Below are 56,841 nucleotides of genomic sequence, written 5' to 3' on the forward strand. Positions count from 1 at the left end.
CGGCCAGTTCGAGCCAGCGCTCTTCGGTGGCTTCCTTCTCGGCCTGCACCTGCTTCAGCTCGGCTCCCAGCGTGACCAGCTTGTCCGGTTCGGTGGCCGCTTCGGCCAGCGCCGCGTGCAGCTTGTCCTCGCGGTCGGTGAGCTTCTCCAGGGCCCTTTCCAGCTTGGCCAGTTCCTTGCGGGCCGCGCGGTAGGCGGCCGAATCCGTCGCCGGGGCGGCGGAATTCGCGGCGGCCGAAGCCGCCGAGCGGGCGGGGGTGTCGGTCCGGCCAGCCGTGAGGGCGGCGCGCTTGCGCAGGTATTCCTCGATCCCGCCGGGCAGGTTGGTGAGCTTGCCGTCGCCGAACAGCGCCCAGGTGGAGTCGCAGATGCGCTCGATCAGGTAGCGGTCGTGGGAGATGACCACCAGGGTGCCCGCCCAGCCGTCGAGCAAGTCCTCCAGCTGCTGCAGGGTGTCGATGTCGAGGTCGTTGGTGGGCTCGTCGAGCAGCAGGACATTGGGCTCGGCCATGAGGATGCGGGTCAGCTGCAGGCGGCGGCGCTCGCCACCGGACAGGTCGCCGACCGGGGTGCGCTGCTTGGCCGGGGTGAAGCCGAGCCGCTCGGCCAGCTGACCGGCGCTGATCTCCTTGTCGCCCAGCATCATTCGCTGCGCCACGTCCTGGACCGCCTCCAGCACCCGCATCTTCAGCGGCAGGTCGTCGAGTTCCTGGCGCAGCCAGCCGATCTTGACGGTCTGGCCCTGGATCCGCTTGCCGGATTTCGGGTCCACATCGCCGGCCAGGGCGCGCAGCAGCGTGGTCTTGCCCGACCCGTTCACCCCGACCAGGCCGACGCGCTCGCCCGGGGCGAGCCGCCAGGTCAGGTCCGTCACCAGTTCCCGGCCGTCCGGGGTGGCGAGGGTGGCGTCCTCGAGTTCGATCACCACGCGGCCCAGGCGCTTTCGCGCGAAGGATGCCAGCTCGACCTTGTCGCGCGGCGGCGGCACATTGGCGATCAGGGCCTCGGCGGACTCGATGCGGTAGCGCGGCTTGGAGGTGCGGGCCGGGGCGCCGCGGCGCAGCCATGCGAGTTCCTTGCGGGCCAGGTTCTGGCGGCGGGCCTCGCTGGCATCGGCCTGGCGGACGCGTTCGGCGCGGGCGAAGATCCAGTCGTTGTAACCACCGTCGTAGGTCTCCACCTTGCCGCCCTGCACCTCCCAGGTGCGGGTGGCCACGGTGTCGAGGAACCAGCGGTCGTGGGTGACGACCACCAGCGCGCTGCGGCGGTTCAGCAGGTGCTCGGCCAGCCACTGCACGCCCTCGACGTCGAGGTGGTTGGTGGGCTCGTCCAGAACCAGCAGGTCGAGGTCGCGGACCAGGGCGGCGGCCAGGGCGGTGCGGCGACGCTCACCACCGGAGAGGTTGGCGACCGGGCTGTCCATGCCGAGGTCGGCGATGCCGATGCCCTCGACCACGGACCGGATGCGCGGGTTCGAGGCCCATTCGTGTTCGGCCACACCGTCGGTGCGCTGATCCTCGGCCAGGCCCGCGAGCACGACCTCGCCCACGGTCGCCCCCTCCGGCAGCACGCCGCGCTGGGTGACGACGGCCATGCGCAGATCGCCGCGACGGCTCACCCGGCCCGAGTCGGGGTCTTCCAGTCCGGTCAGCACTTCCAGCAGCGTGGTCTTGCCACCACCGTTCAGACCGACGACACCGATCCGCTCCCCCTCCTGCACGCCGAGAGAGACGCTGTCGAGCAGCGGCTTGATGCCGAAGCTCTTGGAGACCGCTTCCAGATTGACCAGGTTGGCCATGAACAATTCCGCCTCTCCGAGCCTCTTGCCGAACCGTAAGAGCGTACGCAATACGCCTCCCCGCGCCTTCGGCGCCCGGCTGGGAGCCGTCGACCGTTGGGCACGCTTGCCGGCGATCGAGAGCCGAACCGATTTCGGACGTGCCCCGGGAGTTGTCCGGAAGTCGCGAAATCAGCTGTCACGTCGGGATTTCAACCCCCGAACGTCCCAGCCTCAGTTGTCGCCGACGATGCGGCGAGCACCCGGCACCGGGCCGTAGGCCGTGCGCACGCTGCGGCTCACGCCCGCGCCCGCGAGTTCGGCGGCGACGGTGACGGCGGCCTCCTCGCTTTCGCAGAGGAACGCGCAGGTCGGGCCGGAGCCGGACACGATGCCCGCGAGGGCGCCCGCGGTGACGCCCGCGCGCAGGGTGCGGCGCAGGTCGGGTTTGAGGGAGAGGGCCGCGGCCTGGAGGTCGTTGCCGAGCAGGGGGGCGAGCTGGGTGGCGTCGCCGGAGGCCAGGGCCTGCAGCAGTTCCTCGGGGTTGCCGAGTCGCGGCGGATCGCCGGCCGCGCGCAGGCGGTCGAGTTCGCGGAAGACGGCCGGGGTGGACAGGCCGTCCTTGGCCAGTGCCAGCACCCAGTGAAAGGTGTTGCGGGACAACACCGGAAGCAGCTTCTCGCCGCGGCCGCGGCCGAGCGCGGTGCCGCCGTGCAGGGAGAAGGGGATGTCGCTGCCGAGTTCGGCTGCGATATCGGACAATTCGGCACGGCCGAGGCCGAGTTCCCACAGGTCGTTCAGTCCGACCAGCGCCGCCGCGCAGTCCGCGCTGCCACCGGCCATGCCGCCCGCCACCGGAATGCCCTTGGTAATGGCGAAATCCACCAGGGGCGCGCGGCCGCCGAGGTCGGCCAGTTTGACGGCGGCCTGCCAGACCAGGTTGCCGCGATCGGTGGGCACCTCGTCGGCGCCCTCGCCGGTGACCTTGACCCGCAGCGTGGCGGAGGGCGTGATCTGGACGTCGTCGCTCAGCGACAGTGCCTGGAACACGGTGGTGAGGTCGTGGTAGCCGTCCTCGCGCAGGTCGCCGACCCCGAGGTGCAGGTTCACCTTCGCGGGCGCGCGCACGACGACAGGGCTGGGCACAACTGAGAGCACGCGCACAGCCTAGTCGACAGATTTCCCGCTCGAGTACTTGCGTCGGGTACCCGTGGGGGGTATGTTTCTGGATGTCGGGGATACCCCTACACCGTATGAAATCGAGCGAAGGAGACCACCATGGCCACCAGCACCTACACCGTCACCGGCATGACCTGCGGCCACTGCGTCGGTTCGGTGCAGAAGGAGATCGGCAAGATCGACGGTGTCACCAGCGTGGATGTGGATCTGGCCACCGGCCTGGTCAAGGTCGAGTCCACCGCCCCGATCGCCGACGCCGATGTGGTCGCCGCCGTCGACGAAGCCGGTTACGAGGTGGCGGTGTGAACGATCGACTGAAGTTCGCCGCCTTCGGTGGCGGACTGGTCGTCTTGTTCGGAGCCGCGCTCGGCATCGGCGCCCTGGTGGGCGACCGATCGGGCGCGGCCCCGGCCGAAGCCGGCCCCGACCACAGTCAGCACGACGCCGCCGCGGCGACGGGCCTGCAGGACAGCCTCTCCGGCTACACCCTCAGCGACATCAGCGCCCCGCCCGTCCCCGATCAGCAAGGCGCACTGCGATTCCGGATCACCGGACCGCAGGGCACCGTCACCCGGTACGACAACCTGCACGAGAAGGACCTGCACCTGATCGTGGTCCGTTCGGACGCGAGCCAGTTCCGGCACGTGCATCCGGCCCGGGCCGCCGACGGCACCTGGTCCATCGACTGGAAGTGGGCCGAACCCGGCAGCTACCGCGTGTTCGCCGACTTCTCCCCCACCGGCGGGCCCGGCGAGCTGGTGCTCAGCCGCACCATCGCGGTCGCGGGGAACGTGACCGACAAGCCGCTGCCGCCGGTCTCGCGGACCGCCGAGGTGGATGGGTATCGCGTCACCGTGAACGGCGACCTGAACACCGCGGGCAGCGAGCTCACCTTCACCGTCACCCGCGACGGCAAGCCGGTGACCGATCTGCAGCCCTACCTGGGCGCGTACGCTCACCTGGTAGCGCTGCGGGCCACGGACCTGGCCTACCTGCACGTCCATCCCGAGGGCGAGGTCGGCAAGACCGCACCCGGCCCCGCCGTCGTCTTCCACGCGGCCGTTACCTCCCAACCGGCTGCGCCGAGTGACGGCAGGTACCGCCTGTATCTGGACTTCCAGCACGGTGGCGCGGTCCACACCGCGGAATTCACCGACGAAGCATCCACCGCCGCATCCGATTCGGATGCGCCCGCCCACCACGGAGGAGGTCACTCATGAGCGCCCCGGCGCCCGAGCGTTCGATCGAACTCGATATCGGTGGGATGACCTGCGCCTCTTGCGCGGCCCGGATCGAGAAGAAGCTCAACCGGATGGACGGCGTCACCGCCTCCGTCAACTACGCGACCGAGAAGGCGAGGGTCAGCTTTCCCGACTCGGTGAGCACCGATGACCTGATCGCCAAGGTCGTCGACACCGGCTACACCGCCGCCGTGCACCACACGGAACCGGTGAAAGCCGAGACGGCCGAGGCCGATTCGGCTCCGACTGCGGCGGATCTGTTGCGGCACAAGCTGCTGGTGACGCTGGCGCTGGCGGTGCCCGTGGTCGCCATGGGGATGTTCCCGGTGTTCCAGTTCACCAACTGGCAGTGGCTGTCGCTCACCCTGGCCGCTCCCATCGTGGTGTGGAGCGCTTCCCAGTTCCACCGCGCCGCCTGGGTGAACGCCAAGCACGGCGCGGCCACCATGGACACGCTGATCTCGCTGGGCACACTGGCCGCCTTCGGCTGGTCGGTGTACGCGCTGTTCTGGGGCAACGCCGGCATGCCCGGCATGAAGCACCCGTTCAGTTTCGCCATCGAGCGCGGTGATTCGTCCTCGGCCCTGTACTTCGAGGTCGCGGCCACCCTGGTCACGGCCATTCTGGCGGGGCGCTACTTCGAGGTGCGGTCCAAGGAGAAGGCCGGATCCGCCCTGCGGGCGCTGCTGGAACTGGGCGCCAAGGATGTCTCGGTGCTGCGTGACGGCGTCGAGACCCGCATCCCCATCGGCGAGCTGCGGGTCGGCGAGGAGTTCCTGGTCCGGCCCGGCGAGAAGATCGCCACCGACGGCCTGGTGGTGAGCGGCAGTTCGGCTCTCGACATGAGCATGCTGACCGGCGAGTCCGTGCCGGTCGAGGCGGGTCCCGGCGATCAGGTCGTCGGCGCGACCGTGAACGCGGGCGGTCTGCTGACCGTGCGCGCCACCCGGGTCGGCGCGGATACCCAGCTGGCGCAGATGGCCTCGCTGGTCGAGGAGGCGCAGAATGGCAAGGCTCCGGTGCAGCGGCTGGCCGACCAGGTCGCGGGCGTGTTCGTCCCGATCGTCATCGCGATCGCAGTTGCGGCGCTGGGCTTCTGGCTCGGCACCGGCGCGGCCGTGGCGACCGCCTTCGGCGCGGCCGTCGCGGTGTTGATCATCGCCTGCCCGTGTGCCCTCGGATTGGCCACGCCCACCGCACTTCTGGTGGGTACCGGTCGCGGCGCGCAGCTGGGCATCCTGATCAAGGGCCCGCAGGTGCTGGAGTCGACGCGGCGCATCGACACCGTGGTGCTGGACAAGACCGGCACCGTCACCACCGGCAAGATGACGCTCGCCGAGGCGATTCCGGGCGCCGGGGTGGACACCGACGAGCTGTTGTCGGTGGCCGCGGCCGTGGAGCACGGCTCCGAGCACCCGGTCGCCAAGGCCGTGGTCGCCGGTGCGGCCGAGCGCGGACTCGACACCGAGCGGGTGGAGCAGTTCGTCAGCCACGGCGGCAAGGGCGTGCACGGCCTGGTCGGTGAGCGCGCGGTGGTCATCGGACGCACCGAGCTGCTGGAGGACTGGTCCATCACACTGCCGGAGTCCTTGGCGGAAGCCAAGATTCGGGCCGAGCGGGCCGGCCAGACGGCCATCGTGGTGGCCTGGGACGGGCAGGCTCGCGGCGTGCTGGTCATCGCCGACGCCGTGAAACCCACCAGCGCCCAGGCGATCTCGGAGATGAAGGCGCTGGGCCTGACCCCGGTGCTGCTGACCGGCGACAACGCGGCCACCGCCCGCACCGTCGCGGATCAGGTGGGCATCGAGCGGGTCATCGCGGAGGTGCTGCCCAGCGACAAGCTGGACGTGGTCAAGAAGCTGCAGGACGAGGGCAAGGTGGTCGCCATGGTCGGCGACGGCGTCAATGACGCGGCCGCCCTGGCCCAGGCCGACCTGGGGCTGGCCATGGGCACCGGCACCGACGTCGCCATCCAGGCCGCCGACCTCACGCTGGTGCGTGACGATCTGCGGTCGGTACCGACCTCGATCAAGCTGTCGCGGGCCACGCTGCGGACCATCAAGGGCAATCTGTTCTGGGCCTTCGGCTACAACGTGGCCGCCATCCCGCTGGCCGCCGCGGGACTGCTGAACCCGATGCTCGCCGGTGCCGCCATGGCGTTGTCCAGCGTATTCGTGGTCAGCAACAGCTTGCGACTGCGCCGCTTTCGCGGATGAGCGATAGCCGAGGGGCCGCCCGGATCACCGGATCCGGGCGGCCCTGTCGCATCGTGTTGAATGGCGGGTGACCACCGTCGTCCCCCTCCCGAGGAGACCCGTTGACCACCATCGCCGAATACCTGGCCACCGCCAAGATCGAGGCCGCACCGGTCGACCCCGCGGCCCCCGGAGCGCCCAAGGTCGCGGTCGGCGTTCCCGAAGGCTGGCAGCAGGTTCCGCCGAACATGTTTCCCGGCTCCTACGGCGTCTGGACCCAGGCCCCCGTGAACGGCTGGGCCGACAATGCCGTGCTGCTGGTGGCCACCTTCACCCCGCCCGTCGATGCCGGTGAACTGCTCACCCACGCCTTCGACGACGCTCGCCGCCTCCCAGGCTGGCAGGACCTCGAGACCGACACCGACGACTTCGAGGGCTGGCCGTCGGCCGGCATCACCGGCATCTACACCGTCGAGCAGCTCACGCTCTGGGCGTACAACCGCTACATCATCGTCGAATCCCCCAACGGCCAGTACCTGGTCCAGTTGACCATCACCACCCGCAACGACAGTGACGGCAGCGCCCCCACCACCCTCCTCGAGGGCCTGTCCATCTCGGCCTGACCCGCGCTGTTCAGCCCGGTTCGAGCTTGCCGCGTTCGCGCCGGCCGCGCAGCCGGCGCATCGCCCGGAATGCCGACCGGCCCAACGCGATCAATACGATGAGCATCACGATGAAGGCCACCACCGGGACCACCAGTGCCAGAATCGTGAGAGCCAGCGAGACCCCGTCCTCGACGGTCGACACCACCGGATTCCCCACGCCCGCAGTCGTTCCCGTGACCACCGGCCGCGCCACCGTGCGCCCGGCATGCACACTGCCCGCGGTGACGGCCCCGAGCACGGCGGCGACCGCGGGCGGCAGATGCGACGACAGACTCGCCTCGGCCGTGAACAGAATCGCCCCGGACACCGGAGCCACCAGCGTCCCGACCCCGTGCAGCACCGAATCCAGGGCCGGGATCTTGTCCCCCACGAGATCGAGCACGAACAACACCCCGATCCCGATCAGGGCGGGAGTCGACGCCAGCCACCCGTAGGAGTCGCCCAGATCAACCCATCCCACCCGATCCGCGATCCCCACCACCAGCAACGGCAGCCAAGCATTCAACCCCGCGGCCCCCGACAGCCCGAAGGCCCCGAGCACCGCCCCCACCGCCGTCGTGATCTCCATGCCCCCAGTGTGGCCGCTGAGCCGCTCGACGGCGAGCAATGGCCGCGCGCCACCGAGACGAAATCCGCCCAGTACGACAGCCATTACGGCTGGCACGCCGCCTTCTTCAGGCTCGGGCCAAGTCTCCGCCCAGGTGAGCACGAACCCCACTCCGTCCCAGCTGACCATCGACGTCCCCGCACCGAGCTGAGCACGTCCTGGCACGTCCGGACAGGTGATCCAGGTGCTCTGAGCATGAGCCGGCGGTAAACCGCGAAGAGCTGCGCGCGTCGATCCAGCGCAAGACCTCCGCGAAGCCCTTGCGGCACTGCGTGAATCAACGACCCTTACTGACGGACCGGAAAGGGCCGGGGCTCACTCTTCCAATCGGCCGACGGCCTTCTCGATCTCGTCGGCGAAGGTGCTACCCCCGACTTCCCAGGCGGCGGCACGGAATCGGTCCAGGAACTGGTCCAGGTCGGCGCGCGATCCCTCACCCGCATAGCCGAATCCTGCTGCGCCGGTGAATGTTTCGACAACCTTGTGCGCGACGTCCGCGATGCCGTCGCGAATTATCCTGTTCAGCGCCGCGGTCACGGCGATGTCGGTGCCGAGGTCGTACAGCATCAACGCGCCCTTGAATGCGGCATGGTCCGGCACACGCCAGCCGTCACCCTCGCGCCGCAGAAAACCCGCCGCGACCAGCTCATCGGTGATCTCCGCGGGTCGCTCTCCGAGCGTGTCCGACAACCGGCGGTCATCGAGGAATGGGTGCCGCTGCTCCGGCGACGGGTCGTACGGAGCGAAGAGCGCACTCCACTGCGCACCCCGAGCGCGGACATCCGGACCGGCGTCGAACAGGCGCCGGATGCCGTCGAGCTTGAGCCCCTGCGCGCGCAGCGCCGCGATGCGATCCAGGCGCCGCAGATGGGTCTCGTCGAAAACGACCTCCTTGCCCGCCCTTTCCGGCTTCGGCAGCAATCCGACCTGCTGGTAGTAGCGGATGGTGCGCGCGGGTACGCCGCTGCGCTCGGCGAGTTCCTCGCGGCTGTAGGTGCCCACGACGACAGTTTATCGATGCCACCGAAAACTGTCATTGACAGTAAATAGTGTCAAAGTTAGCGTGATGCGGACCACTCGCAGAAGGGCGTCTCATGTATCTCACCCAGGGCCTGCATCGCGCGGTGCAGCAGTATCCGGACCGTCCGATGACCATTCACGGGGACCGGGTTCGTACCGCCGCCGAGGTTCACGATCGGGTGGCGCGGCTGGCGGGCGCGCTGCGTGGGCTCGGGGTGGGCGACGGTGATCGGGTCGCGATACTCGCGTTGAATTCCGACCGCTACCACGAGTATCTGCTGGCGGTGCCGTGGGCGAATGCCGTGCTCAATCCGGTCAACACGCGCTGGAGTGCGGCCGAAATCGCCTATTCGCTCACCGATTCCGGCACCCGGGTGCTGTTCATCGACGACGCGTTCGCGCCGATGGCCGACGCGCTGCGCGAGGCCGGGGCCGATGTTCTCGTCCACTGCGGCGACGGTCCGACGCCGGAGGGCATGCACTCCTACGAAAACCTCATCGCCACAACAACACCCATTGCCGACGCGCGGCGGGGTGGCAATGAATTGGCCGGCATCTTCTACACCGGCGGCACCACCGGGTTTCCGAAGGGCGTCATGCTCAGCCATGCCAACCTGGCGACCTCCGCGCTCGGCGGTGTCGCCACCGGCTACCTGATGACACCGGGCACGGTCTTCCTGCACGCGGCGCCCATGTTCCACCTGGCCGACCTCGCCGGCTGGCAGGGCGTGCTGATGGTGGGCGGAACGCACGTGACCGTTCCGGTCTTCGAGCCGGCGGCCGTGCTCGCCGCCATCGAGACGCACCGGGTGACGGCCACCCTGCTCGTGCCGGTGATGATCCAGCTGCTGGCCGACCATCCCCGCGCCGCGACAGCCGACCTGTCCAGCGTCGAGCACGTCATGTACGGCGCGTCACCGATCTCGGCGGCTGTACTGGAACGGGCGATGAAGGTGTTCGCCCGCGCCGGGTTCACCCAGGCCTACGGCCAGACCGAGGCCGCTCCCATCATCACCATGCTCGGCCCCGAGGACCACCGGTCCGGCCGGTTGCGGTCGGCCGGACGCGCGGCCCCGCACAGCGAGGTCCGGGTGCTCGATCCCGATGGCGCCGACCTCCCCGCCGGCACCGTCGGCGAGGTGGCGGCCCGGGGCGGGCACGTCATGCTCGGGTACTGGAACAAGCCCGCCGAGACCGCGTCCGCCATGCGTGACGGCTGGCTGCTCACCGGCGACGGCGGCTACCTCGACGAGGACGGCTACCTCTACATCGTGGACCGGCTCAAGGACATGATCGTCACCGGCGGTGAGAACGTGTATTCGGCCGAGGTCGAGAACGCCGTCGCCGCACACCCGGCCGTCGCGGCCGTCGCCGTCATCGGCGTGCCGGACAGTGAATGGGGTGAGCGGGTGCACGCGGTCATCCAGTGCGCGCCCGGACGACAGGTGTCCCTCGACGAAATCCGCGAGCACACAAAGACTCTCATTGCCGGATACAAGGCCCCACGCAGCATCGAGGTCACCGACTCACTCCCGGTCTCGGGTGCGGGCAAGATCCTCAAACGCGATCTCCGGCAACGCCATTGGGGTGAGGCGGAGCGGCAGGTGCACTGACTTCGGACCGGATCCGGCCGGCGCGGATGACGCGCGCCGGCGGCTGCCGGGCTACGCGGCGTGTGCGATGCGCTGGGCCGATTCGCCGATCACCGCGCCATCGTCGCCGGTCAGGGTGCGGATGAACGAAAGCTGTTCGGCACGTCCGCGTTCGGAGGCGCGGGCCAGTCGTCCCGGCGCGAGCCGGAGTCACACCGAGCGCACCAGGTGGGCCGAAGTGCGCAACGCGGGGTACCAGGGCAGGGTGGCGGGCAGGCCGAGTTGTTTCATGGCCGCCGGGCTCAGATACATGGTGGCGATGGACAGGTGCTGGGAGCGCGCGATGCGCCCGCGCAGCCCGGCGAAACGGCGGTAATGCCAGCCGAGCGGCTCGTCGAGTATCGGCAGCGCCAGCTGGACCGAGGTCTCGTCGGGGTTCGTGATGGCCGTCATGGTGCGGTACAGAATCCGGACGCTGTCGCGAAAGTCCTTGGGCAGGAACCGTTCTTCCACCCCCATGACCCAGCCGACGTAGCGGGCGAAGTGCGCGATGTCAGCGAAAGCCCCGGCCCCGCGGCAGCATGCCGCCGGTGGAGGAGACGTCCAATGCCCACTGCGTGGTCTCGGCGAACCGCTACCGCTCGTTCAACCCGGCCTGGGCGCACAACCCGGCGACCGTCAGCTTGTCCAGCCCTTGCGCGCCGAGGATCTCGAAGAGCGCCGCCACCAGCGCGACCCGGCGCTGCGCGCGGCGTTCTTCGGCCTTGACCCCGCCGTAGGTCCGTTGTGCGGTCACGCCTCGATCCTGACACGCCGCCCGCCCTCCCGCGGAGCGGATCGACTCAGCTCTGCTGGGCGAGGCGGACGAAGGCCGCGGTGTCGAGGGTTTCGCCGCGTGCGGTCGGGGCGATTCCAGCTGCGATGAGGCGCTTTTCGGCCTCGGCGGCGGAACCGGCCCACCCCGCGAGGGCGGCGCGGAGGGTTTTGCGGCGCTGCGCGAAGGCGGCGTCGACGACGGCGTAGACACGCTGACGGAACGACTCGTCCTGGGGCCAGGGGGATTCGGCGAAGCGATCGATACGGACCAGGCCCGATTCGACCTGCGGGACGGGCCAGAAGATCTGGCGGCCAACGGTTCCGGCGCGGCGCACGGTTCCGAAGAAGCCGGCCTTCACGCTGGGGACGCCGTAGATGCGGCCGCCGGGAGTGGCGGCGAGGCGGTCGGCCACTTCCAGCTGCACCATGACGAGAGTGGTTCGGATGCTGGGGAATTCGGCCAGCAACGACAGCAGGACCGGCACGGCCACGTTGTAGGGCAGGTTGGCCACCAGCGCGGTCGGCGCGGCGGGCAGGTCGGCGCGGGTGACCTTCATGGCGTCCATGGGGACGACGGTCAGCCGGTCGGCGAGCTCGGGGGCGCGGGCGGCGGCGGTCTCCGGCAGGTGGGTCGCCAGGGTCGGATCGATCTCGACGGCGATGACCCGGTCGACCACGTCCAGCAGCGCCAGGGTCAGCGAGCCGAGGCCGGGACCGACCTCGAGCACGGTGTCGTCGCGGCCGACGCCCGCGGTGGCGACGATGCGGCGCATGGTGTTGGCGTCATGGACGAAGTTCTGCCCGAGCTGCTTGGTCGGGCGGACGCCGAAGCGCTCGGCCAGCTCGCGCACTTCGGCGGGGCCCAGCAGGGCGGCTTTTCCACGACCGGCGACTTCGGGTTCGGACATTCTGAAAAAACTATCAAGCTGCGCGAATCGACCGGCACCCGGTCCGCGACGCCGAAATCCGGCACCGGCGTTCGCCGAACATTCGCCACGCCCACCCGGCCGGGCGTGGCGGCGACACGCGCCCGACCAAATCAGCCATCTCGCAGGGTCTTTGACCAGGTATCCGGGTAGCGTCGCCCATCGGGAACACCAACCACAAAGGAGAGGTATGCCCGCTCGGCGGATTCGACGGCTCGTCCTGGGAGCGACCCTGCTCACCGCTGCGGTCGCCCTACCGGCGGGACCGTCGACTGCGGACGCCGCACCCGGCCTGGACCGGTTCTATCACCAGAACCTGCATTGGCAGCCGTGCGACGACGCGACCCTCGACGCCGCCGGCGCGCAGTGCGCGGGGGTCCTGGTGCCGCTCGACTACGACAACCCGGGCGGTCGCACCCTGACGGTCGCCATCTCCCGCGTCGGCGCCACCGATCCGAACCGCCGCCGCGGCGTCCTGCTGTCCAATCCGGGCGGACCCGGCGGCCAGGGCCTGCGCTATACGCTCGGCATCGCGCAGATGCTGACCCCGGACGTGCGCGCGCAGTACGACCTGATCGGCATGGACCCGCGCGGCGTCGGCCGCTCGGAGGCGGTCAGCTGCACGATTCCCGTGCCCACCATGCTGTTCTCGGCGGGCTTCGACATCTTCGGCATGGCTCGCGACACCGCCGTGGCCGCGGCGCTGGCCGGTGCGTGCGTGGGCACCGACCCGGAGAAGGCCCGCCACATCACGACTCGCAACACCGCGCGCGATATGGACGTCATCCGAAGCACTCTCGGCGAAGCGAAGCTCAATTACTACGGCGCGTCCTACGGCACGTATCTGGGCTCGGTCTACTCGCAGATGTTCGGCGACCACATCGACCGCATGATCCTGGACAGCCCCATCGACCCGGACCGCTACTACGTGGGCCTTTACCAGGACATGGGCCCGATCAACGAGTACGCCCTCGACGACTGGGCCACCTGGGCGGCCCGCCACGACGACGAGTACCACTTCGGCACGACCCGAGCGCAGGTGCGCGCCTTCATCGAGGACCTGATCCGGCGGTCCGTCGGACACGAGATCTACGGCAGCGGCTACCTGGTCGACGAGCACACCATTCCCATGATGATCTTCGCGCTGCTGACGAATCCGCAGATGAACTCCAACCTCGCGGATGTGGTGCACATGCTGGACGTCGGCGTGTCGGGCGGTCCGATCGACATGGACGCGATCAAGGCCAAGATCATCGCCGCGGTGCCGCTGGATTCCGCGAGCATGGCCGCGATCCAGTGCGGCGACAAGGCCGCGCCGCGTGATCCCGCCTGGTACTACCGGAATGTCGAGGCGGCTCGCCCGTCCCAGCCGGTGTTCGGGGCGTTCGCCAACAACATCACCGCGTGCGCCTTCTGGCCCGACCCGGTCGAGCCGCCCACCGAGATCCACAACGCGACGCCGATGCTGATGGTGGCGATCGTCCACGACACCCGCACCGCGTACCAGGAAGGGCTTGCGCTGCATGGGGATCTGACCGGCTCACGCCTGGTCACCCTGGCGGACACCAGGGTTCACGGCGCGCTCCGGCCGGGCCTGAGCCCGTGCGTGATCAAACTCGTGAACACCTATCTCGACACGGGCGCCCGCCCCGACGAGGACGTCACCTGCGAGCCCGACTTCTCCTGGTTCCCGCAGTGACGCCGTCGGATGTCACGGCACGGTCGGCGTGGTCAGGATCCGATCGCTGAACGCGCTGATGGCATCCCACATCTGCGGGTTCAGCTGGGTGTGGGTGCCGGTGCCGACCACGGTCTGGACGTTCACACCATTGGCGGCGAACTGCGCGGCCAGCGCGGCGTGCAGCGGCGACGGCACGGTGGTGTCATTGGTGTTGAGCAGCAACAGGATCGGCGCGTCGTAGCCGTTGACCGGCACGGTCATGTACTCGTTCATGGCCGCCTGGAACTCCGGGGCGTCCAGCGGGCGCGACAGCATGTCGCCGATGCTCATCCCGTCGACCACCTTCATGATGTCGAGGAAGCACAGGCTCTGCGAGGCGTCCAGGGCCTGCTCTCCGCGCGGGGTGAGGTAGCTGTCGACATCGACCTCGGGGTGGGTGGCGCGCAGCCCGGCCAGCATGCTGACCACGAACCCGTTGACGGCGGTCCCGGCCTGACCCGGAATCGCCGGCACCCAGGGTCCGACGAACGGGGTGATCTTCTCCAGGTCCGATTCCGGGTCGACCGCGATGGTGCCGCGGAAGTCGAGGTCGGGGAGCTGCGACGACTGCTGGTGCGCGGTGCCCAGGGCCGCCTGACCGCCCTGGGAGAAGCCGGTCACCGCCCAGGTGCGCGAGAGCGCCGGGTTCGCGGCGCGGGCCGCCTTGACCAGGTCGATCGTGGAACCGGCCTCGGTGCTGATCTCCAGATACGGGTGCGGGCCGGTGTCGAAGCGGCCCAGGCCCAGATAGTCCGGCGCGACGACGGCGAAGCCCTTGTTCACGAAATACTGCAGAACCTGGTCTTCCTTCGGCCGGGTCATCAGCGAGGTGTCGGTCTGCCCGCCGCAGCCTGGGCCCATGCCGGACGTGCCGTGGTCGTAGGCCATGATCGGCCAGCCGCCCGCGGGCGCGGGGCCGGATGGAACGAACAGTGCGCCACTGGCTTTCACCGGTTCGCCGTTCGAGCGGGTGGTCCAGTAGTCGATGATGGTGCCGTTCGGCAGACCACGGAAGCCGTCCGGTAGTGCGGTTTTGGCGATCGTGGTGGCCGCCGTCTCGGCGTGGGCCGGGCTTGCCGGCAGAACCAGCAGGGCGCCCGCCGACGCTACGGCCGCGGTGAAAATCCGCGTCCGCCAAGGCACTGACCGCATGAATCCTCCATCAGGTCCCGACCCAATTGTCATTGACATACGGGGCAGGAGTTTATCGATTTGAACGGAGGACCAGTATGAGAACACTCTGGCAATCGGCTACTCGCCGAGGTCGGGGCCAACCCATTGACGCGCCCTGAAACTTGTTCTAATTTCTCGCCATGTCGAGCAGATACGAAGGCCGTCGAGTACTTGTCACCGGAGCGGGATCGGGCATCGGGCAGGGCGTGGCCCTGCGACTGCTCGCGGAGGGAGCCCGCCTGGTCGCCGCCGATGTGAGCGAGGCCGGACTGGCCGCCACCGTCGACGCCGTCCCCGCCGATCAGCGCGAGCGCCTGCGCACTCTCACCGTGGACATCTCCAACCCGGAGGCAGTCCGGACCGTCACCGCGGAGGCGCTCGAATTCCTCGGTGGCCTGGATGTTCTGGTGAACGCCGCCGGCATCCTGCGCGCCGCCCACACCCACGAAATGCCGCTCGAGGACTGGAACCGGGTCATCTCGGTCAACCTGACCGGCACCTTCCTCATGATCCAGGCCGCACTCCCCGCCCTGATCGAGTCGGGGCACGGCGTGATCGTGAACTTCTCCTCCACCTCGGCCTTCGGATCCAACCCCTATATGGCCGCGTACTCCGCGTCGAAGGCGGGCGTCAACGCGCTGACCCACTCCATCGCGCTGGAATACGTGAAAAAGGGCCTGCGCGCGGTCAATATCGTGCCCGGCGGGATCAGCACCGGCATCACCTCGGGCCTGGCGCTGCCCGCCGACGCCGACTGGAGCCTCATGGCGCGGCTGCCCGGCTGGATCGAGGGCGGCGCGCTCGGCAAGCCCGAAGACATCGCGGGCGTGGTCGCCATGGTCGCCTCCGATGACGGCCGCTATATGACCGGCACCGAACTCCGCGTCGACGGCGGCGCGCTGATGTAGTGACACCACCCATTTCCATTCGCGACCGGTTGCTACGGCATTAGGCTGACACACGCTTCCTCAGCTTCATAACCACGTTCCAGCGGATCCGGACGGAGAGTTATGGGATACCGGCGGAGTTTGGGGGTGTTCGTCGCAGCCATGGGGTTGGCGGTCGCGGCGGGGTGCGGCTCATCGAACGACTCGGGCTCGAAGGAACCGGCATACGCCGAGACATTGCGGCCCCTCATCACCCAGCTGATGAAGGACAACGTCATCCCGGGAGCGGTGGTGGTGGTCAAGTCGCCCAAAGACGGTGACTGGACCGCCACCTTCGGGACCGGAACCATCGGCAAGGACGATCCGATGCAGGTGGCGGACCACTTCCGGATCGGCAGCAATACCAAGACCATGACGGTCACGGTCCTCATGCAGCTGGCCCAGGAGGGCAAGCTCTCCCTCGACGATCCGATCGACAAGTACTGGCCGGGCGTGCCGAACGGCGACCGGATCACCCTCGCGCAACTCGCCGAAATGCGCAGCGGTCTCTACAACTACACCTTCGACCACGACTTCAGCGCCGCGATCGACAAGGATCCGCAGCGGGTGTGGAAACCGGAGGAACTGCTGGCGATCGCGTTTGCGCACCCGGTCGATTTCCAGCCGGGCGAGAAGTTCGAGTACTGCAACACCAACACCATCCTGCTGGGGCTGGTCATCGAGAAGGTCACGAATATGCCTGTGGCCGAAAGCTTCCGGCAGCGCATCTTCGAACCGCTCGGGCTGAAGAACACCTCCTTCCCCGCCGTGACGGACTCCTCGATTCCGGATCCGCATCCGCAGGGTTACACCTTCGGCACCATGGTCTCCACCATCGACACCTTCGAGCTGCCGCCGGAGCAGCAGGCCGCCGCGAAGGCGGGCACCCTGCTCCCGAACGACCAGACCACCTCGAGCCCATCGTGGGCCTGGACCGCCGGTGCGGCGATCTCGACGGTCGACGACATGACCACGTACACGAAGGCGCTCGCCGAGGGCAAGCTGCTGGACGCCGAGTTCCAGAAGATGCGGATGGACAGCATCCAGCCGATCGATCCGGACAATCCAGCTATGGCCGGGTACGGTCTGGGCCTGGTGCGATTCGGTGAGCACCAGTACGGGCACGACGGCCAGCTCCCGGGCTTCATGACCTACATGGCCTCCGACCCGGATACCGGCCTCACCATCGTGGTCGCCACCAATCTGTCGGCGGTCCCCTCCGGCGAAGGGTCGGCGCTGGTCCTGGTGAAGGGCATGCTGCCGACCTTCTACGGCGCCACTGCCGTACCCGGACATGATCCGGCACAACGCAATTCCGGCGCGAGCACGCCCGCGCCGTCCGAATCGACGACCGGTGCGACCCCATGGACGACACCGAGGTAGTCATCGCGGGCGCCGGACCCGTCGGCCTCACCGCGGCGATCGAACTACGCCGCCGGGGCGTACCGTGCCGGATCCTCGACCCACTGCTGGAACCCCCGCAGTACGCGAAGGCGGTGGGCATCCAGCCACGCGCGCCCGAGGTGTTCGAGCGGATGGGGGTGCTGCGCCAGATCCTCGACGCGGCAATCCCATCGCGCGGGCAGCCGGCCTTCGTCAATGGCGAGCCCGACGCGACGATGGAGCCGGCGCTCCCGCCGGACGTGCCGCTCGGATTCGTCGGCCTGCCGCAGTACGAGACGCCGCCCCCGGCCTGCTCGACACACGTACGACGCGGAGCGCCGGCCCGGCGGCCGAGGCGGGCTCGACCGCTCTCCCACTGATCCGGCGAATACTTCCGTTCGGTAACAGTGGGATTCGCTGGACCGACATGCCTGGTGGCAGTGACCGCGACCGCAAGGGAGAGACATGGGTTCCGCAGACCTGATGAGCTGGCTGGCCGAGGGCTACCTCAACGGCGATCCGATCCGCTATCCGCTCTACGTCGGATTGATGTTCCTCAGCATGCCGTTGCAACTGCTGTCCACGTTGTCGGGACAGCCCTTCTAGGGAGGGACAGGCCCCGCTAGCCGATGCCGAGCCGCGAGGTGCAGGCCGGCCACGCGCCCCAGCCCTGACGGGCGCGCGTCACCTCGGCGATGGCGATCTGTTCCTCACGGGTCGCGAGGTCGGCGCGCGGGGCGTAGCGGGTGCCGCCCTGGCGCTCCCAGGTGTTCTGGTCGAACTGGATGCCGCCGAAGAAGCCGTTGCCGGTATTGATGGCCCAGTTGCCACCGGATTCGCATTTGGCCAGGGCGTCCCAGGTATTGCCGTTCTGCACCTCCGGGACCTCGGTGCCGGGCTTGGCGCCCTTGCGGACGGTCTTGGGCTGAGCGGGCACGATCACGGTGGACTTGATCGGATCCTTGCCCGCCTCATGGCCGTTCACGATGGAGACCGCGAAAGTCACGTCCTGCGTACCGGGTACGCCCGGATTCTCGACGATCGTGCGGCTCATATTGAGCGTCTGGTCCTCGATGATGTTCTCCGGCGGATCCAGCGGCACCCGCTCGGTGCGGTTCTCCACGATCTTGCGGGTGACGGTGATCTTCATGCCGTCGGTGAGCGGGGTGCTCGCGACCGGTTCCACCGAATCCTGATTGATCAGCGGGCGGCCCTGGACCTGCAGCAGCTCGCCGATGGTCGGGGCAGCGAGCCGCACCAGCGAGGCGGGCGCGCCATTGTCGCTGAGTTCGACCGTGCGCGGATTGGTGATGAGCAGCTGCGCGCCCTCGAGGGGCAGCGGGGTCGGGCGCGCGGGCGAGGTGAAGACGTCGCCCGGCAGGTTGAGCTTGCTCACGGCCTCGGCCACGGTGAGCGCGGTGGTCCAGGCCTTGGAGGGGGTGCCGTCGACGATGAGCGACACCTCGCGGGCCCGGTTCAGCGTGATGGTGGAGCCGTCGGCGATTTGCGCTCCGGCGGAAGGGGATACGTCGTCGCGCTTGGTGAGCGCGTACCCGGCGTCCTTGAGCGCGCCGCGGACGTCCCCGCGCATGGTGGTCTCGACGAACTGCTTGCCGTCGATGACGAAGGTGACCTGCTTCTTGCTCATGATGGCCACGCCGGCACCGAAGATGAGCGTGACGAGCATCGCCGCGACAGCCCCGTACAGCATCGGGGAACGCGACGAGTTGATCTTCGTCAATGCGTGCATCGGAAATCCCGGCATGGTCACAGTACGATAACGAGGGGGTCAGGGATTGACAACCACCCCCGGGGGAACTGCTAGTACGAATATCACGACCCGATATCGAACCGCAGGTAAATCACGATCACACTCGACCACAGTGAGCTGCGACACATACGACGAACCAAGATCAGGTGGCCGATTCCTGACAGCGACAACTGATTTCGCAGCGCCGAAGGCAACTCCCCGGGTACGCCCGAAATAGGTCCATCCCAGACCTCCGACACGCGCGCAGTACAGCGACGGCACCCGAGCCGGGCGCCGAAGTCCCGAAGACGGGTCAGCCGCTCAGATTCCGTAGACGCGCCGGGCGTTCGCCGTGGTGATCTTGGCCAGCTGCACCGGATCCTGTTCGCGCAGTTCCGCCAGCGCGCGCAGGGTGTAGGGCAGCATGTACGACTCGTTCGGCGCGCCACGGAACGGGTGCGGGGTCAGGAAAGGCGCGTCGGTTTCCACCAGAATCAGTTCGTCCGGAACGAGTTTCGCCGCCTCACGCAATTCGTGCGCATTCTTGAAACTGACCGTGCCCGAGAAACTCAGCACGTACCCCTCCTCCACGCAGGCCATCGCCATGTTCGCGTCGGAGGAGAAGCAGTGGAAGATCACGCTTTCCGGCGCGCCCTCGTCCAGCAGCACCGCCAGCAGGTCGTGATCGGCCTCCCGGTTGTGGATCATGAGCGGCTTGCCCAGCCGCTTGGCCAGGTCGATGTGCCAGCGGAAGCCCTCGACCTGATCCTCGATCTCCGCGCAGCCGTCCAGCTTGCCCGGCCAGTAGTAATCCAGCCCGGTCTCCCCTACCGCGACCACGCGCGGGTCCGCGGCCAGTTGCTCGAGCTCGGCCTTGGCGGCGTCGTCGAGGTGGTTGGCGCGCGTCGGGTGCAGCGCGACCGCCGCGTACACGCGGTCGTCCCAGTGCGCGGCGCGGACCGCGAAGCGCGCGGCCTCCAGATCGTCGGCGACCGTCACCAGCTCCCGCACGCCCACCGCGCGAGCCCGGTCCACCAGGGCCGCAACCGATTCCGGATCGGTGGCCCCGCAGGCGTCGATGTGGGTGTGCGCGTCGATGAGCGGCGACAGCGGCGCGGGCGGCTCGGGTGCAGGTCGGCGACCGGTCATGCCCGGCCCCCGGAAGAACGACGAGCGGCGGCTGCCACGGGGATATTCACGCGAGCGACGAAGGACACGCAGATAGAGTAGACACACCATGAGCGCATCCGATCGCCCCGCCTTTTACATCACCACGGCCATCGCGTACCCGAACGGCGCCCCGCACATCGGGCACGCCTACGAGTACATCTCGTCCGATGCCCTGGCCCGCTTCAAACGGCTGGACGGCTTCGATGTGTTCTACATGACCGGCACCGACGAGCACGGCCAGAAGGTGCAGCAGGCCGCCAAGGCCGCCGGTCTCGCCGAGCAGGAGTACGCCTCGCGCAACTCCGATGTGTTCGAGCGCATGGACAAGGCGCTCGACATCTCCTTCGACCGCTTCATCCGCACCACCGACGAGGACCACCTCGCCGCGTCGGTCGCGATCTGGGAGCGCATGGTCGAGGCCGGGGACATCTACCTCGACACCTACGCCGGCTGGTACTCGGTGCGCGACGAGGCCTTCTACACCGAGGAGGAGACCACCCTCCTCGAGGACGGCACCCGCGTCTCCACCGACACCAAGACCCCGGTGGAGTGGACCGAGGAGTCGAACTACTTCTTCCGCCTGTCCAATTACCAGGACAAGCTGCTCGAACTGTACGAGTCCACGCCGGAATTCATCGCGCCCGCGACCCGTCGCAACGAGATCGTCTCGTACGTGAAGGCCGGGCTGAAGGATCTGTCGATCTCCCGTACCACCTTCGACTGGGGTGTGCCGGTGCCGGGTCATCCCGAGCACGTCATGTACGTGTGGGTGGACGCGCTCACCAACTACCTGACCGGCGCGGGCTTCCCCGACACCGATTCGGCGTCGTTCCAGCGGTATTGGCCCGCGGACCTGCACATCATCGGCAAGGACATCTCGCGGTTCCACACCGTGTACTGGCCCGCCTTCCTGATGAGCGCCGGAATCGAGCTCCCCAAGCGGGTTTTCGTGCACGGCTTCGTCAACTACAAGGGCGAGAAGATGTCCAAGTCGGTCGGCAATGTGGTCGATCCGATGGACCTGGTCGACACCTTCGGCCTGGATGCCGTGCGCTTCTTCCTGCTGCGCGAGATCTCCTACGGCCAGGACGGCTCCTACAGCCACGAGGCCATCGTCAACCGCATCAATGCCGATCTGGCCAACGAGTACGGCAACCTGGCCCAGCGCTGCTTGAAGATGGTGGCCCGCGACTTCGGCGGCGTGGTCCCCACTCCGGGCGAGTACACCGAGGACGACCGCGCCCTGCTGGAACGCGCCAACGGCCTGTTGGAGAAGGTCCGGGCCGAATTCGACCAGCAGCAGATCCATCTGGGCCTGGAGCAGCTGTGGCTCACCCTCGGTGAGACCAACCGCTACTTCTCCGCCCAGGCGCCCTGGACCCTGGCCAAGGCCGGCACCCCGGAGGACACCGCCCGCGAGGGCACCATCCTCTACGTGACCATGGAGGTGCTGCGCATCGTCTCGATCCTGGTCCAGCCGGTCATCCCCGGCTCGGCCGGCAAGATCCTGGACCTGCTCGGCGTCACCGACCGCGCCTTCGCGGACATCGCCACCCCGCTGCGGCCGGGTGCCACCCTGCCGGAACCGGCCGTGGTCTTCCCGAAGTACGTCGAGCCGAAGTAGCCGGATCCGGTGCCGCCCGCCCTGCGGCGGGCGGCCACCGAGTCGTACCCGCGCACGCCGGGTAGAGATTCCCCTCCGAACTCCACCGCCGCCGGAACGGGAACATGGCGCGTGAACACACGAACTGCCCGGTCCGAATCGTGCATCGGATCGGGCAGCGGCTGATCTCGCCGATCAAGCATCCGGCCCGGCGCCTGTCCGGGTCAACCCGGTGAGGTGGCACGAATTGGGGTACCCACGCTCGGAGTCGGGTCGGCGCGCGGCGTCAGCATGAACAACTGGTACGGGCAGTTGTCGGGATGCCAGGCATTGTAGGAACGCATGGTCAGCGCCATCTGCTCGCCGGATTCCGGATTCCGGACCAGCACCAGTGAATCATTGAATTCCGCTTCGCTCAGATCGGTGGTCCAGAAGCGCTCGAAGTCCGGGTTCACCCGGCAGGTGTCGAGTATCTGGGCCAGCCGCTCCGGCGCCACCGTGCCGGGCGCGTTCACCCGCAGGATGAACAGCAGCCGGTGCACGATCAGCTCCCAGTTGATCAGCACCTCCCGCGCGATCGGCTCGGTCATCATCCGCTCGATGACGTTCGCCGGGCGGCCGGAATCCGGGTCGCTGGGCATCAGCCACGGAAAGGCTTCGCGCGCGGCCTGATTCGCCGCGAGGATCTCGTATTCAGGGGTCCGGTGATAGAAGGCCGGGAACGGCAGCGCCTCCAGATGCTCGAGGTCCTCCGCGCGCAGCGCCGGCGGCCACACCCCGGCCTCCACGGCGGACGGCATCGGCAGCGCCAGCGAGCCCATCTTGCGCAGCAGCCAGACCGGGGCCTGCATGGCCCGCGACCAGTCCGCCAGCCGATCCGGGGACATGGGCCGATCGCCCGTCTCGAGCTTCCGGTAGAGCGACAGGCTCACGAACATCCGCCGCGCGACCTCGTCCTGGGTCAGTCCGAGCTGCTCGCGCCGATAGCGCATGAACATGCCGAGCAGAGGCTGTTCGGGGATGGTCTCGATCGCATCGAGCACCACAGTGTCTACCTCCAGGGGGACGCGGGTCAGACGGTCGCGTAGGGATCGACGGTCGGGGTGCCGGGTGCGCGCGGCGTGAGCATGAACAGCTGGTACGAGCAGTTCTGCGGGTGAAAGGCGTTGTACGAGCGCATCGTAAGGCTCACGAGCCCACCGGTCGCGGGATCGCGGACCAGGACCAGCGAGTCGTTGAACACCTCCTCGTCCATGGGCGTGTTCCACATGCGCTCGAATTCCGGATTCACGCTGCAGGTTTCGACGATCTGGGCGAGCCGCTCGGGGGCGACGATCCCGGGCGAGAGGACCCGCAAACCGAAGACCAGCCGATGGACGATGGTGTCCCAGTTGACCAGCAGTTCGCGGGCCTCGGGCACGGTCATGAACTGCTCGATGACGTTCACCGGACGCGCGGCATCCGCGCTCGCTGGCGACAGCCACGGAAAGGCCCCACCGGCGGCCTGATTGGCGGCGAGCACCTCGTACTCGGGAAACCGGTGGAAGTACGCCGGATAAGGCAGCGCGTTGAGATGGTCGAGGTCCTCCTGGCGGAGAGCGGGCGGCCAGATGCCGCGTGCGAAGGTGGACACCTTCGGCATGGCCAGCGAGATCATCTTCTCCAGCAGCCACATCGGCGCGTCCATGGCCGCGCACCACTCCTCGACCCGTTCGGCCGAGAGCGCGCGCTCGCCGTTCTCCAGCTTCCGGTACAGCGAGACGCTGATGAACATGCGCCGGGCGGCTTCCTCCTGGGTGATGCCCAGCACCTCGCGCCGATACCGCATATACATCCCGACCAATGGTTGTTCGGGAATCAGATCGAACGCCCTGACCACCTGACCCGCCTATCTTCCCGCTGTTCACGGGACTGCGGTCAGCCTACGGACGGGCGCGCGGCGCGGCGACGCCGGACCCGGACGACCCGGGCGGATGGCTTGAAGTGCAGTCACAATGCAACGATGTGCATATGCAGCCCATCGACCCGAGGAACAACCTGTCGCCGCGCGGGAACGGGCACTCCGATCGGCATCGGGCGGCGCGGGACGCGCTGTTGATCTCGCAGCGCGGGCGGCTGCTCGCGGGGATGAGCGAATGCGTCGAGGTCAAGGGGTACAGGGGGACGACGCTGACCGACATCGTGGGCCGGGCCCGGGTGTCGCGGAGCACGTTCTACGAGCACTTCACCGATAAGGAGGAGTGCTTCGTCGCGGCGGTGGAGGCGGGAGCCGGTCTGCTGCACACCCGGATCTCCCAGGAGATGGCGAGGCTGCGGCATCCGGATGCGCGGGCGCTGGTGACCAATTCACTGACCACCTACTGCGAGGTGGTCGTGGCCGAGCCGCAGTTGGCGCGACTGGTGCTGGTGGAGGCGTTCAAGGCGGGCGGCGCGGCGGTGGAGCGGCACGATGCCTCGCTGGACATGTTCACCGCGCTGTGTCGGGACTTCCATCTGCGGGCGCGGGCCGAGTCCGCGGATATGCCGGAGGTGAGCGACGGGCAGCCGGCCCTGATCGTCGACGCCATCGCGGAGCGCACCCGGCGGATGATCGAACGCGGGCAGATCGCCCTACTGCCGCAACGGATTCCGGATCTGTGCGCCTTCGCCTTCGCGGTCCTGCGGCTGCCGCGGGCGTAGCGACTGAGGTCACCCGCCCGCAATCCCGGTACGCCCATGTTCCGAAGGTCCACCGATAATAAACATCTGAAGCGAACGCGATTCAGTGAGAGAGGGAACGGATGCGCGACAGGCAGGTCCACACGACGGCTGGCGCGCCCCACGGGACCACGTTGCAACGCACCAATTTCGACGAACGGCATCGCGCCGCCCGCGAAGCCGTCCTCACCTCACAGCGCGGCCGGCTGCTCGAGGCCATGGTGGAGTGCGTGGAGGCCAGGGGCTACCACGCCACCACGCTCACCGATATCGTGGCGCGCGCCCGGGTCTCGCGCAGCACCTTCTACGAGCACTTCGGCAACAAGGAGCACTGCTTCATCGAAGCGGTGCGCACCGCGTCCGACATCCTCGCGACCCGGATCGCCGACGAGCTGGCACAGCTGCCCACCGACGCCGGCGCGTACGAGCGCATCGAATCCATCGTGGTCACCTTCTGCGAAACCGTGGCCTCCGAACCGGATTTCGCGCGACTGATGCTGGTCGAGGCGTTCAAGGTGGATCAGGAGTCGGTGGCGCTGCGGGATCTGTCGGTGGATCGGTTCGCGGATCTGTACCGGGTCTTCTACGCTCAGGCGCGCGCGACCGATCCGAGCCTGCCGGTCATCGCCGACGAGCTGTTCGCCCTGATTCCGGACGCCATCGGCGAACGCACCCGCCGGGTCATCGTGGCCGAGGGCGCGCACCGGGTGCCGGAATTGGCGCCGCTGTTCGTGGAATTCGTGATCGCGGTACTGGGCCTGCCCGCGCGGACCTGAATCGCCGCGTCCACGGCGCGAAATCCACTGTCGCTCAGACAGTTTTCGAATCAGGGCCGCCGGTGCCCGCGGGTGTGACGCGGCCGGGTGAACTCACTCACAGCGAGCAGCTCGGTTCGTCATCCTCGGGCCATACCGATGACACATAACGGTCGGTTGCCGAACGGTGACCACAGCGCCCGGCCATCGGCGTACCCCCACTTCAGCCAGGCCGCGCGCGGGCAGGCTGGGTGCGGAAATTTTGCGGCACCATACGTAACACTAAGCGCGCGTTCACGTTTCGTCTCAGACAGTTACACGGAACGCTTCAGTTCCCCAAGCTAGTTACCCTCGGGTAGCCTCAGTTCATCCGAGCTTGACGATCACACATTTCACTCTCTTCCACGAGGTTTCAGCCTCCCAGTTCCAGGAGTCCCCTGTGCCGCAATCTCGATTCGAGTCCATCGGCGCTTATCTGCCCGAGAAGCGTGTCACTACAGCCGAACTGCTTTCGCAATTGAAGGAGGTCCCGGAGTTCGATCTCGAACGAATCACGGGCGTCAAGGAACGCCGTTTCCGCGACACCCGCCCGGAGACGCTCGAGGACTCCTTCGCCCTGGCCATGAAGGCCGTCCAGGACTGTCTGTCCAGGTCATCCTATGCCGCAGGCGATCTCGACATCATCATCTCGACTTCCATCACGCGCAGTAAGGAGGGCACCAAGATGTACATGGAGCCGTCCTTCGCCGGCGCGATCGGCCGTGCCATCGGGGCCCGCGAGGACGTCATCGCCTTCGATCTCTCGAATGCCTGCGCGGGCATGATGAGTGGCGTCTACATTCTCGACCGCATGATTCGCAGCGGTGCGGTGAAACGCGGCATCGTAGTCAGCGGCGAGGCCATTACGCCGATCGCCGAAACTGCCGTCAACGAGATTGCCAGTAAATACGATCTGCAATTCGCGTCACTGACCGTCGGCGATTCCGGCGCCTGCGTGGTGCTGGACGAGGCCGTCGACGACAACGACAAGATCCACTACATCGAGCTGACCACCGCCTCGGAGTTCTCGCACCTGTGCCTGGGCATGCCCAGCGACAAGTCGAACGGCGTGGCGCTCTACACCGACAACCGGAAGATGCACAACGAGGCGCGGTTCCTGCTGTGGACCGACACCCAGCGCAACTTCATGGAGGCGAACGGAATCACCTTCGCCGACGAGGGTTTCGACTACATCATCCACCACCAGTTCGGCGCGGCCGCGATCCCGTTCATGAACGCGATCGCCGAGCGCGAGTTCGGCCACCCCATGCCGCCGGATCTCAATGTCATCGAGAAGTACGGAAACACCTCCAGTACTTCCCATTTCATCGTGCTGCACGATCAGCTCAGCCAGCAGAACCTGGCGGCCGGGTCGAAGATCCTGATGATTCCGGCGGCCTCCGGCGTCGTCGGCGGGTTCCTGTCCACCACCATCTCGTCGCTGAAGGTCTGAGGTACTGCCATGGGTGTGCGCATCAAGTCCACCGGAATCAGCCGGGACACCGACACTTTCAGCATCGTGGAGCTGAGCGGCCGGGCCGCGCGGCGGGCCATGGAGAGCGCGGGCGTCGAGCCCGGGCAGGTCGGGGTCATGATCAACGCGGGTATCTTCCGCGACAGCAATACCGTCGAGCCGGCCGTGTCGGCCCTCATCCAGAAGGCCGCGGGCATCGGACTGGACTACGTGAAGGAGGACCCGCGGTCGTTCTCCTTCGACCTGATGAACGCCGGTACCGGCGTGCTCAACGCCGTGCAGGTGGCGCAGGCGGTCCTGGCCACCGGCAGTGCCGAGCACGTGCTGGTGGTGTCGGGTGACACCCACCCGTCACTGCAGCGCTCCGCGGCCGACGACGAATTCCCCTACGCCACCGCGGGTGCGGCACTGCTGCTGGAGCAGACCGGCGAGCCCGAGGGCTTCGGCCGGGTGCACACCCGCGCCGCCGCGGGCACCCCGGGCCTGGAGTCCTTCGTGGACACCGAGACCATGGGCGACCGCGGCCGCGGCATCATGACGGTCGAGCGCGAACCCGGCTACCTGGACCGGCTGCTGGCCGTCGCCGCCGACGCCGCGCGCGCCGCGCTGGCGGACAGCGAGATCGACGAGACCGCCACGGCCCTCATCGCCGCCACCCCGAGCGCCGACTTCCCGGCCCGCCTGGCCGCCGAACTCGGCATCGCCCCCGAGGCGGTGTTCACGCCCGACCTGACCGACGGCGACCCGCACACCGCCGCTCTCACCCTGGCGTATCACGCGGCCGCCCAAGCGGATTCGCTGGCCGGATACCGGGATGTGCTGTTCGTGGCGGCGGGCGCGGGTCCCTCGGCCGCCGCGGTCGTGTACCGGCTCCCGGCCCTCGCCGGAGCCGCGGCGTGACCACCGCGACCTATTGGCAGGCCATCGACCGCTTCCGAGCGGTGGTGGCCGCCGATCCGGACCGCGAGGCGGTGATCTACCCCGCGGGGAAGACCGCCTCCGGCCTCCCGGACTATCGCCACCTCACCTACCGTGAGCTCGACGAGTGGTCCGACACCATCGGACTGCACCTGGCCGCCGAGGGAGTGGGCCGCGGCACCCGCACCATCGTGCTGGTGCTGCCCAGCCCGGAGCTGTACGCGATCATGCTGGGGCTGTTGAAGATCGGGGCCATCCCGGTGGTCATCGACCCGGGCATGGGCCTGCGCAAGATGCTCAACTGCCTGCGCGCCGCCGATGCCGAGGCCTTCATCGGCATTCCGCAGGCGCACGCCGCGCGGGTGCTGTTCGGCAAGTACTTCCGGAACGTGCGGGTGGCGCTCACCGTCGGCCCGCGCTGGTTCTGGGGCGGCCCGACGCTGCGCGGCTGGGGTGCGCCGGTGACCGCGGGCCGGCTCGGCAACCGGTTCCGCACCGACGGCCAGGCCGGTCCGGTCAGCGCGAAAGTCGCAGCGCGACTGGAGGAACTGCTGGCCGCCCTCGCCGAGAAGCGGACCGCCGGCGAGCACCGGGCCCCGTTCGACGCCTTCACCCTGCGCGAGCGCGTGCCCGCGCCGGCGGACGAGGTGCTGCTCATCGCCTACACCACCGGCAGCACCGGGCCCGCCAAGGCCGTGGAGATGACGCACGGCAATCTCAGCGCCATGGTCGAGCAGGTGCACGCCGCGCGCGGCCGGGTGGAACCGGGCACGTCGCTGATCACGCTGCCGCTGGTGGGCATTCTCGACATACTGCTCGGATCGCGGTGCGTGCTACCGCCGTTGGTGCCCAGCAAGGTCGGCTCCACCGATCCGGCGCACGTGGTCGACGCGCTCAACCGGTTCGGCGTCAAGACCATGTTCGCCTCGCCGGCCGTGCTGATTCCGCTGCTGCGGCATTTGGAGCAGCACAGGACCCCGGTGCCGACCCTGCACAGCATCTACTCCGGCGGCGCGCCGGTCCCGGACTGGTGCATCGCCGGGCTGCGGCAGGTGCTGTCCGAGGACGCCGAGGTGTACGCCGGTTACGGCTCCACCGAGGCGCTGCCCATGTCCACCATCGAGTCCCGGGAACTGCTGGGCGGTCTGGTGGAGCGCGCCCACCTGGGCGACGGCACCTGCGTCGGGCGGCCCGCCGAGGGTGTGCGGGCGCGACTGGTGGCCATCACCGACGATCCCATCCCGACCTGGGCGCAGGCCGAGGCCCGCGAATCCGAACTGGTCGCGACCCGCGGCATCGGCGAGCTGGTGGTGTCGGGACCGAACGTGAGCGCCCGGTACTACTGGCCGGAGTCGGCGAATCTGGCGGGCAAGATCCACGAGGACGACACGGTGTGGCATCGCACCGGCGACCTGGCCTGGATCGACGGCGAGGGCCGGATCTGGTTCTGCGGCCGCAAGAGTCAGCGCGTGCACACCGCGGCCGGACCCATGTTCTCCGTGCAGGTGGAGCAGGTTTTCAACACGCTGCCCGGGGTGGTCCGCACCGCGCTGGTCGGCGTGGGCGCGCGCGGCGCGCAGGTCCCGGTGCTCTGTGTGGAGGCCGCGCCCGGCATCGACACCACGACGCTGGCGGCCCAGCTGCGGCAGCGCGCCACCGAATTCGAAGTCACCGCACCGGTTTCCACCTTCCTGTTCCATCCGAAGTTCCCGGTCGACATCCGACACAATGCCAAGATCGGCCGCGAACAGCTCGCGGTCTGGGCGGCGGAGCGGCTCGGAAAGGACGACGGACGATGAAGGTGCTTGCACTGCGGGCGATTCCGGTACTGGGCTGGGCCTACCTGGTCCTCGGCCTACTACTGGCGGCGGGCGATCGCGCGCCCGCCAATCGGCTGCTGCGCGCGGTGTTCTGGATCGACGCGTTCCTCAGCATCGTGGTGCACGCGGCCCAGATACCGGCCGCTTTGAAGGCCACCGCCGGCACCGGGCACTCGCCGGTGAAGACGGCGGCCATGACCCAGATCTTCGGAATCACCTGGTGGAAAACACAGGAGGCGGCGTGAAGGCACTGGTAACCGGGGCGTCCGGATTCCTGGGCGGGGCGCTGGTGCGCCGCCTGCTCCGCGACGGCGGCTTCGAGGTGGCCATCCTGGCCCGGCCCACCAGCAACCTGCGCGACCTGTACGAGGTGATCGACCAGGTCGAGATCATCACCGGCGATCTCACCGATCAGGTCTCGCTCGAACGCGCCACCAAGGGCGTGGACGTGGTGTTCCACAGCGCCGCGCGGGTCGACGATCGCGGTACCCGGGCTCAGTTCGTGGCCGAGAACGTCACGGCCACCGGCAATCTGCTGCGGGCGGCCGAACGCAATGGCGCCTCCCGCTTCGTGTTCATCTCCAGCCCCAGCGCGCTCATGGACCGCGACGGCGGCGATCAGGTGGACATCGACGAATCGGTGCCGTACCCGAGCCACTATCTGAACCTGTACTCCGAGACCAAGGCAGCGGCCGAACGCCTCGTACTCGCCTCGAACACAGCGGAATTCACCACCTGCGCGCTGCGGCCGCGCGCCATCTGGGGTGCGGGCGACCGGTCCGGGCCCATCGTGCGGCTGCTGGGCCGGGCAGCGGAGGGCACGCTGCCGGATCTGTCCTACGGCAAGCAGGTGCTGGCCTCGCTGTGCCATGTGGAGAACATCGCCGAGGCGTGCGTGCTGGCCGCCCGCTCCGACCAGGTCGGCGGCAAACCGTATTTCATCGCCGACGCCGAGCAGACCGATGTCTGGGGCTTCCTCGGCGAGGTGGCCACCGGCCTCGGATACCCGAAGCCGACCCGGCAGCCGAACCCCCGGGTGTTGAACGCGGTCGTGGCCGCCATCGAAACCGTTTGGCGCGTACCGTTTGTCGCCACCCGGTGGTCGCCGCCGCTGTCGCGGTATGTGGTGGCCCTGATGACCCGCACCGCCACCTACGACACATCCGCTGCCGCAAGGGATTTCGGCTATACGCCGGTGGTAGACCGCGACACCGGGCTGGCCGGGTTCCTGGCCTGGCTCGAAACCCAGGGCGGCGTCCTGGCATTGACCGAGAAGATCTAGGCAGGTAGGCACATGTTTCGCCGTCCCATCTCCCCCACCGAACTCATCTACTTCCCCATGCGGGACCTGGCCCCGCCGTTTCTGATGCAGCTGGTGGTGGAGGGCCAGGGCAGCATCGACCCGGAGGAGTTGCGGCGCGCGGTCGCCACCGCGGCCGCCGCCAACCCGGGCGCGCGGCTGGTGCGCGACGGCAAACAGTGGGTGGACAGCGGCGTCGCGCCGAGCGTGCGGGTGGTCGACCACGCGCTGGAATACCCGGCGCTGGAGGCGGATCCGGTGTTGACCAGCCCGATCGGGCCGACTCCGGATGCCACCGTCGAGGTGCTGCTGCTCACGGCCGAGCCGACCACCCTGGTGTTCCGGGTCTTCCACGGCGTCATGGACGGCATGGGCATGGTCATGTGGGCCACCGACGTGCTGCGGGTGCTGCGCGGCGAGGAACCCGTCGGCGCGCCCGATCCGATCGCCGACGCCGAACTGGTCCGCAAGGTCGGGGCGCCGGGACGGCCCACGCTCATGCTGCCGCGCTTCCGCTCGGCGGTCGGGCACGGACGGCAGGATCCCGGCGCGCACCGGCATCTGTTGCGCACCCGCACCATTCACGCGACCGGGCCGGGCGCGCTGATGCGGGTGGCGGCGCTACTCGCCGAGGAGGGCGGGCCGATCTCGCGCATCATGATCCCGGTCGACATCCGCCGCCACGACCCGGAACTGCGGTCCACCGCGAACCTCGCGCTGCCGCTGTTCCTGGACGTGCGGCCGGGCGTGGACTGGCAGCAGCTCAACGAGATCAAGCGCGCGGGGCTGAAGGAGAACCGCGAGCTCAACCAGATGGACAACGGCGGCCTGAAGTATCTGCCGCAGGCGGCGGGCCGCGGGCTGCTGCGCACGCTGAACCTGCTCGGCGCACGCACCGGCCGGAACCTGGCCTCCGCCACCGTCTCCCACATGGGCCGCTACGACCTCGACGCGCTCGCGGTCCCCGGATTCACGCCCACCGCCATCAAGGTCATGCCGCAGCACAGCGTCGCCATGCCGCTGCTCATCGGCATGACCGAATGCGGCGGCCGCACCGAACTCACCGTCTCCGCGCGCAGCGGACGCGGTATCCCGGAGCGGCTGGACGCGCTGCTGGATCGCATCGTCCGCACGCTGGAAAGTGAACTGACGCCGATGAATTCGGACTCGGCCCGCTGACCCTCCGCTCGACCCGAGCCCGGCCGCGGCAGTAGTCCACTCGCACACAAGAATCGGAGTGCCCCATGACCGCCATCGACAATTCCGCCGAGGAGTCCGCGGCCGGGGCCAAGGAGTCCGCGGCAGCGGCCGGGCAGTCCGGTACCGGCATGCCGGGCGGCCTGGTCGCCGCCTGGGCGCGGATGGTGGTGGCGCGGCCGAAAACCGTATTGGCGGTGGCGGTCCTGCTCGCGCTGGGTCTCGGCCTCTTCGCGGCGGGACTGCAGCAGCGGGTCAGCTCGGCCGGATTCGTCACGCCGCGCGGCGAATCCACCACGGTCGACGCGTGGGTCACCGAGCGACTGGGACCGCAGAACCCCGACGTCATCGCGATCTACACCGCGCCCGAGGGGCGGTCACTGGCCGATATCGGGCCGCGGGTGACCGAGGCGATCGGGAAGATCGATCCCGGGCTGCTGGACCGGCCGATCGAAAGCTACTGGAACAGCCCGCGATCGCAGTATCTGCGGTCCTCGGACGGGCGACAGGCGGTGGCCGTCGTCTTCTCCGCCGGCAACGACGATCAGCGTGTCGCCGAGTATCCGAAAATCGCTGCCGCCCTGCGGGTTCCGGGACTCGACACCAAGCTGACCGGCTACAGCGCGCTCGCCGACACCATCAGCGCGCAGTCCCGCCACGATCTGGTGCTGGCCGAGTCCATTTCCATCCCGCTGACCGCCATCGTGCTGGTGCTGGTGTTCGGCGGCGTGGTGGCGGCCTCGCTGCCGGTGCTGATCGGCACCCTGGCCGTGGTGGGCGCGCTCGGCGCGGTCGGGCTGATGGCGCGGATCACCGAGGTCAGCGTGTTCGCCATGAACGTGGTGTCGCTGCTCGGACTCGGATTGGCCATCGACTACGGGCTTTTCATCGTCGGCCGGTTCAGGGAGGAACTCGGGCAGGGGCGCACCGTGGAGGAGGCGGTGATCCGCACCCTCGGCACCGCCGGGCGCACCGTGCTGTTCTCGGCGCTGCTGCTCATGTGCGCGTTCGCGGGCACATTCGTCTTCCCGCTGGCCGTGCTGCGCTCGCTGGGCATCGGCGCCATCGCGGCGGTCGGGCTGGCCGCCGCCCTCTCGGTGACGGCGCTGCCCGCGATCCTGGCGCTGCTCGGTCCCCGCATCGCCAAGTGGAGCTGGCGAGCCGACGCCTACGAGCGTTCCGAGGAACGGGCGCAACGATTCTGGGGCCGGGTCGTCACCGCGGTCATGCGGCGGCCGGGCGCGGTCGCCATCGCGGTGGGCGCGATCCTGCTGGTGCTGGCCGCGCCGCTGAGCGGCGTCCGCCTCGGCGACGTCGACCACACGGCACTGCCCGCCGGCAATGAAACCCGGTTCGCCGTCGAGGAATTGACCGCGCACTTCCCGGCCGCGAACAGCGGCGCCACCATCCTGGTACGCGAAACCGACGGCAGCGCACCGACTCCGGCCGCGGTCAGCCTGGCGTTGCGGGAGATCAGCGGCGTACCCGGCGTGCGGCAGGCGATGACCCTCGACACCCGCGACAACACCACCGTCATCCACGCCGCGCTGGCCGCGCCGGACCGCTCGCCCAAGGCGCAGGACGTGGTGCGTGACCTACGGGACCTGCGCCTGGACGGGCTGGAGCTGCGGGTCGGCGGCGAGAGCGCCACCACCGTCGACAGCATCACGGCCGTCCTGGACCGGCTGCCGCTCATGATCGTCGTCATGGTGGCGGTCACCCTGCTCATGCTCGCCCTGGCCTTCCGATCGATCGTGCTGCCGCTCAAGGCCGTCCTGATGGCGTTCCTGAGTCTCACGGCCACCTTCGGCGTGCTGACCTGGATCTTCGATCAGGGGCATCTCTCGGGCGTACTGCACATCAGCGTCGGGCCGCTGTCGGCGGGCATGATGGTCCTGATCATCGCCGTGGTCTTCGGACTCTCCACCGACTACGAGGTGTTCCTGCTGTCCCGCATGGTGGAAGCGCACGACGCGGGCGCGGACACCGAGGAATCGGTGCGGGTGGGCACCGTGCAGACCGCCCGCGTGATCACCGCCGCCGCAACACTGCTCGTGCTCATCACCGGCGCGTTCACACTCTCGCCGCTCACCCCCATGCGCTTCCTCGGGTTGGGCATGGTGATCGCCCTGATCATCGACGCCACCCTGGTGCGCATGCTGCTGGTGCCGGCCCTGGTCAAGCTGATGGGGCCCGCCAACTGGTGGGCCCCGGGAAAACGGACCAGGGATCAGCCGAAGAACTCGACCAGCGCGGGACCCAGCACGGCCGCCTTGACCAGGTGAGTCCGGCCGGGCAGCAGCGCGGGCCGGAGCTGTAGCGGCTGTAGGCCGATGAGCCGGCGCACCAGGGTGCAGCTGCCGCCCACGCCGATGTGCTGGTGGCGGTCCTCGAGTCCACCGATCGCGTGGGCGCGGCCGTCGAGGCCGGGCACACCAGGGCGCTCGTGCCCGAATACCGGCCGGCCGCCGTCACGCCCTGAGCACGCCCGGCTCAGGGGCGAAGCCGCACCGGCAAATTGGTGAGGCCGCGCACGATCAGCGAGGTGCGCCAGGACAATTCGGCATCGGCGGCCATTTCCAGGTTCGGGTAGGTCGCCAGCAGCCGGGTCAGCGCGATGCCGCCCTCCATGCGGGCCAGCGGCGCACCGACACAGCGGTGGATGCCGTAGCCGAAGGCGAGATGATTCCGGTCGGCGCGGTCGAGGTCCACGCGGTGCGGATCGGTGAAGCGGGCCGGGTCGCGGTCGGCGGCGGCCATGGACACCAGAATGCGCTGCCCGGCTGGGATTTCGACGCCGCCCAGGACGACCGGGGCGGTGGTGTAGCGGAAGGTGCCCTCGCTCGCGGGCGACTCGAAGCGCAGCACCTCCTCCACGAAATCCGGTACCCGGTCCGGACTTTCGTCCAGCGTGGCGCGGGCGTCCTTGTCCGTCAGCAGGATCGCGACCCCGTTCGAGATGAGGTTGACCGTGGTCTCGAAACCCGCGACCAGCAACAGGAACACCATGCTGATCAGCTCGCGGTGCGAGAGCCGGTCGCCGTCCTCGCTGACCGAGATGAGTTCGGACAGCAGGTCATCGGATGGATCGTCGTGCTTGGTGCGGATGAGCTGATCGATGTAGGCCAGGAACTTGTGCACCGCGGCTCCACGGGCCTCGGCGGGCTCGTCATTGGAGACCAATGTGGTGGACCAGGCGCGGAAGTCGTCGCGGTCCTGGTTCGGCACGCCCAGCAGTTCGCAGATCACCAGCATGGGGAGCGGGAAGGCGTAGCGGTCCAGCAGATCCTGATCGGCGGCTGCCTCAGCGGCCAGGTCGGCCAGCAGACCGTCGGCCAATTCGGTGATGCGCGGGGCCAATTCGCGCACGGCGCGGCTGCTGAAGGCCCGGTTCACCAGGGTGCGCAGGCGGGTGTGCTCCGGCGGATCGTAGAAGAGCATCATGTCGCCGAACATGGCGCCGGCCTGGGCGCCCGCGCCGTCGCCCGCCAGGGCCGCCCGCGCGCCCTCGGACTTGAGCGCCTTGCTGATGGCGGGATCCAGGAAGGCCGCCTTGGCTTCCTCGTAGCCGGTGATCAGCCAGCCGGTGCCGCCGTCCGGGAAACGCACGAAATGCGCCGGTCCACGCTCACGCAACACGTCGTACGCGGCATGCGGGTGCTGGTAGAAGTCGTCGGTCAGCACGAAGGGCTCGATCGCCAAATCGACTGCCGGGACAGCATTCTCGTGCACCATGATCGGGCACTCTAACAGCGGCCGGGCCGGCCGGAACCCGGCATCGACCGCCCTGTCCGGTGCATACACTCCCAGTGCACAAATCGACTCCGGCACCGGCTGCAGGAACCCGAGCGACTATTCCGAGGCCCGCGCGGCGAGCACGGCGTCATACAGTTCGCGTCGTGAGGCCCCCGTGGCCGCGGAGACTTCAGCGCAGGCGTCCTTGAGCCGCAGCCCGGAACCGATCAGCGCCTCCACCTGGCCGACCAGGTCGGCGGGTTCGGCGGAAACCGGTTGCGCGCCTTCGAGAACCACCGTGATCTCCCCGCGCGCGCCCTCGACCGCCCAGGCGGCCAGCTCGGCCAGGGTGCCGCGCACGACCTCCTCATAGGTCTTGGTGAGTTCCCGGCACACCGCGGCGCGCCGGTCCGGGCCGAGCACCTCGACCGCGTCGGCGAGACAGTCGGCCAGCCGGTGCGGGGCCTCGAAGAACACGACCGCCCGCGCCTCCGAGGTGAGGGTACGCAGCCATTCCTTACGCTGACCCGGCTTCCGGGGCGGGAAGCCGTCGAAGCAGAACCGCTCGACCGGCAGACCGGACAGCGCGAGCGCGGTGGTCACCGCGGACGGGCCCGGCAGGCAGGTGATCGGCAGGCCGCGCTCCACACACGCCGCCACCATCCGATAGCCCGGATCGCTCACCGAGGGCATCCCGGCATCGGTGACCAGCAGTACGGTGCGGCCGGATTCGATCTCCTCCAGCAGCATCGGGATCCGCGCGGTCTCCACGTGGTCGTAGAAGCTCACCACCCGGCCGGTGATCTCGATATCCAGGGCCTTCGCCAGCGACCGGGTGCGCCGTGTGTCCTCGGCGGCCACCACCTCGGCGGTCGCCAACGCGTCCCGCAGCCGCTGCGAGGCGTCCCCGATATCGCCCATGGGAGTGGCCGCCAAGACCAGCCGTCCGCCGGCACTCGGCTCCGCGCTCATGGTGCTCCTACTCCTCGAAGGGTCCGCCAACTCGCCCCCGACTCTATCGATGCGCGTCCCCGGCACCGCGCGGCCGTCGACCGGCACCACGCGCCTCCATCCTCACCGCGGCGGGACTCGGGGGCGGGGACCGCTTACGATCGACCACGTGACCCAGGTGACCGACGCGCGACCGGCAGCGGTGGGGGCTGAGACGGCGGCGCTGTCGAGTCCGGCTCCGCTGGTGCCCTCACCCGATTTCGGGCCCACGGATTGGGCTCGGGGGTGGGTGGTCACGCTGTTCCTCACGGCGATCGCCGCGATCACCCGGTTCGTGCTCCTCAACTATCCGACCGATCTGCACACGCCCGTCTTCGACGAGAAGCATTACGCGCCGCAGGGCTGGCAGGTGCTCACCGGCGGCGGCGTGGAGGACAACCCGGGCTACGGACTGGTGGTGCACCCGCCGGTCGGCAAGCAGATGATCGCGCTGGGCGAGGCCATCTTCGGATACTCGCCGTGGGGCTGGCGGTTTGCCGCGGCCGTCTCCGGAACGCTGATCGTCCTGCTGGTGATCCGCATCGTGCGGCGTATGACCCGGTCCACGCTGATCGGAGCGTTCGCGGGCATCCTCATCATCTGCGACGGACTCACCTTCGTGTCCTCCCGCATCGGCATGCTCGACATCTTCCAAGCCCTGTTCGTGACAGCGGCTTTCGGCTGCCTGGTGGTGGACCGCGACGACATCCGGGCCCGCATCGCGCTGGTCGCCGCCCAGGGACGCATCGACGACAGCGAATACGGACCTCGGTTCGGGGTGCGCTGGTGGCGCTTCGGCGCCGGTGTCCTGCTCGGGTTGGCCTGCGGCACCAAATGGTCCGGCGCGTACTGGATCATCGGATTCGTCGCGCTGTCGCTGGCCTTCGATCTCTCGGCCCGCCGCGGCTACCGAGTGAAGCGGCCCTGGTCCGGCGTCGCCCGGCGGGACCTCGGGCCCACCGTGTACGCGCTCGCGGTCATCCCGGTGTTCGTCTACCTGGCCTCCTTCTGGGGCTGGTTCGCCAACGAGACCAGCTACGACCGGTACGCGGTCGGGGTGAAGGTCGGGCGCGGCGGCGACTTCTCCTGGGTGCCGAGCGCGCTGCGCGGGCTCTGGTACTACGGCGGCGAGGTGCTCACCTTCCACCAGCAGCTCACCAATTCCGCGGGCAATCACCATCCCTGGGAATCCAAGCCGTGGACCTGGCCCATGGGACTGCGGCCGATGCTCTACTACTACGCCGACACCAATGTGACCGACTGCGGCCAGCCCGCCTGCGTGAAGGCCGTGATGGCGATCGGCACCCCGGCGCTGTGGTGGGTGGCCTTCCCCATGCTGGCCTGGGCGTTGTGGCGCAGCGCGGTCCGCCGCGACTGGCGCTACGCGGCCGTCCTGGTCGGCTACGGCGCGGGCATCCTGCCCTGGTTCCTGGACCTCGACCGGCAGATGTACTACTTCTACGCGGTGCCGCTCGCCCCGTTCCTGGTCATGGGCGTGGCGCTGGCGCTCGGCGACATCCTCGGCCATGCCCCGCCCATCGGCCGGCGGCTGTCGGGAGCGCCTGGCTGGCAACACTTCACACCGCTCAGTGAGCGACAAGGCTTGGGTCTGTTGCTGGTCAGCCTCTACCTGGCCCTGGTCATCGCCAATTTCATCTGGCTGTGGCCCATCCTGACCGCCATGCCCATCACCCCGGGCAACTGGCACGACCACCTCTGGCTGCCGAGCTGGCGCTGAACCCTCGTCAGATCGCGGTTTCGCCGAGCGCCGCGTGCAGGTAGCGGACCGCGGCCACGTCGTCGAGGCCCAGCCGCCTGATCACCGCGACGTATTCGGTCGCCGCGCGGCCCGCCAGATCGCGGGTGGGGTCGCCGGAGGAGGCGATGAAGGAGCCCAGCCGGCCGCGGGTTTCGAGGACGCCGTCCTGCTCCAGCTCACGGTAGGCGCGCGCCACCGTGTTCGGGGCCAGCTTCAGCGTCGCCGCCAGCGCCCGGACCGTGGGGATCTTGGTCCCGGCGGCCAGTTCACCGGAGCGCACCCGCGCGATGATGCCCTGGCGCAGCTGCTCGTAGGGCGGGACCGTCGAGTGGTGGTCGACCGGGATGTCCAGCATGGGTTCATCACACCTCGTCACGCGACAACGGGCAGGACAGGCAGCGCGGACCGCCACGGCCGGAACCCAGCTCGGAGCCTGGGATGCGCAGCACCTCGATTCCGGCGTCTTCGAGCCGCGCATTGGTGTTCTCGTTGCGTTCGTAGGCCACCACCACACCGGGGGCCAGGGCGAGGGTGTTGTTGCCGTCGTCCCACTGCTCCCGTTCGGCGGTGACGCCGTCGAGACCGGTGTCGACCACCCGCAGCTTGCCGATGCCCATGGCCTCGGCCGCCACCCGCAGGAAGGGATCCGGGCCGGAGATGCTGACCCCGTGCCCCTCCTCCTTGCGAATGGTGAAGGCGCGCAGCTCATCCTGGATGGCCGGGTACATCACCACCGCGTCGACGTCCACCATGGTGCAGACGGTGTCGAGGTGCATGGTGGCGCGGGTCTGGGCGATCGGAACCACGAGCACGGTGTGTGCCAGATCGTCCTCGAACAGGCTGCGCGCCAAGGCTTCAGCACCCGCGGCCGAGGTACGCTCCCCCACCCCGACCGCCACCACACCCGGGGCCAGCAGCAGTACGTCCCCGCCCTCGATGGGCGCGGTATGCGATTCGTAGGCCCGCCGCACGCCCAGGAAGCGGGGGTGGAAGGCGTAAATCAGGTCGGTGAGCGAGGTTTCGCGGGCGCGGGCCGGCAGCGCCAGCGAGGTGATCGCCACCCGCGGCCCGACCCAGAACGAGGAATCGCGGGTGAACAGCAGATTGGGCAGCGGGTCGATGACGAAGTCGTGCCCGTGGTGCATGCGCCGCACCAGCGAGGTGGCGTCCGCGCCGAAAGGCAGCTCGTCGAATGTCATGCCGGACATGAGGATCTGCGCCAGCTCCGACGCCGGCACCCCGCGCAGATGGGCGGCCAGCTCGTCGGCGAGCACGTGCCCGAGCCGCCGCGCGTTCACCGCGCCCGAGATGCCCTGGATCCGAGCGGCCCCGCTGACCTGGATGGTCTCGGCCAGCATGTCGGCCAGCAGCAGCACCTCCACCCCGCGCCCGCGCAGCACGTCCGCGAAGATGTCGTGCTCCTGCTGGGCGCGCTCCACCCAGGGAATGGCGTCGAACAACAACTGATCGTTATTACGCGGGGTGAGCCGGCGCAGCTCGTCGCCCGGGCGGTGTAACAGCACCGTGCGCAGGGTGCCGACCTCCGAGGTCACGGAAAACGGTCGCGCCGTGGGTGCGGCCTCTGTTCCCATGACACGACGGTAGTTCCCCGCGGCACGGATGGCATGCAATTCGCACCTGGGAAAACCTCGAGTCGCACCGGGAAACCGGAGTCGCACCCGCCAGAAACCTGGAGTAATGTTCAGGTATGCAGACCGCGTCGTGGCAGGCGAAAGAGCTGACCCCCGGTCAGTTGTCCCAGCGAGCCGGAGTTTCGGTGTCCGCCTTGCACTTCTACGAGCGGGAGGGTCTGATCACGGCCCGCCGCACCAGCGGGAATCAGCGCCGCTACCCCAGGGAAACGCTGCGCCGGGTCGCCTTCATCCGCATCTCGCAGCGGGTCGGCATTCCACTGGCCGAGATCCGCCGCGCCCTCGACAACCTCCCCGACGGCCGCAACCCCTCCCGCCGCGACTGGGAGACCCTGTCCACCACCTGGCGCGCCGACCTCGACGACCGCATCGAACAGCTGATCCGGCTGCGCGACAACCTCACCGGCTGCATCGGCTGCGGCTGCCTCTCACTGGGCGTCTGCAAGATCTTCAATGCCCACGACCACCTCGGCAACGAGGGCCCCGGCGCGCGCGTGCTGGACACCCACGCGGCCGAGAAGTGCACCCCCCAGGGCGTCTGCGCGCCCGAGCCGGAGTGACTACTTGCGCGGCAGGAACGTGGTGAACAGGTCGTTGGCCCGGCGCATGGCGAACTCGTAGGGCCAGGCGAACTTGCGCGACCACCAGTAGCCGAAGCGGATGTCGAACTGGGTGTGGATCAGGAAGGTACCCTTCTCGACACCGCGCAGGATCGTCTCGGCCACCTGGTCGGGGGACTTGGCGTGGCGGCGGAAGCGCTTGATCCAGGCCTGGATTCGCGGGTCGTCGCGATCCACGCCGACAATGTCCACGGACTGCACCAGCGGCGTGTCGACCGCGCCCGGCACCACCAGGTGGACATTGATGTCGTGCCGCGCCAGATCGAAGCGCAGCACCTCCGACACGCCGCGCAGGCCGAACTTGCTGGCGCTGTAGGCGGCGTGCCAGGGGAAGGCGAGCAGACCGGCCGCCGAGGACACATTGACCAGCGCGCCACCGCGTTTCGCCTCGATCATGGGCGGCACGAAGTTCTCGATGACATGGATGGGGCCCATGAGGTTCACATCCACCAGGCGTTTCCAGTGACGGTGCTCCAGATTCTCCACCGTCCCCCAGGTGGAGATGCCCGCGATGTTCATCAGCACATCCAGCGAGCCGAGCTCCTCGTGCACCTTCTCGGCGAAGGCGGTGACGGCCTCATAGTCGCTGATGTCGAGTGCGGTGGCGACCTCGACGATGCCGCCGCTGGACCGGATGGATTCGACGGTCGCGTCCAGCCCCTCGGCATTGACGTCGGTGAGCACCAGCCGCGCCCCCTTACGGGCCGCCGCCAGTGCCGTCGCCCGGCCGATACCGCTCGCCGCGCCGGTAATCAAAGTCTTCTTGCCGCTCAGGCCACGATCACGCACGTCGATCCATCCCTCACTTCGACAGCCCTGTCAGACCGCACGCTACTACGCGAACAAGTTTGTTCGCGAGTCGGGCGAGTACCCGTTACGCCCCTATTTTCCTGGGCGCGCGCACCCCGGTCCGGGAATCCGCGCGCGGTGCGGGGAAGTTAGGGAGTCGTGCCCCGCCGGATCGCCGATCGTGACCCGAATCGCCTGGCCGGCGGCTCAGGACGGTCCCGGCAGGACCGACCGGCTGGTTCCCGGAAGGTCCAGATCCAGCGCGATCCGCCCCGCGGACAGATGCTCCTCGACCTCCGCGGCCGGCATGGGCCGCGCGATCAGGAACCCCTGCGCGCGATAACAGCCCAGCGCCACCAGCGTGCGCGCCGCCACCGTGGTCTCGACACCCTCGCCGACCACCCCGAGACCGAACGAACCCGCCAGCCCCACAATCGATTTCACGATCGCCAGATCGTCCGCGCTGGCGCCCAGCCGCTGCACGAAACCCCGGTCGATCTTCACCGCGTCCACCGGCAGCGCCTTCAGGTGCGACAGTGAGGAATACCCGGTACCGAAGTCGTCGATGGCGATCTGCACGCCCATCCGCTTCAACCCGCGCAGCGTCACCTGCGTGCGCGCGAGATCCTGCACCACAACATGTTCGGTGATCTCCAGGCACACCGACGACCCGTCGATGCCGTAGCGCCGCAGGATCCCCTCCATGGTCTCCACGAAGTCCAGCGAAACCAGCTGCACCGGAGACACATTGATCCGGATCACCACATTCGACGCCAGCCCGCGCCGCCGCCACTGCGCGAATTGCTCAGCGGCCGTGCGGATCACCCAGCGACCCAGCTCGCCCGCCAGATTGGTGGCCTCCGCGACGCCCACGAACGCACCCGGCGGCAGCAGCCCGCGCGTCGGATGCTGCCAGCGCACCAGCGCCTCCAGCGCGACCACCCGGCCGGTCCGCAGATCCACCTCGGGCTGATAGTGCAGCACCAGTGAACCGTCGGACACCGCACCGCGCAGATTCAGCTCCACGTCGTCCTGCAGCTCGAACTGCGCGCGCATGGCGTCGGTGAAGACCGCGACCCCGTTGCCGCCGCTCGACTTGGCCGACAGCAGCGCGTGGTCCGCGCGCCGCAGCACATCGGCGACCGTGGCCTCGCCCGGAATGCCGAGCGCCACGCCGACGCTCGCGCCCCGGCTCACCGTCTCCTCGCCGACCGTCACCCGCCGGGCGATGAGCTGCTGGATCCGGCTGGCCTCACGCTCGGCCGCCGAGGCGTCCATCGGCTTGGCGGGCACGATCACGAACTCGTCTCCACCCAGGCGGGCGATCACGTCGCCCGGATCCAGGTTCTCGCGCAACCGCGTGGCGAGCGTCCGGATGAAATTGTCCCCGGCCGTGTGCCCGAGAAAGTCGTTGAGCGCCTTCAGGCGATCCAGATCCAGGAAGAACGCCGCCACCGGTCCCGAACTCCCGGGTCTGAGCCGGTCCTCCATGTGTTCCAGCAGCGCCCGCCGGTCCGCGAGCCCGGTCAGATCGTCGTGCATGGCGATATAGCGGAGCCGCTCCTCGGCCTCCACCCGCGCCTGCAGCTGGGCGAACAGCGCGGCGATCGCCTTGAGCACATTGACTTCCCGGGTGCTCCAATCGCGATCGCCGACCTTGATGAAGCCGAGCAGACCGGTGGACACATCACGCGACACCAGCGGCACCGCGGCCGCGGACACCTGCGAGTATCCGGTCGATTGCTGGATGAACCGCTGATAGTCGGGGTACTCGCCGCTGTCCCGCAGCACCATGGGCTCGGTGGCGTGCTCGAACTGCGCGAACACCGAATTGGTCTGATCGAAGTAGGCCACCCGCAGCGGGTCCGGGTCGACCGCCACCGGCCGCGGCGGCCACTCCGCGATCAGGATCGAGGCCCGCCGCTTCTGGTCGGTGTAGCGCAGGAAACTGAAGTCGACATCGAAATGCTCGACCAGCCAGGACAGCACCCGCTCACTGGCCGACGCCATGGTCGTGGCGTCGACTGCCATCAACTCGGAGGCGACCTGGGTCACCAGTGAGTCGAGTGTTCGCCGAGGCACCTTATTCTCCGATCACGCTAACCGCGGGTATCCGCGCCCGGTATCGGAAGTCGCCTGCTTCGAACCGTGGACGCCATCGCATAGCTGAGGCGAAGCACCACCGCCATTGTCTCGTCGTCAGGCACTCCCAACAGGCCCAGGAAGCGGCCCTGAACTGACGTTAGTGTATCGGCGAACTCCGGGGAAACCCCATCCACTTCCTCGGGGCGTCGTGCGTAGAGGAAAGCCGGAGAGACCGGCTGAACCGCGAAACCGTGCCGTTCGGCCTCGATCCAGACCCGCTGAACCGCCTCCCCGGCGCGCGCGTAAGCCACCAATTCGGACGCATCGCCCGGGGGCGGCGCCACGAAGGTCACGGCCACCACGGCCGAGCCGGTGCGGATCCGGCTCCGGGTCGAGTCCCCCAGGGCGAAACCGCCCTCCCAGGCCCGGACATGCTCCATCACGTCGGCGCGGCGAGCGATCTCCAGCTTCGCCAGCTCATCCGCGGCGAGGTCCAGGGTGCGCAGATCCATGCCGGTCCGCGCGTCGTCACCCGGCCACCGCAGTTCGGCGAGCATCTCCCGGTGCATGTGGGGAGTCAGATAGCGGACACGGTCCGACTCGCCGAGCAGCACGCCGATTTCCTCGATACCGGCACGATCTGTGACGGCGTGCAGGACCGCGCCGGCGTCCGCGGCCACGGCGGACAGGGCGTCCAGCGTCGAGTCGGGCATCGGCGCGCCGCTGCCGAACCGCCGATTGGTCCGGCGCGCGAGCAGATCCGGATAGTCGCGGGCCAGCACCGGATCGGTACCCGTTCCCGGCCGCAATATCGCCTCGAGCCGGCCCGGTCCGCCGACGCGGAATTCGCTCTCGCCCAGGATGCCGAGTGCGGCCGCGGCGGCCCTGGCGTTGTACAGCGCCGCGCCCACCGCCATGGCGCTGCCACGGTAGGCGATGTCGACGATCGAAGAGCGTTCGGGCGCAAGGGAAATCGTGACAGCCCCGGCCTCGACGCCAAGGGTCCACGGCTGCGCATTGCCCACCGAGGGCGCGCGCTGGGCACAGAAGAGAACAGCCGCGATCCCGGATTCCGGCGTGGTCTCCTCGGGCGGCGGCTCGACCCAGCGCAGGTCGTCGAAGGGGTCCGGTTCGGCGAGCTCGTCGAGGCTGCGCTCCAGGTCCAGCCGGGTACGCCCCGACGGCAGCTGCTGCCCCAGGCCGAGGCGCCGCACGGCCGTCGCGACGCTGGAGCCGCCGTGCATCACCTCCGAGCCGAGTTGCGGCCAGCTGTTGAGGCTTTCGCCCAGTTCCACCATGCTGGCCGCGCCGCGACTGGACAGGTTGCGGCCGTCCAGGATTCGAATGAGGTACGGCGCCTTCTCCCGCGGGGTCAGCCCGCGCAGTTCGGCGGTGCCGATCTCGCCGATCAGGCCGTGGAACGGCGCCCGCTCCGGCTCCAGGTCGAAGCGCTCCACATCGAGCAGGCCGCGGTCGCTGGTCTGCATGAGCAGCGGCAGCCCGCGGCTGCGGGCGCCCTCACGCAAGGCGAGTTTGATGTCGAAGGAATCGCATTCGTCGACGACGATCGACAGATCGGTGAGGAACGCGTCGAGGTTCTCGTCGGTCACGCCGTCCTGCCACACCTCCACCGGCAGGTACGGATCGAGCTCGGCGATCCGGCGGGCGGTCACCACCGCCTTGTTCACGCCGATGTCGAACAGCGTGCCGGGAATGCGATTCAGATTGATCAGTTCGACCGCGTCGTAGTCCGCGAGCCGCAGCCGGCCGCAGATGCCTTCCAGCGCAAGGGTGTACGCGACGGCGTGGCCGACGCTCTGCCCGACGACGCCGACGGTCAGCTCGCCGAACCGTTCCTGCTCGGCATAGGTGAGGTTGTTGCGGTTGCGGTCGAGGCGCACGATCCGCAGCAGTTGCGGGCCGGGCAGGCCGAGGACGATGTTCCGCCAGGGGTAGTAGACCCACCGATCGAATTCCGGCCCTTCGGACAATTCCGGCGGAGCTACGAGGCTTTCGAATTCGGCGCGCAGCAAATCGCGCAAATCGGAGAATTCGACCGTCGAATCGGCGCGTAATGCGGTCAGCCGGGCGGCATCTCGGGGATTCGATTCATCGAGCAGTAGCGGACGGTATTCACCGGCCGCGGGTAGATCTGCAGCCATTGTTACGCGAGTCCCTCACCCCGGGCCCAGGTGTTCGGTAATTTCTGGCCGGATTCCATGAATTCCGACAATTCGGCGTCTATCAGCCGAACCTGGGATTCCGTTGCCACGGACCGATAGGTCTGCATGTCGTACCACACCGGCACGGTGCGATAGCGGTCGTCGGGGTACGACGACGCCGGGATCCACCACGCCACGTGCGCGCCGCTGCTGCGGTAGCACCGGAGAGCGTGCTCGGGCGCCACACCGACCTGGTATCGAACGCCGAGCAGCACCATCGAGTGCACGTAGGCCCGGGCGATCCAGTCGACCAGGACGCCGCGGTGCTCGACATCGCGCGCGGTCCAGCCCGCCTTGCCCTCGATCACACCCTCGGGAATCTGATCGGCGACCATCCGCCGGAACGCGATCTCACCGGGCAGTCCCGCCCAGCTCGCCACCGCGTGCACCTCGTCCACATGCTGATACGGGCCCGAGACGCGCATGCCCGCGACGGCCCGGCCGTCCGAATCCAGCGCGACCCCGAAAAGCGTGGTGGAGCGGCCGTCGATCACTTTGTCGTATTCGAGTGCGTCCTCGGTGCCGAACTGGCGGTAAACCTCGCGCGCACCGTCCATGCATCTGCGCCATAACCGGAGATCCGCCTGCGGGGGACCGATCACGAAGGTGTAACCGGACTGCGGATCCGTTGATTGGAACATGCCGTCACCAGGCCCTTCCATTGGGACGAGCGCGACCGGTTCGACTGCCATAAAGTTCCACTCCACTAATGCGCTGACCTCGCGCGATCCTCCTGAGCCCCCGCCCGATACGGCCGTGCATCGGCCATGCCCGGCACGGGCACCTAGGGGAGTATCCGTCAGCCAACTGAAATTGTCCAGGCGTCCGGCAAATGCTCCGAAACCCAGAGATGGCTCCCGAAATCATCCCTGGTCAAACCATTGCCATCAGTCATGAAAAGCAGCGACAAGACCGGTTGGTACCCAATCAGCTAACAGCTAGCAATCAGACCAGGATGGAGATGAAAAGCTCCAGTTCGGCGGTTCCGTGCCAGATCTCGATCTCCTCGCGGTAGGCGCGAGTGATCTCGGCGGAGGCGGTCGCGTCGTCGACCTGAGCCCAGACATCCTCGGCCGGATCGTGGTAGTCGCCATTGGGCCGGAAGCGGGCGTAGACACCCTTGGGGACGCGGATCATGACGTCGCCGACCGGGACGTCGTCCGGGCCCTGGTACTCGTAGGAGACCAGCACGTTGTAGTTGCCGGCCGGATCGGGGACGTAGACGGTGGCCAGCGGGCGTTCGGCGGCGTCACGGTCACGCAGGCGGTCCCGCAGGAATTCGATGAGCTCGCTGTTGGAGACCTTGAAGCTGGGGCGCACCCGGGGAACCACCAGGCCGCCGTAGACCCCGCCGGGCCGGACCACGATCGAATAGGTCATGAGGGCTCGACCGCCAGGTACAGATCGATCTTGTAGGCGTGCGGGTAGGTCTCGAAGTCGCCGGTGTGAATGCGCTTGATCTGCTTGTGCTCCTCCGCGTAGGCGATCTGCGTCCAGAGGTCGGTCATCACCTGGGGAAAGTTGCCGACCGAGGAGAAGCGGGCGTAGGTGCCGCGCGGCAGGCGGGCCACGACGTGGCCGCGGGTCACCTCGTCGAGCGAGCCGCACTGGTAGCCGACGATCTGGGTGTTGTAGGTGCCCAGCTCGGCCGCGTAGTCGGTGTAGGCCGAGGCCAGCGGACCACCGAGTTCCTGGTGCAGGACGGCGGCCCAGGCCACTTCCAGATCGTGGTCACGCAGTTCCCCGAGCGCACGTTTGGGACTACGCACCGGCAACCCGGCGACCCACGTCTCGTCCCGCTCGACGATCTCGAACTGCATTGGATGGAAACTCTCTCGAGGTGTGATTCACAGCCAGTCGGCCAAGCCTTCGCCATGCTATCAATCAGCCTCGACCGTGCCCGGCGACACGACTCTGCGGGGCTCGCCCCCACGCGAGCGGCGTGTCGCTCACTCCTCGCGGCGGCGGTGCGGGCGGGCCATGGGGGCGTGCCAGTGGCGGTTCAGAGCGACCAGTCGGAGCCCGACCGCGCCCGCACCCGCCAAACCTCCTGTCCAGTATGTGTATTGGCCGTAGTGCAGCAGCACCGCCGTCACCGCGGAACCGAGCAGGGCCGGCACGGCGTACAGCTCGCCGTCGCTGAGCACGCTCGGGGTGACGCCGGCGAGCACGTCCCGGATCACACCGCCGCCCACCGCGGTCACCAGGCCCAGCGCCGCCGCCGAGGTCGCCGACATGCCGTGCTGGAAGGCGGTCACGGTGCCGGTCACACAGAAGGTGCCGAGCCCGATGGCGTCGGCGGTGTAGAGCGGGGTGCGGACCAGCCGGACCGGCGGATGCCAGAAGAAGATGACGACCGCGGCCAGCAGCGCGACCCCGGCGTAGGAGACCTGGACGAAGGCCAGCGGCGGGGTGCGGCCGATGATGACGTCCCGGATCACTCCGCCGCCGGTGGCGGTGGCGACCGCGAGCACCGCGATGCCCACCACATCGAAGCGGCGCCGCACCGCCAGCAGTGCACCTGACACGCCGAATGCGAACACGCCCAGCAGGTTTCCCACACTCTGTGCCGCGTCGACAGGGGTGCCGAGCTCGACGAGATCACTCATGTGTGGCCGGTTTCCTTCCAGGTCGCTAACTCTCGGCTACCGGCGGACAGTATGCCCGGCCCGCCGCACCGGCACTTCGCCGCACGGTCGGAGCCGCTTTATGGTTGAGTCGCCCCTGTGTGCCGCACAATTGCCCAGCTAGACGCGGAACTTACCGCGTGTCGCGCCTGCCCCCGACTGGTGGCGTGGCGCGAACAGGTCGCACACGAGAAACGGGCCGCCTTCAGTGACGAGAATTACTGGGCAAGCCGGTTCCCGGCCTCGGCCCCGCCGACGCTCCCCTCCTGATCGTCGGCCTCGCCCCCGCCGCCCACGGCGGCAATCGCACCGGCCGCATGTTCACCGGCGATCGCAGCGGCGACCTCCTCATCGCCTGCATGCACGCCGCCGGCCTCGCCAACCAGCCCACCAGCGTCTCCGCCGACGACGGCCTGCTCCTGCTCGGCACCCGAGTCACCGCCCCCGTGCACTGCGCCCCACCCGACAACAAACCCACCCCCACCGAACGCGACACCTGCCGCCACTGGCTCACCGCCGAATTGACCCTGCTGGCACCGACTCTCCGCGCGATCGTGGTCCTCGGCGCCTGGGGCTGGCAGGCATTACTGCCCGCCCTGTCCGAATCCGGCTGGGCCATACCCAAACCCAAGCCCAAATTCGCCCACGGCACGCAAATCGAGCTGGCCCCCGCCACTCCCGGCCGCTCCCCCATCCAGCTGTTCGGCGCCTACCACCCCTCCCAGCAGAACACCTTCACCGGCCGGCTCACCCCCGCCATGCTCGAAGAGGTGCTCACCAACGCGGCCCACGCCGCTGGACTGCCCGGCCACCGCCGTTAGACGCTCGGTTCGACCCCTCGGCCAGACCATCGAGCTTCCAGACCAGGCATTCGAGAGAAAGACGACCTGCTTGGGGGCCACCGTGCCCATTTGCCTGGCGGACCGTGATTCTTGTCGACGACCGGCACTGTCACCGGGGCGAACTGTTGCGATGGCCGGCGCACACGCCACTCGCACCGATGGGGTCGCCGAACCGGATACGATGCGGTCGTGAGCAGGGCCGATGACGAATCCGAGCGGGAGGCGACAGCTGCCGACGGGGTAGCCGGGGGCGTGAAGGTGCGCCGCAGCCGAGCCGAGACGCGGCAGCGGCTGCTGGACGCGGCCTTCGAGGCGTTCGCCGAAGAGGGGTTCGGCCGTTGCTCGGTCGAGCAGGTGTGTGAGCGAGCCGGATTCACCCGGGGCGCCTTCTATTCGAACTTCACATCGCTGGAGGAGCTGTTCCTCGCCATGTGGGAGCAGCGGTCGGCATCGATGCTGGCCGAAGCGGCAGCCATGCTGGATACCCCCGGCGGCGTGAGCGGCGATCCGCGACGAGCGGTCGAGCAGGTGCTGTCGGCAGTTCCAGTGGACGACAAGTGGTTTCGAATCACCTCGGAATTCACCGCCCACGCCCTCCGCAATCCCGCATTGCGTCAGGTGATGGTGGCCAGAGAGGAAGCCATCGCCGCAGCCCTCATCCCAGTAGTGGTAGCCCTCCTCCGCCGCAACGGCCGCCAAGTACCCGATCCGGCAGCCCTGGGCCGAGCACTGGTCGCAGTCCACGACGGCACCCTGGGCCAATGCCTGATGGAACCGGACAACAAGGCAGTACACGAATACCGCCTGGACCTCTTCCTCCGAGTCCTCGACTCCTATAGCGAGCCCACCGCCTGACTTCTCCACCCGTCCCACGGGCCCGTCCGCGGCAATTCCCCACGCGCCGAACGAATTCCGAACTCACATCGATCCACCGGCCCAAGCGATCCCCACAACCACACGAATCAAAACCGGTTGGTATTACAAGTTTCAACCCCCACCAAAAATCCACCCAACAATTCCGCTCCCCAACACCGGCCCCACAGCTCACAGCTCCCAGCCCCCCACTGACGCTTCCAGCTCCCGCCAACATAAGCGACGCCGCCCCCACCCCTTCCTCCTTCTGCCACACCCATCTTCCCCTCCTGCCACACCCATCTTCCCCTCCTGCCACTCCCACGCCCCTCCTCTCTCCATAGCACCTCCGCTCCCCCTCCCCCTAGCCGCGCCGTACTTCGCCTGCCATCCCTTCCCGCCACACCCCTCCCTGCCTTTCTCTGCCATCCCTTCCCGGCCACGCCCTTGCCCTGCCACACCTTCTCCTGCCGTCCATTCCCTGCCGGTTCTCCCCTGCCACGCGTCCCCATCCACCCCACGTCCCACGTCCCAAGAAACCCTCCCTAACCAGCCGATTCGTCCCCACCCCAACACACCTGCTAAAGTTCTCCAGCGCGGGCCGGAAACGACCCCGCGGGGCTATAGCGCAGTTGGTAGCGCGTCTCGTTCGCATCGAGAAGGTCAGGGGTTCGATTCCCCTTAGCTCCACAACACAAGAAACCGCCCGTGACCTCGACAGAGGCCACGGGCGGTTTTCGTTTTCGCGACTATTCGACAGCTTGATTATCGGTGCCCGTCCGCAGTTCGTCCGCAGCAGCGGCGATAGCGGACCGGGCTGCAACATCGAGAGCCTCAGCGACCGACTCCAGGTCGTCCGGGAACAGGTCTGCGTAGGTGTCCAGAGTCATGGCGGCGGACTTGTGCCTGAGCATGGTCTGGACCGCCTTCACGTTCGCGCCGGCGCTGATCGCGAGCGACACCGCGGTGTGCCTGAGATCGTGCGGAGAGATGTACGGAAACTGTGTCCCTTCAAAATTCGTCGCGCGACTTCTCTTCGGACTGCGCAGCCGGGTGACTGCGGGCCGGAACACACGCTTGCGATAGGTGGACACCCGCAAGACCGCGCCCTGAGGTGAGGTGAATACCAGTGCGTCGCGGCCCTTGCCGTGCATGAGGGCGGCAAGTTCGTCGGCCAGGAATTTCGGGAACGGTACCGAGCGGCGCGCATGGGTCTTGGTCGTGGACCACACCGCCTTCCCCTTCACCTCAGCGACAGCTTCATGGATATTCACCCGTCGGCGAAGCATGTCGAAGTCGGACACCTTCAACGCGGCCATCTCACCCCACCGCAGACCGGTGTAGGCCAAAAACCGCATTGCCGTGGGCATCTCGGTAACCTCCCGCGCCAGCTGCTCAACCTGAACGTGTGTGAGGTATCCGCGGGCACGATGCGTGCGCTTCGGCAACTTGACTCGTGCACACGGATTACGCGGAATCTGTCGATCCTCTACAGCTGTCTCGCAGATCATCCGGAGGATGCCGACCGCGTTCTCGATCGTTGGTACACCGGCCTTCCTCACGACCATGTCCGCGACCCAAGCCCGTACATCGGTGGTACGGACGTCGCGCACTTCGACCTTGCCCCAACGGGGTTCGACATGCAGGCCCCAGGTATGACCGCGATTGAATGTCGTCGTCTCTTTCAGGTGAGCCTGGGCCTTGAGCCAGCGCTTACCGATCTCGCCGATAGTTTCACGCCCAGCCGAGGGAGCGATATGAGTTCCTGTCACCAAGGCACTGGTGGCCTGATCCAGCCAGTCCTGTGCATCAGCCTTGCGAGTGAAGGACCTTGCGTGTTCTTGACTGCTGTCGTCGACGTAGCGGGCCCTCCACCGCTTGGCGCAGCCGTGGTTGGCCGAGGGAACTCGCTCAGTGGTCTTGGTGCCGTCCGCCGCGGCGGTGATGATGGTTTTGTACCAGCGGTCTTCCACCCCGCTGCGGCGGTTGCGTCGCCCGGCCATTTCAGGCGATCCCGCCGCGGTCAGATGCGGCTTCTTGTTCGGCGATCCAGGAGTGGATGACGCTCTCGCGCCAGACGCGCCGGCGCCCGAGCTTGAAGCTCTTCGGGCCTTTGCCCGCCCAGGCCCAGTACCGCCACGTGGCGGCCGGGATACCGGTCATGGCTTCACAGTCGGTGGCCTGGAGGTAGCGGTCGGTGGACATGGAAACTCCTTCATTGGAACGGGTTTGGGTCTTGGTGCGCACGCCATCGCGTGGTGCGCAGGTGGTGTCGCAGGGTGCGCACGCGCCGTCGCACGATGCGACGAAGGTGTCGCGGTGCGCACCATCGGCCTGTCGCACGGCGCGTACGGGGTGGGTGGGTTGTCGCATCAGTGCGCACCGCCTGTCGCACGCTGTCGCAGGCTGTCGCATGACCTGTCAACAGGCCGCAGGTGAGAGGGTTTGCCGGAGACGAGGGCGTCGAGGCGAGTGATGCGCAGAACCAGGTCAGGGATGTCCGGGAGGGTTTGCCGTGCTGCTGTCGCAACGTCGTCGGTGCTCAGGCTGCCGTCGCAGACGTAGAGGATCTCCGCGCATTCGTCTTGTCGCGCCTGTCGCACAACGAGATTCAGCCGTCGCGACAGCTGCGCACCGGTGACGCGCGCACTCGTGTCAACCTTTACCGCGACCGGGGTCATAGCGGCGCGTAGCAACATGCCGTCGTAGGGGTAGAGGCCCGGACCCGGCAGTTCGTGTCGCAGCACGCGGTCACTGACCCACTGATCTGTCGCACACGCACCGAGTGCGACACGCGTACGAGCGACCGCACGGCAATGCACAGCGGAATTCGATCGAGGCCGCCACTCTCCCGGTCGCCACCCCAGCACCCAGGTTGCCGCCGCGCGGGTGGGCACGATCCACGTCGGCTCTCCTCGCACCGAGGGAAGCCGTTCAGCGGCGTTGGCGTCAGCGAGTTGGCCTGCCAGCCGGTAGGTCTGGGCCACACCGACGCCGAGGAACTCGGCCAGGACATCGGTTTGCATGGCACGCATTTCGGTGAGCCCGACCAGCGCTTGAACGCCACGCGAGGTGAGACGTGAGTATCTGATCACGAGAAGTCCTTGAAGGAGGAGATACGGGATTGGGGGGCAGTGGTTTTCGCCGTGCGGTTGTCGAGGTAGCGGCCCCAGTCGGCGTCGAGGTCGCGTACGACCAGGGCCAGGTCGAGGCTTCGGATTTCGGGCGGGAGCCGCTCGGCGGCCGCATGCACGCCATCACTCACGCTGGCGGTGCGGCACAGGTACAGCAGGCCCGTCAGTTCCTCGGGCTCCATATCGCGGGCCGCACGGATCGCGCCCCGCAATGCCTGATCCATCGAGGCCGCTGATTTGCGCGTGAGTTCGACCTCCAGCGCCCACCACCCCTGCGTCCCCATGAGCCGCCCACGGAACAGGGCGTCATGAACGTGCACACGACCTGTCTCGAATTCGGCTCTCTTGGAGCGCGATTGGTGCGATACCCGCTGTGCGCGGTGCCAGAGCTCTCGTTCGGACACCCACGCCGGTAGGTCGGTGCCGACCAGCATCAGCCGGGCCTGCGCGACCGCCCGATGATGTTCCACGCGCCCGAGGGTGGGCCGCCAGTTCTGCACCGGCCAGCCCAGGAACCGGGACGCGGTGGCCGCGGTCGCGACCACCCACTTCTCCCCCGCCTGCACCTGTTCCAGTGGTCGAACGAGATTGTCGGCCCGCAGCTGCCGCACCAGAACGTAGGTGTGGTTCACACCTTGCCCCAGGAACTGTCCGAGCAGGTCGATTTGCATTCCGCCGTGCTGGGACAGCAGCGTCAACGCGGCGGCCTTGCGCAGGTCTGACCGCGGTTCGGTTCCGCCACGCAGCCGCTGCACGGTCGAGCGTGGCAGCCCGACACGGCGTCCGATCTCGGCATCGGGGTGGCCGGCCGAACGCAAGGCCGCGATTTCACCGAGCACGGTCTCGACCTGGCGGGCGGTGATACCGAGCCGTTTGGCGATCTGCCGGTAGTCCTCGCCCAGCTCACGCAGGTTGCGAATCATGGTGTCGCGCTCGGCGCCCGACAGATGCTTGTAGCGGCCGCCCGGGCCGTCGTTGTTCCGATTCATGAGGTATTCCTTTCGATCGATTACTGAAAGATGCTGCGCTCCAGCACAAGTCACGCAGGGCTGGGCGCAACAGGGCACTCACGGGGGCACATTTCGCACATGGGGGGCACACGCACAGGCAGGGCGTGCGCCCCCTTCGTGCGGGGCGCGTGTCCTACCGCGACATCCGCCGATCCACCATTCGGCGGTCACGCTGCACGGGTCGTGCGTGCTGATCGCGCTCCTTGATGGGCGCGGTGTCCCCGATCCAGCTCATGAGGGAGCGGAGCCGCTCATCGATCGCGGCTGTCTTTTCCTGCTGCGACAACCTCGCCCGGGAACCGACCGCCGGGTCAGGTGATTCATTTGACTCACCTGCAGAACCGACCACACGGTCACGTGGTTCGATTCGATCCACCTGCCGCACCACTCCCAGATCAGGTGAGCGATTCTGCTCACCCACAGAACCGACCACCGAGTCACGTGTTCCAACCGGAACACCTGCCGTGGTCACCAGTCGCAGCCGGTCACGCTCGCCGACCTCCACGGTGCGGGACTGCTCCGCCGGCGCGAACAGCTCCTCGACCGTGTAGCCCGGCAGCATCTCCTCCAGAACCCGGCAATGATCAGGGAACGGAAGGCTTTTGATTTCACCGGACAGCCAGCGATAGAACTGAGCCTTGAGTGGACCACGCCCGACCAAATCAGGATCGACCCGTTTGGCCGCCTTGTCGTACTCACGCAGGAACGTGCAGTGGGTCTGCCAATGCCGTTTCCTCAGAAGCGCTTTCAACTCCGTGCCCGGACCCACTCGACGCGTCCGACCCGACGCGTCCGTATCGGTGCGGTCTTCGTTGTGGTTCATCGCGACCGCCGCCGATCCACCGCCGGACGCGCCGGCGCCTGCACCGAACGGCCGGGAACGCCGTCGTGGTGAATGTCGCGCTCCTTGAGCGGAGCACTCGACTCGGCCATCTCGAGCATCAACCGCAACCGATCCGCCCGAGCCGCATCCCATTCCCGATCAGCCGTTACCCCCGGACGCGGCGCCGCGGACTCCGACAACGATTCCTTGGTGCGGGGGGTGTCGAAATACGGTTCGTCTGCGGTGAACGGGTCGAGTTGTTTCCAGATGTTCGACCGCAGCTGCGCCGGTGTCGGTGCGGTGTAACCGATCTGCTCGGCAGTGATCTGGCGACCCGCTTTCAGCGACAACGCCGTCAGCATCACATCGAGGGTCCGCGGCTTCGGATCATGCAACCCGTCCCGATACCCGACGATATTGGTGTGCTTCAGATGCACCGGCCGTCCGCCGTCACTCTCGCTCACCGCACGCATGCGATGCGCCAGGCCCGTGGGGGTGATCCTGAGCGACGCCATCAACAGCGACAGATGCTCGTTCGGAACCACCTCCCTCCGTTGTGGTTTCGGCTGAGCATCAACCTCCGCGCCGCGCCGGTCGTCCGGCCCCGACAGCGGCTGCGCGGGGACCGGAAACCGAATGACATTCGAGAACGGCCCGACCCGCTTCCCGTTGATCCTCATCGAACCCACCGCCGTTCCCGACGAGCGCGCACACACGGCGCAGGAATCGGTATCACCGCTGATAGCACCCGGTTCGACACCAGGGCGCAGCGTTCTACACTGGACATGCTTCAGTGGCCTTTCAGAACCTGAAGTGAAAGCCGAAGCAGCGGACACTGCTTCGGTACCGACTCCCCGTCAGCTCCAACTGATGGGGAGTCTCAACTTGACCAGGCTTCCTAGCTTGCCTAGCCAAGTTCACTGTAGCGCATCAACCCGCTCAAAGTTGCAAATCGAACTAGGTTGGCTAGGCAAGTTGTGTGGCCTGCATATATCGTGTGGTCCATGGACACACTCGACCCCGATGACCCCCGCCCGCCGTACCTTCAGGTGGCGAACATACTGCGTGCGGCCATCCTGACTCGGAAGCTAAACCCCGGCGACAAACTGCCATCGGGGCCTCATCTGGCCGAGCGGTACGGCGTTGCCCGGATGACCGTGCAGCAGGCAATTCGTGTGCTTCGCGATGAGGGGCTGGTCGTCTCACGACAGGGCAGTGGCGTCTATGTCCGGGAACGCACTGAACGACCGGTAGGACTTCGTCCTCACATCGAGCGTGCGTTCGAAGAGGCCGATGTCACAATAGATTTCGCAGGGTTCTCCGGTGAGACGCTGCACGGCGCTATCGCCGAACCGATCGATAAGATCCGGCATGGACGGCTGCGACCCGAATCACTGACCGTCCGCCTGCTCGTACCTGACGCCTCGATCCCCTGGTCGCTTCCGTCGAAGGTTGAGGACTTGAGTGATAGCCCTGCCTTCAGGAGTCGCGCGACCCGCATCATGGAGCGACACGCTCTAGCGATTGTGGATGCCGTCAACGAGCTTGCTGAACTTGATCTCGTGGCAAGCGCGTCAGCACAAGTCCGGACCTATCCTGCTGTCCCACTGTTCAAGCTCTACGTGCTGAACGGGTCGCGCGCGTTCTTCGGCTACTACCCAGTCCGTGAGCACAAGCTTCAGCTCGACGGCGAATCCACTGCGATCTGGGATCTCATGGGCAAGGACGCCACCCTGTTCGAGTTCGGCAAGGACGCAG

General features: G+C 68.1%; 53 protein-coding genes, 1 tRNA gene and 2 pseudogenes (1 of these 56 only partly in view). 26 read left to right on the forward strand and 30 right to left on the reverse strand.

Annotation, left to right across the window (positions count from 1 at the left end):
- Window positions 1–1,798 (reverse strand): ABC-F family ATP-binding cassette domain-containing protein (locus tag ON33_RS24475; protein WP_040861428.1); only part of this gene is annotated, 1,798 nt, incomplete at its 3' end.
- Window positions 1,799–2,011: 213 nt separating this feature from the next.
- Complete coding sequence (locus ON33_RS24480; RefSeq protein ID WP_040861511.1) at window positions 2,012–2,935, reverse strand: 4-(cytidine 5'-diphospho)-2-C-methyl-D-erythritol kinase; 924 nt, start codon at window positions 2,933–2,935, stop codon at window positions 2,012–2,014.
- 120 nt (window positions 2,936–3,055) lie between these two features.
- Here ON33_RS24480 and ON33_RS24485 point away from each other — a divergent pair, with 120 nt between their 5' ends.
- From ON33_RS24485 to ON33_RS24500, 4 genes are all read left to right on the forward strand, one after another.
- Window positions 3,056–3,262 carry a heavy-metal-associated domain-containing protein gene (locus ON33_RS24485; RefSeq protein ID WP_040861429.1) on the forward strand — a complete coding sequence of 69 codons (207 nt, stop codon included), beginning with the start codon at window positions 3,056–3,058 and terminating at the stop codon, window positions 3,260–3,262.
- Window positions 3,259–4,176, forward strand: coding sequence for a DUF8832 domain-containing protein (locus ON33_RS24490; protein ID WP_040861430.1), 918 nt, complete (start codon window positions 3,259–3,261; stop codon window positions 4,174–4,176). Before ON33_RS24485 ends, ON33_RS24490 begins: the two co-directional genes overlap by 4 nt.
- Entirely contained in the window at window positions 4,173–6,413 is a 2,241-nt protein-coding gene (locus ON33_RS24495) for a heavy metal translocating P-type ATPase (RefSeq protein ID WP_040861431.1), read from the forward strand. The genes ON33_RS24490 and ON33_RS24495 overlap by 4 nt, the downstream gene beginning before the upstream one ends.
- A gap of 101 nt (window positions 6,414–6,514) precedes the next feature.
- Window positions 6,515–7,015, forward strand: a complete 501-nt coding sequence (locus ON33_RS24500) for an LpqN/LpqT family lipoprotein (RefSeq protein WP_040861432.1) — start codon at window positions 6,515–6,517, stop codon at window positions 7,013–7,015.
- Between the two features lie 10 nt (window positions 7,016–7,025).
- Here the strand turns inward: ON33_RS24500 and ON33_RS24505 are convergent, their stop codons facing one another.
- Entirely contained in the window at window positions 7,026–7,625 is a 600-nt protein-coding gene (locus ON33_RS24505) for a DUF4126 domain-containing protein (RefSeq protein ID WP_040861433.1), read from the reverse strand.
- A gap of 354 nt (window positions 7,626–7,979) precedes the next feature.
- The gene (locus ON33_RS24510; protein ID WP_040861434.1) at window positions 7,980–8,666 is read right to left on the reverse strand and encodes a MerR family transcriptional regulator; all 687 of its coding nucleotides are present in this window, start codon (window positions 8,664–8,666) and stop codon (window positions 7,980–7,982) included.
- 92 nt (window positions 8,667–8,758) lie between these two features.
- On the opposite strand from ON33_RS24510, the gene ON33_RS24515 reads away from it, so the two are divergent.
- Entirely contained in the window at window positions 8,759–10,297 is a 1,539-nt protein-coding gene (locus ON33_RS24515) for an acyl-CoA synthetase (RefSeq protein WP_040861435.1), read from the forward strand.
- 189 nt (window positions 10,298–10,486) lie between these two features.
- Here ON33_RS24515 and ON33_RS43545 read toward each other — a convergent pair whose 3' ends face one another.
- The 3 genes from ON33_RS43545 to rsmA form a co-directional block, all read right to left on the reverse strand.
- A complete protein-coding gene (locus ON33_RS43545) occupies window positions 10,487–10,828 on the reverse strand; it encodes an oxygenase MpaB family protein (RefSeq protein ID WP_373281060.1) in 342 nt (113 codons plus the stop codon).
- Between the two features lie 82 nt (window positions 10,829–10,910).
- Window positions 10,911–11,072 carry a hypothetical protein gene (locus ON33_RS39960; RefSeq protein ID WP_245550694.1) on the reverse strand — a complete coding sequence of 54 codons (162 nt, stop codon included), beginning with the start codon at window positions 11,070–11,072 and terminating at the stop codon, window positions 10,911–10,913.
- A 46-nt stretch (window positions 11,073–11,118) separates the two neighbouring features.
- The gene (gene rsmA / locus ON33_RS24525) at window positions 11,119–12,000 is read right to left on the reverse strand and encodes a 16S rRNA (adenine(1518)-N(6)/adenine(1519)-N(6))-dimethyltransferase RsmA (RefSeq protein ID WP_040861436.1); all 882 of its coding nucleotides are present in this window, start codon (window positions 11,998–12,000) and stop codon (window positions 11,119–11,121) included.
- Window positions 12,001–12,208: 208 nt separating this feature from the next.
- Here rsmA and ON33_RS24530 point away from each other — a divergent pair, with 208 nt between their 5' ends.
- On the forward strand, window positions 12,209–13,717 hold the full coding sequence (locus ON33_RS24530) for an alpha/beta fold hydrolase (protein WP_051152743.1): 1,509 nt from the start codon (window positions 12,209–12,211) through the stop codon (window positions 13,715–13,717).
- A gap of 12 nt (window positions 13,718–13,729) precedes the next feature.
- Here ON33_RS24530 and ON33_RS24535 read toward each other — a convergent pair whose 3' ends face one another.
- On the reverse strand, window positions 13,730–14,890 hold the full coding sequence (locus tag ON33_RS24535) for an alpha/beta hydrolase family protein (RefSeq protein WP_040861437.1): 1,161 nt from the start codon (window positions 14,888–14,890) through the stop codon (window positions 13,730–13,732).
- Between the two features lie 161 nt (window positions 14,891–15,051).
- Between ON33_RS24535 and ON33_RS24540 the strand changes: the two genes are divergently transcribed.
- From ON33_RS24540 to ON33_RS42340, 4 genes and pseudogenes are all read left to right on the forward strand, one after another.
- Window positions 15,052–15,819 carry an SDR family NAD(P)-dependent oxidoreductase gene (locus tag ON33_RS24540; RefSeq protein WP_040861438.1) on the forward strand — a complete coding sequence of 256 codons (768 nt, stop codon included), beginning with the start codon at window positions 15,052–15,054 and terminating at the stop codon, window positions 15,817–15,819.
- Between the two features lie 126 nt (window positions 15,820–15,945).
- Complete coding sequence (locus ON33_RS24545) at window positions 15,946–17,220, forward strand: serine hydrolase domain-containing protein (RefSeq protein ID WP_245550695.1); 1,275 nt, start codon at window positions 15,946–15,948, stop codon at window positions 17,218–17,220.
- A pseudogene (locus ON33_RS24550) lies at window positions 17,202–17,519 on the forward strand (FAD-dependent monooxygenase); the annotation flags it as partial. The gene ON33_RS24545 and the pseudogene ON33_RS24550, both read left to right, overlap by 19 nt.
- A 166-nt stretch (window positions 17,520–17,685) precedes the next feature.
- Window positions 17,686–17,826 (forward strand): hypothetical protein, encoded by a 141-nt coding sequence (locus tag ON33_RS42340; protein WP_169336840.1) that lies wholly within the window; start codon window positions 17,686–17,688, stop codon window positions 17,824–17,826.
- A 16-nt stretch (window positions 17,827–17,842) separates the two neighbouring features.
- Here the strand turns inward: ON33_RS42340 and ON33_RS24555 are convergent, their stop codons facing one another.
- Window positions 17,843–18,970: a resuscitation-promoting factor gene (locus tag ON33_RS24555; RefSeq protein WP_040861513.1), complete on the reverse strand. Its 1,128-nt coding sequence runs from the start codon at window positions 18,968–18,970 to the stop codon at window positions 17,843–17,845.
- Between the two features lie 321 nt (window positions 18,971–19,291).
- Window positions 19,292–20,119 carry a TatD family hydrolase gene (locus ON33_RS24560; RefSeq protein ID WP_040861441.1) on the reverse strand — a complete coding sequence of 276 codons (828 nt, stop codon included), beginning with the start codon at window positions 20,117–20,119 and terminating at the stop codon, window positions 19,292–19,294.
- Window positions 20,120–20,207: 88 nt separating this feature from the next.
- Here ON33_RS24560 and metG point away from each other — a divergent pair, with 88 nt between their 5' ends.
- A complete protein-coding gene (gene metG, locus ON33_RS24565) occupies window positions 20,208–21,764 on the forward strand; it encodes a methionine--tRNA ligase (protein WP_040861442.1) in 1,557 nt (518 codons plus the stop codon).
- Between the two features lie 203 nt (window positions 21,765–21,967).
- Here metG and ON33_RS24570 read toward each other — a convergent pair whose 3' ends face one another.
- Window positions 21,968–22,789 carry an MmyB family transcriptional regulator gene (locus tag ON33_RS24570; RefSeq protein ID WP_040861443.1) on the reverse strand — a complete coding sequence of 274 codons (822 nt, stop codon included), beginning with the start codon at window positions 22,787–22,789 and terminating at the stop codon, window positions 21,968–21,970.
- Window positions 22,790–22,815: 26 nt separating this feature from the next.
- Complete coding sequence (locus ON33_RS24575; protein ID WP_157184707.1) at window positions 22,816–23,622, reverse strand: helix-turn-helix domain-containing protein; 807 nt, start codon at window positions 23,620–23,622, stop codon at window positions 22,816–22,818.
- A 131-nt stretch (window positions 23,623–23,753) separates the two neighbouring features.
- On the opposite strand from ON33_RS24575, the gene ON33_RS24580 reads away from it, so the two are divergent.
- The 9 genes from ON33_RS24580 to ON33_RS24620 all read left to right on the forward strand — a co-directional run bounded on the left by ON33_RS24580 (window position 23,754) and on the right by ON33_RS24620 (window position 34,228).
- Window positions 23,754–24,422, forward strand: coding sequence for a TetR/AcrR family transcriptional regulator (locus ON33_RS24580; RefSeq protein WP_051152744.1), 669 nt, complete (start codon window positions 23,754–23,756; stop codon window positions 24,420–24,422).
- A 101-nt stretch (window positions 24,423–24,523) separates the two neighbouring features.
- Complete coding sequence (locus ON33_RS24585) at window positions 24,524–25,216, forward strand: TetR/AcrR family transcriptional regulator (protein WP_051152745.1); 693 nt, start codon at window positions 24,524–24,526, stop codon at window positions 25,214–25,216.
- A 418-nt stretch (window positions 25,217–25,634) separates the two neighbouring features.
- Window positions 25,635–26,687 (forward strand): 3-oxoacyl-ACP synthase III family protein, encoded by a 1,053-nt coding sequence (locus tag ON33_RS24590; protein WP_040861445.1) that lies wholly within the window; start codon window positions 25,635–25,637, stop codon window positions 26,685–26,687.
- 9 nt (window positions 26,688–26,696) lie between these two features.
- Window positions 26,697–27,608, forward strand: a complete 912-nt coding sequence (locus tag ON33_RS24595) for a beta-ketoacyl-[acyl-carrier-protein] synthase family protein (protein WP_040861446.1) — start codon at window positions 26,697–26,699, stop codon at window positions 27,606–27,608.
- The gene (locus tag ON33_RS39115) at window positions 27,605–29,425 is read left to right on the forward strand and encodes a fatty acid CoA ligase family protein (RefSeq protein WP_040861447.1); all 1,821 of its coding nucleotides are present in this window, start codon (window positions 27,605–27,607) and stop codon (window positions 29,423–29,425) included. Before ON33_RS24595 ends, ON33_RS39115 begins: the two co-directional genes overlap by 4 nt.
- Window positions 29,422–29,691, forward strand: coding sequence for a hypothetical protein (locus ON33_RS42545; protein ID WP_040861516.1), 270 nt, complete (start codon window positions 29,422–29,424; stop codon window positions 29,689–29,691). Before ON33_RS39115 ends, ON33_RS42545 begins: the two co-directional genes overlap by 4 nt.
- Window positions 29,688–30,728 carry an NAD-dependent epimerase/dehydratase family protein gene (locus ON33_RS24610; protein ID WP_174391566.1) on the forward strand — a complete coding sequence of 347 codons (1,041 nt, stop codon included), beginning with the start codon at window positions 29,688–29,690 and terminating at the stop codon, window positions 30,726–30,728. Before ON33_RS42545 ends, ON33_RS24610 begins: the two co-directional genes overlap by 4 nt.
- A 12-nt stretch (window positions 30,729–30,740) precedes the next feature.
- Entirely contained in the window at window positions 30,741–31,925 is a 1,185-nt protein-coding gene (locus ON33_RS24615; protein WP_040861448.1) for a hypothetical protein, read from the forward strand.
- Window positions 31,926–32,074: 149 nt separating this feature from the next.
- Window positions 32,075–34,228 (forward strand): MMPL family transporter, encoded by a 2,154-nt coding sequence (locus ON33_RS24620; RefSeq protein WP_040861518.1) that lies wholly within the window; start codon window positions 32,075–32,077, stop codon window positions 34,226–34,228.
- Here the strand turns inward: ON33_RS24620 and ON33_RS24625 are convergent.
- From ON33_RS24625 to rsmI, 3 genes are all read right to left on the reverse strand, one after another.
- Window positions 34,174–34,377 (reverse strand): hypothetical protein, encoded by a 204-nt coding sequence (locus tag ON33_RS24625; RefSeq protein ID WP_040861449.1) that lies wholly within the window; start codon window positions 34,375–34,377, stop codon window positions 34,174–34,176. The two genes, ON33_RS24620 and ON33_RS24625, sit on opposite strands and share 55 nt — an antisense overlap.
- Window positions 34,378–34,436: 59 nt before the next feature.
- Window positions 34,437–35,678: a cytochrome P450 family protein gene (locus ON33_RS24630; RefSeq protein WP_040861519.1), complete on the reverse strand. Its 1,242-nt coding sequence runs from the start codon at window positions 35,676–35,678 to the stop codon at window positions 34,437–34,439.
- Between the two features lie 117 nt (window positions 35,679–35,795).
- A complete protein-coding gene (rsmI, locus tag ON33_RS24635; protein ID WP_040861450.1) occupies window positions 35,796–36,650 on the reverse strand; it encodes a 16S rRNA (cytidine(1402)-2'-O)-methyltransferase in 855 nt (284 codons plus the stop codon).
- A gap of 148 nt (window positions 36,651–36,798) precedes the next feature.
- Between rsmI and ON33_RS24640 the strand changes: the two genes are divergently transcribed.
- Window positions 36,799–38,406, forward strand: a complete 1,608-nt coding sequence (locus ON33_RS24640; protein WP_373281059.1) for a dolichyl-phosphate-mannose--protein mannosyltransferase — start codon at window positions 36,799–36,801, stop codon at window positions 38,404–38,406.
- A gap of 7 nt (window positions 38,407–38,413) precedes the next feature.
- On the opposite strand, the gene ON33_RS24645 is transcribed toward ON33_RS24640, so the two are convergent.
- The gene (locus ON33_RS24645) at window positions 38,414–38,782 is read right to left on the reverse strand and encodes a GntR family transcriptional regulator (protein WP_040861451.1); all 369 of its coding nucleotides are present in this window, start codon (window positions 38,780–38,782) and stop codon (window positions 38,414–38,416) included.
- 7 nt (window positions 38,783–38,789) lie between these two features.
- Entirely contained in the window at window positions 38,790–40,019 is a 1,230-nt protein-coding gene (arcA, locus tag ON33_RS24650; protein ID WP_051152746.1) for an arginine deiminase, read from the reverse strand.
- Window positions 40,020–40,135: 116 nt separating this feature from the next.
- Between arcA and soxR the strand changes: the two genes are divergently transcribed.
- Window positions 40,136–40,639, forward strand: a complete 504-nt coding sequence (soxR, locus tag ON33_RS24655) for a redox-sensitive transcriptional activator SoxR (RefSeq protein ID WP_040861453.1) — start codon at window positions 40,136–40,138, stop codon at window positions 40,637–40,639.
- Here the strand turns inward: soxR and ON33_RS24660 are convergent, their stop codons facing one another.
- The 7 genes from ON33_RS24660 to ON33_RS24690 form a co-directional block, all read right to left on the reverse strand.
- Window positions 40,640–41,488, reverse strand: coding sequence for an SDR family oxidoreductase (locus tag ON33_RS24660; protein ID WP_040861454.1), 849 nt, complete (start codon window positions 41,486–41,488; stop codon window positions 40,640–40,642).
- A gap of 207 nt (window positions 41,489–41,695) precedes the next feature.
- Window positions 41,696–43,519: a putative bifunctional diguanylate cyclase/phosphodiesterase gene (locus ON33_RS24665; RefSeq protein WP_051152760.1), complete on the reverse strand. Its 1,824-nt coding sequence runs from the start codon at window positions 43,517–43,519 to the stop codon at window positions 41,696–41,698.
- Window positions 43,520–43,587: 68 nt separating this feature from the next.
- On the reverse strand, window positions 43,588–45,735 hold the full coding sequence (locus tag ON33_RS24670; protein ID WP_040861456.1) for an Rv1355c family protein: 2,148 nt from the start codon (window positions 45,733–45,735) through the stop codon (window positions 43,588–43,590).
- A 2-nt stretch (window positions 45,736–45,737) separates the two neighbouring features.
- Window positions 45,738–46,352 carry a hypothetical protein gene (locus ON33_RS24675; protein ID WP_051152747.1) on the reverse strand — a complete coding sequence of 205 codons (615 nt, stop codon included), beginning with the start codon at window positions 46,350–46,352 and terminating at the stop codon, window positions 45,738–45,740.
- 388 nt (window positions 46,353–46,740) lie between these two features.
- On the reverse strand, window positions 46,741–47,175 hold the full coding sequence (locus tag ON33_RS24680; protein WP_040861457.1) for an effector binding domain-containing protein: 435 nt from the start codon (window positions 47,173–47,175) through the stop codon (window positions 46,741–46,743).
- The gene (locus ON33_RS24685) at window positions 47,172–47,615 is read right to left on the reverse strand and encodes a GyrI-like domain-containing protein (protein ID WP_040861458.1); all 444 of its coding nucleotides are present in this window, start codon (window positions 47,613–47,615) and stop codon (window positions 47,172–47,174) included. The genes ON33_RS24680 and ON33_RS24685 overlap by 4 nt, the downstream gene beginning before the upstream one ends.
- A gap of 129 nt (window positions 47,616–47,744) precedes the next feature.
- Window positions 47,745–48,404, reverse strand: a complete 660-nt coding sequence (locus tag ON33_RS24690; RefSeq protein WP_040861459.1) for a trimeric intracellular cation channel family protein — start codon at window positions 48,402–48,404, stop codon at window positions 47,745–47,747.
- A 117-nt stretch (window positions 48,405–48,521) separates the two neighbouring features.
- Here ON33_RS24690 and ON33_RS24695 point away from each other — a divergent pair.
- The 3 genes and pseudogenes from ON33_RS24695 to ON33_RS24705 all read left to right on the forward strand — a co-directional run bounded on the left by ON33_RS24695 (window position 48,522) and on the right by ON33_RS24705 (window position 50,806).
- Window positions 48,522–49,243 (forward strand): annotated as a pseudogene (locus tag ON33_RS24695) (uracil-DNA glycosylase).
- Window positions 49,244–49,522: 279 nt separating this feature from the next.
- Window positions 49,523–50,119: a TetR/AcrR family transcriptional regulator gene (locus ON33_RS24700; RefSeq protein WP_083869277.1), complete on the forward strand. Its 597-nt coding sequence runs from the start codon at window positions 49,523–49,525 to the stop codon at window positions 50,117–50,119.
- A gap of 614 nt (window positions 50,120–50,733) precedes the next feature.
- A tRNA-Ala gene (locus ON33_RS24705) sits at window positions 50,734–50,806 on the forward strand.
- 59 nt (window positions 50,807–50,865) lie between these two features.
- Here ON33_RS24705 and ON33_RS24710 read toward each other — a convergent pair.
- The 6 genes from ON33_RS24710 to ON33_RS24735 all read right to left on the reverse strand — a co-directional run bounded on the left by ON33_RS24710 (window position 50,866) and on the right by ON33_RS24735 (window position 55,919).
- Entirely contained in the window at window positions 50,866–52,119 is a 1,254-nt protein-coding gene (locus ON33_RS24710; RefSeq protein ID WP_051152748.1) for a tyrosine-type recombinase/integrase, read from the reverse strand.
- Window position 52,120: 1 nt separating this feature from the next.
- Window positions 52,121–52,321: a helix-turn-helix transcriptional regulator gene (locus tag ON33_RS24715; RefSeq protein WP_040861523.1), complete on the reverse strand. Its 201-nt coding sequence runs from the start codon at window positions 52,319–52,321 to the stop codon at window positions 52,121–52,123.
- 167 nt (window positions 52,322–52,488) lie between these two features.
- Complete coding sequence (locus tag ON33_RS41585; protein ID WP_157184708.1) at window positions 52,489–53,142, reverse strand: hypothetical protein; 654 nt, start codon at window positions 53,140–53,142, stop codon at window positions 52,489–52,491.
- Window positions 53,143–53,207: 65 nt separating this feature from the next.
- Window positions 53,208–54,239: a helix-turn-helix domain-containing protein gene (locus tag ON33_RS24725; protein ID WP_040861462.1), complete on the reverse strand. Its 1,032-nt coding sequence runs from the start codon at window positions 54,237–54,239 to the stop codon at window positions 53,208–53,210.
- A 154-nt stretch (window positions 54,240–54,393) separates the two neighbouring features.
- Window positions 54,394–55,083 carry a hypothetical protein gene (locus ON33_RS24730; RefSeq protein WP_157184709.1) on the reverse strand — a complete coding sequence of 230 codons (690 nt, stop codon included), beginning with the start codon at window positions 55,081–55,083 and terminating at the stop codon, window positions 54,394–54,396.
- A complete protein-coding gene (locus ON33_RS24735) occupies window positions 55,080–55,919 on the reverse strand; it encodes a hypothetical protein (RefSeq protein ID WP_157184710.1) in 840 nt (279 codons plus the stop codon). Before ON33_RS24735 ends, ON33_RS24730 begins: the two co-directional genes overlap by 4 nt.
- Window positions 55,920–56,087: 168 nt before the next feature.
- Here ON33_RS24735 and ON33_RS24740 point away from each other — a divergent pair, with 168 nt between their 5' ends.
- Window positions 56,088–56,841 carry the 5' portion of a GntR family transcriptional regulator gene (locus ON33_RS24740; protein WP_051152761.1) on the forward strand. It continues 95 nt past the right edge of the window, so 754 of the gene's 849 nt are visible here — the first part of the coding sequence; the start codon lies at window positions 56,088–56,090; the stop codon falls past the right edge of the window.

The sequence above is a fragment of the Nocardia niigatensis NBRC 100131 genome (assembly GCF_000308655.1).
In the GTDB taxonomy this organism is placed as follows: domain Bacteria; phylum Actinomycetota; class Actinomycetes; order Mycobacteriales; family Mycobacteriaceae; genus Nocardia; species Nocardia niigatensis.

What these genes read in the sequence shown, in the direction of transcription:
- ON33_RS24485 (WP_040861429.1), top strand. Translation starts at nt 3,056, where the DNA reads ATGGCCACCAGCACCTACACCGTCACCGGCATGACCTGCGGCCACTGC.
- ON33_RS24495 (WP_040861431.1), top strand. Translation starts at nt 4,173, where the DNA reads ATGAGCGCCCCGGCGCCCGAGCGTTCGATCGAACTCGATATCGGTGGG.
- ON33_RS24505 (WP_040861433.1), bottom strand. Translation starts at nt 7,625, where the DNA reads ATGGAGATCACGACGGCGGTGGGGGCGGTGCTCGGGGCCTTCGGGCTG.
- ON33_RS24515 (WP_040861435.1), top strand. Translation starts at nt 8,759, where the DNA reads ATGTATCTCACCCAGGGCCTGCATCGCGCGGTGCAGCAGTATCCGGAC.
- rsmA (WP_040861436.1), bottom strand. Translation starts at nt 12,000, where the DNA reads ATGTCCGAACCCGAAGTCGCCGGTCGTGGAAAAGCCGCCCTGCTGGGC.
- ON33_RS24530 (WP_051152743.1), top strand. Translation starts at nt 12,209, where the DNA reads ATGCCCGCTCGGCGGATTCGACGGCTCGTCCTGGGAGCGACCCTGCTC.
- ON33_RS24535 (WP_040861437.1), bottom strand. Translation starts at nt 14,890, where the DNA reads ATGCGGTCAGTGCCTTGGCGGACGCGGATTTTCACCGCGGCCGTAGCG.
- ON33_RS24540 (WP_040861438.1), top strand. Translation starts at nt 15,052, where the DNA reads ATGTCGAGCAGATACGAAGGCCGTCGAGTACTTGTCACCGGAGCGGGA.
- ON33_RS42340 (WP_169336840.1), top strand. Translation starts at nt 17,686, where the DNA reads ATGGGTTCCGCAGACCTGATGAGCTGGCTGGCCGAGGGCTACCTCAAC.
- ON33_RS24555 (WP_040861513.1), bottom strand. Translation starts at nt 18,970, where the DNA reads ATGCACGCATTGACGAAGATCAACTCGTCGCGTTCCCCGATGCTGTAC.
- ON33_RS24560 (WP_040861441.1), bottom strand. Translation starts at nt 20,119, where the DNA reads ATGACCGGTCGCCGACCTGCACCCGAGCCGCCCGCGCCGCTGTCGCCG.
- metG (WP_040861442.1), top strand. Translation starts at nt 20,208, where the DNA reads ATGAGCGCATCCGATCGCCCCGCCTTTTACATCACCACGGCCATCGCG.
- ON33_RS24580 (WP_051152744.1), top strand. Translation starts at nt 23,754, where the DNA reads ATGCAGCCCATCGACCCGAGGAACAACCTGTCGCCGCGCGGGAACGGG.
- ON33_RS24585 (WP_051152745.1), top strand. Translation starts at nt 24,524, where the DNA reads ATGCGCGACAGGCAGGTCCACACGACGGCTGGCGCGCCCCACGGGACC.
- ON33_RS24595 (WP_040861446.1), top strand. Translation starts at nt 26,697, where the DNA reads ATGGGTGTGCGCATCAAGTCCACCGGAATCAGCCGGGACACCGACACT.
- ON33_RS42545 (WP_040861516.1), top strand. Translation starts at nt 29,422, where the DNA reads ATGAAGGTGCTTGCACTGCGGGCGATTCCGGTACTGGGCTGGGCCTAC.
- ON33_RS24615 (WP_040861448.1), top strand. Translation starts at nt 30,741, where the DNA reads ATGTTTCGCCGTCCCATCTCCCCCACCGAACTCATCTACTTCCCCATG.
- ON33_RS24620 (WP_040861518.1), top strand. Translation starts at nt 32,075, where the DNA reads ATGCCGGGCGGCCTGGTCGCCGCCTGGGCGCGGATGGTGGTGGCGCGG.
- ON33_RS24630 (WP_040861519.1), bottom strand. Translation starts at nt 35,678, where the DNA reads ATGGTGCACGAGAATGCTGTCCCGGCAGTCGATTTGGCGATCGAGCCC.
- rsmI (WP_040861450.1), bottom strand. Translation starts at nt 36,650, where the DNA reads ATGAGCGCGGAGCCGAGTGCCGGCGGACGGCTGGTCTTGGCGGCCACT.
- ON33_RS24645 (WP_040861451.1), bottom strand. Translation starts at nt 38,782, where the DNA reads ATGCTGGACATCCCGGTCGACCACCACTCGACGGTCCCGCCCTACGAG.
- arcA (WP_051152746.1), bottom strand. Translation starts at nt 40,019, where the DNA reads ATGGGAACAGAGGCCGCACCCACGGCGCGACCGTTTTCCGTGACCTCG.
- soxR (WP_040861453.1), top strand. Translation starts at nt 40,136, where the DNA reads ATGCAGACCGCGTCGTGGCAGGCGAAAGAGCTGACCCCCGGTCAGTTG.
- ON33_RS24665 (WP_051152760.1), bottom strand. Translation starts at nt 43,519, where the DNA reads ATGGCAGTCGACGCCACGACCATGGCGTCGGCCAGTGAGCGGGTGCTG.
- ON33_RS24670 (WP_040861456.1), bottom strand. Translation starts at nt 45,735, where the DNA reads ATGGCTGCAGATCTACCCGCGGCCGGTGAATACCGTCCGCTACTGCTC.
- ON33_RS24675 (WP_051152747.1), bottom strand. Translation starts at nt 46,352, where the DNA reads ATGGACGGTGCGCGCGAGGTTTACCGCCAGTTCGGCACCGAGGACGCA.
- ON33_RS24680 (WP_040861457.1), bottom strand. Translation starts at nt 47,175, where the DNA reads ATGACCTATTCGATCGTGGTCCGGCCCGGCGGGGTCTACGGCGGCCTG.
- ON33_RS24685 (WP_040861458.1), bottom strand. Translation starts at nt 47,615, where the DNA reads ATGCAGTTCGAGATCGTCGAGCGGGACGAGACGTGGGTCGCCGGGTTG.
- ON33_RS24690 (WP_040861459.1), bottom strand. Translation starts at nt 48,404, where the DNA reads ATGAGTGATCTCGTCGAGCTCGGCACCCCTGTCGACGCGGCACAGAGT.
- ON33_RS24710 (WP_051152748.1), bottom strand. Translation starts at nt 52,119, where the DNA reads ATGGCCGGGCGACGCAACCGCCGCAGCGGGGTGGAAGACCGCTGGTAC.
- ON33_RS24715 (WP_040861523.1), bottom strand. Translation starts at nt 52,321, where the DNA reads ATGTCCACCGACCGCTACCTCCAGGCCACCGACTGTGAAGCCATGACC.
- ON33_RS41585 (WP_157184708.1), bottom strand. Translation starts at nt 53,142, where the DNA reads ATGCAAACCGATGTCCTGGCCGAGTTCCTCGGCGTCGGTGTGGCCCAG.
- ON33_RS24725 (WP_040861462.1), bottom strand. Translation starts at nt 54,239, where the DNA reads ATGAATCGGAACAACGACGGCCCGGGCGGCCGCTACAAGCATCTGTCG.
- ON33_RS24730 (WP_157184709.1), bottom strand. Translation starts at nt 55,083, where the DNA reads ATGAACCACAACGAAGACCGCACCGATACGGACGCGTCGGGTCGGACG.